Consider the following 54,972-nt stretch of genomic DNA (forward strand, 5'->3'; position numbering starts at 1 on the left):
CCCGAGTTGCGGGCGCTGATGTCCGAAATCGCCACGTCTGCGCGCGTCGTCGATCGCGGCACGCCCGGGCGCCACATCGGCGGCGACGTGCTCGGCGCGATGCGGCAGATCCACCAGAACGTGCCGCGCTACCTGCCGACCCTCATCTACGGCACGGCGACGGACCCCTTCGCCGGGCTCACCGAGCGCGCGAAGCTGTACGAACGCTATGCGGCCACGTTCAAGGCGAATTCGAACGGTCGCGGCGGCGGCGCGCAAACGACCGGCTACGTCGAATACACGGCCGGCACGAATGCGCTGTTCCGCGGCGGCAATCGCGCACGCATCGCGTTCGACTACGTGTTCGGCCGCCTGTACTTCTCACCGATCCACTACGAAGCCTGGGTGCCCGGCACGCTCGATCCGGGGCCCGGACAGACCGTCGCCAAGGTCATCGACGGGCCGTACGCGAACCCGTGGTTCTGGATCACCGACATCACGTCCGTTTGAAGCCGCGGCGGTGCGGCCTGAAGCGCCGCGCCGCCACCATCAAGGAAGAGGAAGCCATCATGAAACAGCCAGTCCGAATCGTTTCCGTGCGCTATTCATGCGACTGCAAACCCCTGCGTGCGCCCGACGAAGCGCTCGATGCGTATGCAGCGCGCGTGCAGGGGATCTTGTTCAATCACCTGAACGGTGCGCTGTCGAGCGCGTTCGAAGCCGTGCGGCGCGACGCGAAAGACGACGATGCACGCCGCGTCACGTTCGTCACCGCGCCCGAGTTCTACTGGAACGTGCCCTGGGACGCGCTGAACGACGTCGACGAACTCCATGCGATCGTCGACTTGCAGCTCGATCCCGTGCGGCGCGCGATCGGCGCGGTCGCCGATCGCTTTCCGGTGGATCAGTACGGGCCGATCGTGTTCCTGCCCGGTACCGTCGCGATGCTCGTCAAGCACGAGACGGCGGCCGACGTGCCCGATGACGGCGCGTTCGTCGGGCCGTACGTGTCGCTGAATTTCACGTTCGCGACGACCAATTTCCTGCCGCCGCTCGCGCGCGGCGAAGGGGGCGATGGTGACGGCGACGACGACGGAACGCGCCGCGCGGCGATCTGGCCGAAGCGGCATACGTCGTGGATCGACTACGGCGACTCGGTCGATGCGCTCGAGACGCCGCTCGCCCACACGTTCCAGCTCGGCGACGGCACGCTGGTCGAGGTGCTGAAGACGAGCGACGTGTCGCCGCAAAGCGCGACGGCCGACGCGCCGCCGTCGTCGCCGTATCAGGGCCCGCGCCTGTCGGACAGCTTCGACAATCGGCTCGGCGAAGCGCCGCCGTTCGGCATCGACATCTGCCTCGACTTCCTCGAATGGCGCGAGTATCCCGGCAACGACGTCAAGCCGCCGCATCTCGACGACGGCGCGCTCGTGCTCGACTTCGTGCTGTCGTACGGCGTGAATCCGACCGATGACGCGTTCGACGTGCCCGACTCGCTGCAATACATCGCGCACAACGACGGCCGCCGCCACAAGGAAGTCGTCGTGTTCGCGGTCGACCGCACGCAGACGCACTGGCAGCGGGTCGCCGAAGCGCCGTGCGTGCGCCACCTGTCGAGCGCGGAACGCGAACGCGTCGCAATCCACGCGTTCGACGTGGACGTGCCGGACGCGGACGGCGCACCGTGACATGGGCGCCCCCCGCTTCGGGCGCTGGCGCGCGCGGCCGGCGCTGCCGGAGCCGCCACGCGCGCCGGACGATCTCGCCGCGCAGCTGTGCGACGAATGCGAGGCGATGGCGCGTTATGCGCTCCATCACGGGCTGCCGATCGAGCCCGAACTCGTCGCGCGGCTCGCGGCGCTGATCGCGGCCGCCGCTTCGTCCAACCCGGCGGCCAACCCGGCGCCGGGCGCGTCGACCACCACGCCGCTGGCGCCCGCGCAGCAGCACGCGCTCGCGGCGATCCACCGCAAGCTCGCGACGCTCGTCGCGCCCGCGACGCCACAGGCCGTCACGCTGCTCGACATGCACCGGCGCCAGGCGCACCCGTTCGCGTGGCTCGGCCCGGTGCCGCTGATCCGGCTGCTGACCGGGTCGGCGCTCGGTTTCCTGCTCGCGGTCGTGCTGACGAGCCTGTCGCCGCATGTGTCGGGCGAGAACATCGAGCGCGGCTTCCTGCAATCCAACGGCGTGCAGCTGCTGTGGAACACCACCTTCCTGCTGTGCTGCGCGGGGCTCGGCGCGTCGTTCGCGACGCTGTTCCAGGCGCACCACTACGTCGCCGCCTCGACCTACGATCCGAAATACGACGCATCGTATGGCGCGCGGCTGATTCTCGGCGTGATCGCCGGCCTGATCATCGTCCAGATGCTGCCGGCCCAGCTGTTCGCGCAGGGCAGCATGCACAACTTCGGGCGGCCGGCGCTCGCGATGCTCGGCGGCTTCTCGGCGACGGCCGTGCATCGCGTGCTGCAAAGGCTCGTCGAGACGCTCGAGACGCTGGTGCAGGGCGACCGCTCGACCGACGTCGGCGCGGCGCTCGCCGCGAATCGCGCGCGCGCCGCCAGCGAACGCGCGCAGTGGCAGGGCGAACTGGCGGCCAACCTGCTCGATCTGCAGCAGTCGCTCGACGGCGCGGCATCCGCCGAGGCCGTCCGCGCGCGCCTCGCCGAATTCACGCGCGCGATGCTCGCGGCCCACCCCGCGCCGTCGGCCGCGGACGATCCGCTTCCGCCCGACGCGCCCCGGCAGTAGCGCGACGCGGCGCGGGCGCACCGTTGCCGCCGCAGCGCGAAACCCGCCTTCGCCCGCGGCACGCTCGCGTGCCGGCCCGATCGGTGCGCCCGTCTCACGCATCAACCGGGCGAATGGCACGCCGGCGCGAACGTGAAACCGGCCGGCTCGGACGGCACGTGGCGCGCGAGCCACAACGCCGCCTCCGTCCGGTTGCTCACGCCGATCTGGCGGAACAACGCGTACAGATGGTTCTTGATCGTGCCCTCCGCGACATTCAGTACACGGCAGATCTGCTTGTTCGACTTTCCTTCGGCCAGCAGCCGCAGCACCTCGCGCTGGCGCGGCGTGAGGCGCTCGAATGCGCGATCGTCGCCGGCCGGCACGCCGCCCGGGGGCGCCTGCGTCGCGCCGCCGTCGTTCGGCGGCACGTAGATCGCGCCGGCCGCGACGCGGCCGAGCGCATCCGCGAATTCGTCCGCGCTCGCGTGCCGGTCGATGATGCCGGCCGCCCCCGCCAGCAGCGCATCGGCAATCGTGCGGCGGCACACGGCGGCCACCACACACAGCCACGGCGCGCCGGCGAACGTCTCGTTCAGTACGCTCGGCCAGCTCGGCCGCGCGGCGTGCTCGCCGCATTCGATCGTGATCGCCTCGACCGTCCCGGGCAGCAACGCGTCGCGCAAGCGCAAGACGTCCTCGGGACGGCGGGCCGACCACACATGCCAGTCGACATCGCGTTTACACAGTACGTCCGCCACGCCCGCGACGAATAACGGCGGGCTATCGATCATCAGAACGTTCATTGCGCGGTTTCCTCGAAATCGGGATGCTCGGTTTAGGATTTTTTGCTTCCCTACCCGGCGTTTTTTTTACCGCTGTTTTACGCACCGCGCACTAGGCCCGTCGCTCCGTGACGAATGGCCTAATTCGTCCACGCCGCGCCCCGCCGCGCGTATCGATGCCCGCCGCGGGCCGGCCCGGGCCGCCGGACGTGACGGACGTCATATTTGGTAAACGTCTTCAATTTCCTAATGTGAATAACGACAGCGAATTTCCGTTGTCTTCAACACGAAGAGGAGTTTATTCATGGACGCGAATTTCATTGGCTCGGTGATTAACGCTTTACCCATGGACCAAATGATCGCCGGCCCGTTAAAGGCGATGATCAGCGCGCAGACGCAGGCCGCAAAGAGCTACGCGGATTTCCTGATGCAGGTCTGCATCCAGGGAGGCAAGGCCGTGGCCGTCCAGTTCGACTACGACGAGACGCTGGTGGACGAAAGCGGCGTGTCGAAAGGCGTCGTGCAGAAGACGATGCGCATCCCGCTGCTCGCGGCGATCGTCCATCCGATCATCGCGATCGAGGAAGGCACGATCGACTTCGAGATGGAGATCACGCAGTCGGAGAAGTCGTCGTCGTCGACCGAAGCCGGCGGCGAATTCCAGGCGAAGTTCGGCTGGGGGCCGATCAGCGTCAGCGTGTCCGGGCGCGTGTCGCACAAGGCGGAGCAGACGCGCAGCACCGACACGCGCGCGAAATACTCGATCCATACACAGGTGAAGCGCCAGTCGCCGCCCGAAGCGCTGATGCGCGTGATCGACTTCCTGACCGAGGCCGCGACCAAGCCGGTCGTCACCGAAGGCAACGCGAAGGACGTGAAGCCGCTGCCGGCGACGCCGACCGACGGCAAGCTGGTCGGGGATGCGTCGGGTGCCGGCGGCAAGGCGGCCGCGCCGGCCGGAGCCGATGCGGGCGCCCAGCAGCCGGCGCACGCGTAAGCGCGCGGACCGGCCATGTTCAGGCTCTTCAGACGGTCGCGTCGCGCGGGCGGCGGCGGGCACGACGACGCGGATGCGCGTCCGGGTGGCGGCACCGCCCGGCAGGAACCGGACGGGCCGGTCCCGCCGGCGGCCGGGGCGGTGGCAGGCCGTAGCGGCGCGGTCGCCGGCGCGGGCCCGGACGCGGTCGCCGGCACGGGCGACGCAGCGCCGGCGGCGGCAGGTGTCGATCCGGCGCGCCACGCGACGCCCGATGCCGCCGGCTGGCCGGCCGGCGCCGCGTCGGGCGTAAATGACGCCCCGGCCGCCGCGGCCGGCGCATCGACCGGCGGCTTGCCGCCCGCTGCGCCTGTGTCGCCCGCTCCGCCGACACCACCCGCTACGCCGACGCCGCCTACGCCACCCGCGCCGCCCACGCCACCGCCCGGCGCCCCGGCCGACGACGAACGCCCGCCGCCGCGCGGCATCGCGCTCGACGAGATCGCACGCGGGATGCAGCACGCGGCCGCCGCCGCGAACCAGTTGCTCGCGCACCAGTACACCGCCGTGCTCGACCAGTTCTTCGATCTGCGCGACGACGGCCTGCTCGCGCCGCGCGAGGTCACGGTCGCACTCGACGCGGAGCACACGATGCCGGTGCCGCTCGTCGCGCTCGCCACGCCGCGCGGGCTCGCGCTCGACCGGATGGTCGTGCACCTGACCGTGCGCGGCGACTTCACCGAGGCGCTGCCGGCCGGCGGCATCTCGGGCAACGACGACCAGCGCGGCCGCTTCTACGTGACGTTCGCGCCGCGCTCGGAGAAGAAGGACGCCGCGCCGGGCAGTGCGCGGCAGCGCGACACCGAGCACATCGACATCGAAATGCAGTTCGCGGCGCTGCCGCCGCCCGAAGCGATCATGCGCGTGATCGACGAATACACGCATCGCCTGGTGCCGCGCGCACGGCCGGGCAGCAAGGAGAACGACGATGGCGAACCAGCCTGAACGCACCGGCGAGCAAGGCATCGCGCTGATCATGCAGTTCGAGGGGCTGCGGCTCGCACGCTATCTCGACGCGGTCGGCAAGCCGACGATCGGCTACGGGCACCTGATCCTGCCGAACGAGCGCTTCACGCGCCCGCTGACGCCGGCCGAAGCGGAGGCGCTGCTGCGGCATGACCTGCGCGGCGCCGAGCTGAACCTGCGCAAGCTGTTGCGCGTGCCGGTCACGCAGCAGCAGTTCGATGCGCTGATGTCGTTCGTCTTCAACCTCGGCGCCGGACGGCTGCGCTCGTCGACCTTGCTGCGCTACCTGAACGCCGGCGCGAGCGCGCGGGCGGCCGACCAGTTCCTCGTCTGGAACAAGGCCGGTGGCAAGCCGCTCGCTGGCCTCACGAAGCGCCGCCAGGCCGAGCGCGCGCTGTTTCTGTCGTGAGCGCCGTGACGCCGCACCGGCCGAACGTCACGGGTCGTCGTGCGTGTCGTTCGCGCCATTTCGCAGCGCGTCGGCTGCCCGTAAGCTGAAACCGTCGCTGAAGTCTTGCTGCATCCGTACCGTTACAACCCTTGCCATTCACCACTCGTCACGACAGGAGCCCCGCATGAACGTCACCCGCTCGCCCGGCCGCACGACGCTGCCCCGCACCACCCGCTCGCACGTAGTGCGCCGCGCGCTGGGCGCCGCTTGCGCCGCCGTCACCGCCACCGTTGCCGTTGCCGCCCTGGCTGCGCTCGCGCCGCACGCCGCGCTCGCCGCCCCCGCCGATCCGTTGCCCGCATACGGCGCCGACCTGCAGCGCACGTCGGTGTCGGGGCTGTCGTCCGGCGGCTTCATGGCCGCGCAGTTCGACGTCGCGTTCTCGAGCCGGCTGATCGGCGCGGGCATCGTCGCGGGCGGGCCGTTCTATTGCGCGGGCGCGAACGCGCTGATCCCGCCGGCGGTGGCCGCGACCACGCTGTGCATGCAGCCGATCGGCCCCGCGCCCTCCGCGGCCGACGCATGGCGCGCCGCGCGCACGTTCGCGCAGCGCGACGAGATCGACGATCCGGCCAACCTGCGCGGCCAACGCATCTACGTGTTCAGTGGGGCGAAGGATACGGTGGTGTTCACGCGCGTCGTCGACCAGACCGCGCGCTTCTACACACTCGCGCAGGTTCCGGCCGCGAACCTTCAGTATCGCCAATCGCAGGACGCCGGGCATGCGTTCATCACGAACCGCCCCGAGGACAACACATGCAGTGCGAACGCGAGCCCGTATATCGACAACTGCGGCTTTCAACAGGCGCACGACATCGTACGCTGGATCTACGGCACGCCCGACAAGCCGCTCAACGCGCCCGCCGCGCAGGCTGGCGGCAAGCTGCTGGCGTTCGACCAGCGCGCGTTCGATCCGCAGCGCCGCGCGTCGCTCGGCGATACGGGCTACGCGTACGTGCCGGCCGATTGCGAACGCGCGACCTGCGCGGTGCACGTGGTGTTCCACGGCTGCGTGCAGAACGTCGCGACCGTCGGCGAGCGGATGATTCGCGGCGTCGGCTACAACGAGATCGCCGACACGAACCGGCTGATCGTGCTGTATCCGCAGGTCGAGAAATCGGCCGTCAATCCGCTCGGCTGCTGGGATTTCTGGGGCTATACGAGCACCGATCCGCTCCAACCCGGCTTCTACCGCCGCGACGCGCCGCAGATGGCCGCCGTGATGCAAATGGTGCAGCGCCTCGGCGCCGCGCGTCGGTAATCCGCGTAGCGGCTGCCGTCGCGCCGTCATCGCCCCTTCTTCACGAGGAATCGCCATGTTCTCCACGTTCATCGCCCAATGGGAACGCGCGCACGCCGACGCGCTCCAGCTGTTCGGCAAGCTCGCCGCGCAGACGACCGGCACCGGCGGCACGTCCGCCAGCCCCGCGTGGCGCGCGTTCGCGCACACCGCGCTGCTCGCCGGCCATCGCTACACGGATGCATGCCAGGCCGCGACCGACGCATTGTGGCGCGGCCAGCTCGAACGGTTCGGGCTCGGCAGTTCGGCCGCCGCGGTCAAGGAGCTGGCGGCCCTGAACGCGGATCTCGCGACGCGCTTCACGCAGAGCCACCTCCAGCACGCGGGCGCGATGGCCGACGCGGCCGCGCAATACCTCGACGATCTCGGCCGCACGCGCGGCCCGGCCGATGCCGCGATGGCGCTCGGGCGCTTCGCCGGCGACCTGCAGGCGCAGGCGCGTGCGCATGCGCTGCACGTCGCGTCGCTCGCGAACGGCGTCGCGCCCGCGCTCGCGCAGTGGGCCGACCGCACGCTGCGCGACGAACGCGGCACGCCGGATGAGGAGCAAGCATCATGAACATCAAGCTCCGCTTCGTGAACCGCTCGAACGACTGCGGCAACAGCGAGGTCGTGCTGTTCCAGCGCGACGTGATCCCCGATCTGGATACGTTCGCGATCGCGTGGAAGGTGATCCGTTATTGCGGACACGACTGCTTCCATCCGTTCGACTACTCGACCGACATCGACGTCGCGCTCGGCGACGAGCACGGCAACTTCTCGCCGCGCGTCACGGCGCCCGCCGGCGTGCGCTTCGTGATCGACGCGCAGCCGACCGGACGCGGCCGGCTCGTGCCCGACCCGGCCGACGCGCCGGGCGGCGACATCGAAGTCGTCAATCGGCTGCGGCGCGGCGCCGTGAACGTCAACGCGTTCAGCGCGGGCCGGCTGATCGCGGTGAAGGAAGCGGTCGCGCCCGGGCAGAAGGCGGTGTTCCGCTTCACGCCGACGCTGTGGATCGGCGTGGCGTCGCAGATACAGGAAAGCCGCGCACTGCACGCGGCGGTGATGTCGAGCGCGAACACGATGCTGCCGCTGGCGGGCGTAGCCGCGGCCGACATCGTGATGACGGGCGGCGGCACCGGCACCGACGCGCAGCCGTTCGCGTTCGCGCTCGAACACATCGTGCGCGCGTAGTGCCGCCCGACACGGCTTGAACCGGCTTGACGGCACGGCTTCGCGGCCGGGCCGGCGGGAAAGGTGTGCGGCAGACCGACTGCCGTTTTTTCAAACTCAAGGAGCAACGACGTGGATATCCAACTGAACCTGATCAACCGCTCGAACGACGCCAACAACTCGAGCGTCGTGATCTTCCAGAAGAACGTGGCGACCGACTTCGACGAACTCGCGATCGCGTGGAAGGTGATCCGCAATTGCGGCCAGGGCGACAACCATCCGTTCAAGTTCCCGATGACGATGAGCGTGAGCGCGAGCGACAGCTGGGGCAACTACATGCCGCAGCAGGTCGCGGCGAACGGCCAGGTGTTCCAGGTCGTGCGCTCCAGCTCGGGCGACGTGCTGCAGCTCGGCGGCGACCCGGGCGCGAGCTCCGAGGTGCAGGTGCGCAACGACCTGCCGGCCGGTGCGATCAACGCGACGATCTACAAGGACGGCAACGCGCTCGCGCGCAAGACCTCCGTCGCGCCGGGCCAGAAGGCGGTGTTCCAGTTCAAGCCGACGATCTGGATCGGTGTCGCGTCGCAGATCGAACAGGGCGCGCTGATGAATTCCGCGGTGATCTCCGACATCAACACGGAACTGTCGCTGCTCGGCATCGCGAGCGCCGACATCGTGATGACCGGCGGCGGCCCCGGCCCGCGCTCGACGCCGTTCACGTTCCGGCTGGAAAACGTGGTGATGGCGTAACGGTCCGTGCGCCGGCGATGCACGGCCGGCGCCCGTTCAATCAGTTATCCGAATCGAATCAAGGTGACTCATGGACATCAATCTCAACTTCGTCAACCTGTCGAACGACGTCAACAACAGCCAGATCGTGATCTTCCAGAAGAACGTGTCGACGGACTTCGACGAGCTCGCGATCGCGTGGAAGGTCATCACCAACTGCGGGCGCGGCGACAACCATCCGTTCGTGTTCCCGTTGTTGACGACCGTCTCCGCGAGCGATGCCGACGGCAACTACATGCCGCAAAAGCGCGCGGACAATGGACAGGTCTTCAACGTGTCGCGCTCGACGTCGGGCAACGTGCTCGCGCTCGCCGGCCCCGCCCCGACGTCGCGCGAGATCCAGCTGCGCAACGACCTGAGCCAGGGAGCGATCACCGCGTCGGTCTTCAAGGACAACCGGTTGCTCGCGCACAAGACGGGGATCGTGCCGGGCCAGAAGGCCGTGTTCGAGTTCAAGCCGACGCTGTGGATCGGCACCGCGTCGCAGATCGAACAGGGCGCGGTGATGAATTCGGCCGTGCTGTCCGACATCAACACCGAACTGTCGCTGCTCGGCATCAAGAGCGCCGACATCGTGATGACGGGCGGCGGTGGCGGCACGACCGCGACCGCGTACCAGTTCCGGCTCGCGAACGTGGTGATGGGGTAAACGGCGCACGCGCGACGGCGCACGGGCGGCACCCGTCACGTCGTCGCGCGACCGCTCCGCGCGTGAATCAGCCCGCGCGCCGCACCGGCGCCATCTTCGAGAAATACTTCGCCCCGGCCACGCAGCCGACGACCACGACCGTCACGACGAGCATCGACGGCGGCACCGTCTCGTGCAGCAGCCCGGCCGCGAGCAGGAAACCGAAGAACGGCTGCAGCAGCTGCAACTGGCCGACGCCCGCGATCCCGCCGAGCGCGAGGCCGCGATACCAGAACACGAAGCCGATCAGCATGCTGAACAGCGACACGTATGCGAGCCCCCACAGCGCGGCGGCGTCGACGCCGTCGAACGTCGCGGGCCACGTGAACCACGTGAGCGGCAGCATCACCGGCAGCGACAGCACGAGCGCCCACGAGATCACCTGCCAGCCGCCGAGCTGGCGCGACAGTCGCGCGCCTTCCGCATAGCCGAGCCCGCACGCGACGATCGCGGCCAGCATCAGCGCATCGCCCGCCACCGACGCTCGACCGCCGTTGCGCAGCGCGAACGCGGCCACCGCGCCGCTGCCGACCAGCGAGAAGACCCAGAACGGCAGCCGCGGCCGTTCGCCGCCGCGCCAGACGCCGAACAGCGCGGTCGCGAGCGGCAGCAGCCCGACGAACACGATCGCATGCGCGGACGTCACGTGCTTGAGCGCGAGCGCGGTCAGCAGCGGAAAACCGACCACGACCCCGAGCGCGACGACGATGAGCGACGCGGTCTCGACACGCGTCGGCCGCTTCTGCTTCAGCGCGACGAGCAGGATCAGGCCGAGCACGCCGGCGATCGTCGCGCGCGCGAACGTGAGGAACAGCGGGTCGAGCCCCTGCACCGCGATGCGCGTCGCGGGCAGCGAGCCACTGAAGATGATCACGCCCAGCAGGCCGCTGAGCCATCCGTCGGTCGTCTTTTGCACGGGAAATCCTGGTCGGAACAAGGTGGATGACCGATGATCCGCCGCCCGCGAAAAGCGCGTAAGCTACAGCCCAATACAATTCTGACAAACTGTACTGGACAACCGGCCGTACAGTTCCCCCCGCCATGAGCCGTTCCCTGCAAGACCCTGCTCCGCCCGCGCCGTCGCGCACGCGCGTGGAAACCGTGATGGACACGCTGCGCGCGCGGATCGCGAGTCGCGCGCTGATGCCCGGCGCGCGCGTGCCGTCGATCCGGATGATGGCCGACGCGCTGCACGTGTCGAAATCGACCGTCGTCGATGCGTACGAGCGGCTCGCGAGCGAAGGCGTGCTCGTCGCACGGCGCGGCTCTGGCTTCTACGTGTCGGGCCACGCGCCGCCGCTCGCGCTCGCCGAACTCGGCCCGCGCCTCGATCGCGAACTCGATCCGCTGTGGCTGTCGCGCCAGGCGCTCGAGGCGGCGCCCGGCTCGGTGAAACCCGGTTGCGGCTGGCTGCCGTCGTCGTGGCTGCCGGACGAGAGCCTGCGACGTGCGCTGCGTGCGGTGTCGCGCGACGAACCCGACGCACTGACCGACTACGCGACACCGCTCGGGCTGCCCGCGTTGCGCCAGCAGCTCGCATGGCGGCTCGCGCAGCACGGCGTTCATGCGGAGCCCGCGCAGATCATGCTGACCGACGGCGGCACGCACGCGCTCGATCTCGTGTGCCGGCTGCTGCTGGAGCCGGGCGACACCGTCGTGCTCGACGATCCTTGCTACTTCAACTTCCAGGCGCTGCTGCGCGCGCATCGCGCACGGATCGTCAGCGTGCCGTACACGCCGAACGGCCCCGATCTCGCGCGCTTCGAGCAGGTGCTCGCCGAACACCGGCCGCGCCTGTACATCACGAACGCGGCGCTGCACAACCCGACCGGCGCGACGCTCGCGCCGCCGATCGCGCACCGGTTGCTCACGCTCGCGGCCGAGCACGGCCTGCTGATCGTCGAGGACGACATCTTCGCGGATTTCGAAAGCACGCCCGCGCCGCGCCTCGCGGCATTCGACGGGCTCTCGCGCGTCGTGTCGATCGGCAGCTTCTCGAAGACGCTGTCGGCCGCGATCCGCTGCGGCTACATCGCCGCGCGCCCCGAATGGATCGACGCGCTCGTCGACCTGAAGCTCGCGACGTCGTTCGGCAATGCGCAGATCGGCGCGAACGTCGTGCACCGGCTGCTGGTCGACGGCACCTACCGGCGCCATCTCGACGGCCTGCGTATGCAGTTGGCCGATGCGATGGGCGAAACGATCCGGCGGCTCGCGCGCGCCGGGCTCGGGATCTGGACGGAACCGCGCGGCGGGTTGTTCGTGTGGGCCGAGCTGCCCGACGGGCTCGATGCCGCGCGCGTCGCGCGCCATGCGCTCGACCACGATGTGGTGCTCGCGCCGGGCAACGTGTTCAGTGCGTCGCACGGCGCGACGTCGTTCATGCGCTTCAACGTGTCGCGCTGCAAGGGGCCGGCGGTGTTCGATGCGCTCGGGCGGGCGATGGAGGCGGCGCGGATGTCGGAGCACGCGATCGCGCAGCCGGACACGAACGGGCGCGCGCTCGCCGGCGAACGTTGACGGCGGGCGAGCGCGCTACTTGCCGGTCGCCACGATCTCCGCGACGAAATCGACGAACGCCCGCACCTTCGCGGGCGGCAGGTGACGCGACGGATAGTAGGCAAACAGCGGAAATGCCTCGCCGCGCCAATCCGCGAGCAGCTCGACGAGCCGCCCCTGCTCGATCAAGCCCGCTACCCCGCTCGCCTTGAAGCGTGCGATGCCCACACCGGCCAGACATGCACCGAGCATCGTGCCGGCGTCGTTGACGAGCAGCCTGCCCGTCGTCCTGACCGGCACGCGCTTGCGGCCGAGCTGATAGATCCATTCGAGCGGCTGGCCGGTCAGCGTGTTGCGCATCTGGATGCACGCATGGCCCGCGAGATCGGCCGGCGCCGCAGGACGCCCGTGCCGTTTCACGTAGGCGGGCGCGGCGACCGTCACCGCGCGCGTCTCCAGCAGTTTGCGCGCCACCAGCGACGACGACGGCGGCTCGCCAAACCGCACCGCAACGTCGAATCCGTCGGCTACCAGATCGCCGAGCTGCTCGCGCGCGGCCAGTTCCAGCGACAGATCGGGATGGCGTGCAAGCAACGCCGGAAGGTGCGGCGCGAGCACCCGCCGCGAGAAATACGCGTCGACGTTCACGCGCAATCTGCCGCGCACGGCGGCGGCCGAGCCGGCGGCCAGCGTCACCGCATCGCCGATGCCGGCGAGCAGCGGACCGATCTCTTCGTACAGGCGGCGCCCTTCGTCCGTCAGCGTAACCGAGCGCGTCGTGCGATCGAGCAGCCGCACGCCGACGCGCGCCTCGAGCCGGCCCACGGCCCGGCTGACGCCGGACGGCGACAAGCCGAGTGCGTCGGCCGCGCGCGCGAAGCTGCCGCTTTCGACGATCGCGGCCAGCACGCCCACGTTCGCCAGAATCCGCCCGTCGATCCCCAGGATTTCATTCATGACAAACAATCACCAATCAAATGACATGGATTCGATTCCATCAGGAATCGTCGCCTCCTATCATGCAACCCGATGCATCGCGACGGCAAGCCCGAACGCGGCATGCAGTTCCGGCGCCCGCATCTTTCGGCGCGCCCGCTCCCTTCTCGATGAGGATTTCAAACCATGTATGCCATTACCGGTATCACCGGACAGGTCGGCGGCGCGCTCGCCCGAACGCTGCTCGCGGCCGGCCGGCCCGTGCGCGCCGTCGCGCGCACCGCGGATCGCGCCGCGCCGTGGGTCGCGCGCGGCTGCGATGTTGCACTTGCCGAGATGACCGACACCGCCGCGCTGACGACGGCCTTCTCGAACACGGATGGCGTCTTCGTCCTGCTGCCGCCATGCTTCGATCCGGCGCCGGGATTCCCCGAAACGCGCGCCGTCATCGATGCCGTCGGTGCGGCATTGCGCACCGCTCGGCCACGCAAGGTCGTCTGTCTGTCGACGATCGGCGCGCAGGCGACGCAGGTGAATCTGCTGACGCAACTGACGATGATCGAACAGGCGTTCGACGACTTGCCGATACCCGTCACGTTCCTGCGCCCCGCGTGGTTCCTCGAAAATGCCGCGTGGGACGTAGCAACCGCACGCGACGCCGGCGTCATCTACAGCTTTCTCCAGCCGCTCGACAAGCCGGTGCCGATGGTCGCAACCGAAGATGTCGGCCGGACGGCGGCCGCGCTGCTACAGGACGAATGGACCGGCGCACGCATCGTCGAACTCGAAGGGCCCCGGCGGGTCAGCCCGAACGACCTCGCGAACGCGTTCACCCGCGTGTTCGGGCGCCCGGTGCGCGCCGAAGCCGTGCCGCGCAGCACGTGGGCGGCGCTGTTCGATGCGCAGCGGATGTGCCACCCCGAGCCGCGCATGCGCATGCTCGACGGCTTCAACGAGGGCTGGATCGACTTCGAGTCGGCGCGCGCGGATGTCGTTCGAGGAGAAATCGACGCGGACGCCGTGCTGCACGCCCTCGTCGCCCGCGTCGCCTGAGCGCGACCGGGGTGGCGGCTGACGTTGCCACGCCGCCGCCCCGGTCGCCCGATCACGCCTCCCCTGCGTGCGCCCTCGCCCGCACCTCGGCGAACGTCGTATCGACCAGCATTTTCCCGGTATCGAACACCGTTTCGAGCGCGTCATCCCACTCGCCTTCCAGCGCGCGATCGTCCCATGCGACCGGCAGCGTCACCGTCCGGTATTCTCCCGTGCGCCGATTGCGCAGCAACGTGAGCCGGCCCTGCTTCGAGCGCTTGCCCGGATCGGTAACCGGATCCTTGCTCACGCCGTGCCACACGTCGCCGCGCCGGATCGCCGAGCACTTCATCGCGAAGCGCTGCGTGTCGCGATTCACCTGCTGCAGCAGCGCGCCGCCCATCCCGAACACGACGTTGCCGGCCGCATAACCCGCGTCGTCGAGTGCGGACAGGATCGCGTCGATCGACAACTCGTCGACACCGTCGCCCTGAATCACGCGCACGCGATTCAGCACGCGCCGTCCCTTGCCGTTCACGGACGAGCCGAACGAAGCGTCGAGCGCGCGCACGGTCTGCAGCACGATCTTCACCGGGTCGCCCGAATCGGGACGCACGACGACCGTCGCGCCCGAATCGATCACCGCCTGGCGCAGCGGGCCGCCCCACAGTTCAAGCGCGGCGAACAGATCATAGGAGTCCGACACGACCGACACGATCGCGCCGGGCAAACCGAAGCGAGCGATCATGTTCCGGTACGCATCGGCTTCGTGCTCACGCCCCCACGACGTGATCGTGCTGTGCTCGGCCGCGGGCACCGAGTACGCGGCCATCGGCTCGCGATAGAAGCGGTTCGCGGCCAGCACGCCGAGCACCGTGTCCGAACCCATGAAGCTCACGAGGTGTGCCGCGCCGCCGATCGCGGCCGACTCCGCGCTCGATACGCCGCGCGCGCCGAAGTCGTGCAGCTTGAACGGCAGCTGCGCGAGATCGTCGTCGGTCTTCTCGAGAAAGCGGCGGATCGTCTGGCGCAGGTGCCAGCTGCGCGTCGCGACCGTCACCGGGTACCACACGCGCAGCAGCATCGTCTCCAGATACGACGCGAGCCAGAACACCTTCGGGTCGTCGCATTCGACGGTCATCAGCACATTGCGCACGGGCACGATCGATCCTTCGGGCACCGCGCGGATCCTCACGGGCAGGTAGCCGTCGTAGTGCTCGACGACATGACGCCAGCCGTCCTCGTTGAACGGCTCGCCGTGCACCGCGAAGAAATCGCGCGCGTCGTCGATCATCGCGTGCGTGACCGGCCGGCACAGATATTCCTTCAGCAGCATCTGCAGGCCGAAGAACAGCGTGCGGTCATAGCGGCCGCCGCGCGACTCGACGTACGAGAACATCGCCTGCGCGTCGGGCGGGTATTGCAGGAAGTGGGAAGCCTTGTACGAATCCGTGTTGAGGATCGGATTGGCGAGAACCGCGGCAAAGCCGCCGGGATCGTTTTGCATGGCTAGAGCTCCTCTAGGCCGTTGAAGTGCCGCCGCGTCTGTCGCGGCGGACCGGAATCCGGGGAATCAGCGTGTCACAGCTTCCCCAGGAAGTGATACGCGATCTCGAAGTGATCCTCGAACATCACGTTGCGCATCTGCGCGAATTCGTTGAGCGGCACCCAGCGCGCCTTGTCGGCGTCGTCGCTGCCCTTCACGCGCGGCAACTCGCCGGTCGGGAAGTTGAACAGGCATGCGTGCGTGATCGTGCGGCCGCGCAGCGAGCGGGTCGGATGATCGAATACCTGGCGATCCTTGATCGAGCCGCGCAGCACGGGCTCCGGCAGCTTCAGGCCGGTCTCCTCGCGCAGTTCGCGGATGCAGGCCGCGTCGAGCCGTTCGTCCTGGTTCACGAACCCGCCCGGCAGCGCCCACAGGCCGCGGCCCGGTTCGCTGCGCCGGCGCACGAGCAGGAGATGGCCCGAGTGCACGACCACCGCGTCGACCGTCACGAACGTGACCGGATACGGTGCGGCCGACCACGCCTTGCGATAGCCGGCGATGAATTCGGCCTCGGCCTTCAGCTGCGCGAATGCCGGCTGCGTGCGAAAGCGTTCGAGCCAGCCGAACACCGGTTCCGGCACGGCCCATTGCACGAAGCTGTTGGTGCGTTCGGCGAAATACTGATCGCGGATTTCGGTGGCGGAGATGTCTTCGGTCGCATCGACGTCGACGAGCTCCCATTGCGGGAACATCCGCAGGTAATACGACGTGGCGTCCTTCTCGTGGCCGATCAGCCCGACCCTGCGCTGCGCGACGTCGCCGAGCGAGGCGGCCACGGCATCCTGCACCCAGCGCACCCAGTCGCCGTCGTTGTACGTCGAATCCTGCACGGGCGCGACCGTCACGCGCTCGCGCTCGGACGGCTCGAGCAGCGAAGCCAGCATCTGGCGGCGCTCGTCGAACGAGAACGGATCCTTGATGGTGCGGGGCTTGTCGGTCGATCCGATCAGCACGCATACGCGCTCGGCCCGGCTCAGTGCGGACTTCAGCACGTTCAGGTGACCACGATGCGGAGGCTGGAAACGACCAATGAAAACGAGCGCGTCGAAGCGCCGGTTCTGTTGCGTACTCATGAGGCTCCCTCAAGAGATTGAAACGCTTCGGGTCTTTCCCGAAGGCATGGAATCGATCGTAGGGGAATTCCCGGAGAAGGTCAATCGAGCGCGCGCTCGACTTGACGAAGTCTGAAGAATTGCGCGGCTTTGGCGGGTTACACTCGATTTCATCCCGATTACAGCGTTGCGCTTGCTACCCATCATGAGGATCTCAGTCAGCCGGATCGTCGGCGTCGATCGCAGACGCCTCTTCACGTGGTCGCAGGACTACGCGCGGCGGCTCGTGTGGGACAGCTTCCTTGCCGACGCGTATCTGCCCGACGGGATGACGGCCGACGTCGGCGTCGATGCGTTCTGCCGCAGCCAGTCGGGCGCGACGATGGTGTCGCGCTACATCTCGTACCGTCCGCCGCAGGTCGCGGCCGTCGAAATGGTCGACGGGCCGAAGGTGCTCGAACGCTTCAGCGGCAGCTGGAATTTCACCGAGCACACACCGGGCACGACCGAAGTGAAGTTCACGTATCACTTCCGTGCGCAGCCGTCCTGGCTGCGCTGGCTGCTCGAACCGCTGATCGGCGCGTTCTATCTCGTGCACACGCGCCGGCGTCTCGACTCGTTCAAGCGTTGGGCCGAAGCCGAAGCGCTGCCGCGCTGACGCGCGACACCGCACGCATCAGAGGAACGGCGAAATGTTCGCGATCGCGCGCGAGACGTAATCGTCCTTCTCGCCCACCGGCGCGACATAGTGAATCGCACTGCGCGCGGCCTCGATGCCGGCCAGACGCGCGATGAACCACGCGGCCAGATACTGCGACGACAGGCACCCGCCGGCGGTCGCGACGTTCCCGCTGGCCACGAACGGCTGGTCGAGCACGGCCACGCCGGCTTCCTGCACCCACGGCTTCGTGGTCAGGTCGGTACACGCGGGGACATCGCCGAGCCAGCCCAGCTTCGCCAGCACGAGCGTGCCCGAGCACTGCGCGCCGAGCAACTGCCGCGCGGGGTCGAACTGCAATTGCGCCATCAATGCGGCATCGGCGACGACGTCGCGGGTCCGCACGCCGCTGCCCACCAGCACGGCGTCCGCGTCGCGGGCGTCCTGCAGCGACGCTTGCGCGTCGATCGTCACGCCGTTCATCGAGCGTACGCGGGCGGTCGGGCTCGCGATCGACACCCGCCAGCCCGGCTGCCTGACCCGGTTGAGAATCCCGAGCGCGATCAGCGAATCGAGTTCGTTGAAACCGTCGAAGGTCAGGACGGCGATGTGCATGGGGGCCTCTGTGCGGGGACGTCGTACCGCACGATCATAAGCGGTTCGCGAAATCGGTGCAGCGCGTCGTCGCATGCGCGACCACCGCTGTCGCCCGGTCGCTCATGTGACGCCGCGCGCCACCTGCTGCCGGACCTGCGCGTGCGTGCCGAGCGCGGTGGCGATCGCATCGACCGCCTCGGCGGCGCGCGCGGCGCCGCACATGAACGCATCGACGGCTGCGAAGCCGTGCTCCGGCCACGTATGAATCGTGATGTGCGACTCCGCGAGCAGCACGACACCCGTCACCCCATGCTCACCGCCGAAGTGATGGAAATGCGCGCCGATCACGCGTGCGCCGGCCTGCTGCGCGGCGTCGGTGAGTATCGTCTCGAGCCGCGCGGCGTCGCGCAGCAGTGCCGCGTCGATGCCGGCGAGATCGGCCAGCACGTGCGAGCCGAGCGTCGCACGCGGCGCGGCGATACCGTCTCGCGCCGTCATTTGTGCGACCCGTACGACGAATAGCCGCTGCGCGCCGACGAACTGCCCCAGCCGCTGCCGCCCGAACCGCTGCCGCCGAGCGACGCGCAGCTGAACAGCGTGACGACGATCAGCCCGTAAAGTCCGTAGAGGATGTAACGCATTACGAGTTGCCCCCGTCGGACGCGAAGCCCTTCCACAGCCATTCCGGCAGCCACAGCACGAGCAGGCCGATCAGCACGTAGACGGAGCGGCCGCTGAACGAGAACAGCGAACCCAGGTTGAAGATCACGAGCATCGCGCTGAACACGATCGGCAGCGGTGCGAAGCTATGCGGCTGCTTCGCGCCGAACAGGCCCGTCGACGTCCCGGCGGAACCCGTTGCGGACGCAACCGCTGCCGTCGCGAGCGCCGGCGTCGCGAAGCGTTCGGCCAGTGCGCCGGCCGACAACGGCCGCGCACGCGACCAGACGATTTCCGCGGCGCTGCGCTCACGCGTGAGCTTGTCCTTCTGCCAGCCGTAGTCGGCAATCGACGTGCGGTCGCCGACCTGCACGCGCCAGTTGAACGCGCCGACCACGTACACGACTTCCGAGTCGTACGTCTCGCGCAGTCGATAGGTCTTGCCTTCGTCGGTGACGTCGGACTCGCCGCCGATCGTCGGCCAGTGGTCGAGTACCTGCACGCGTTCCCAGCGCCCTTCGCTCTGCACGAGCCACAGGAAGCCGCGCTTCGGGTTCAGCAGCAGGTATTCGTCCCACGTCTCGTCGTCGCCCGGCACGCGGCAACGCATCATGCCGATCACCGTGTACTTCACGCCGTCGAACGTGCCGGTCGCGCCGAGCTCCAGCGCGCCCTTCACCGCATCGAGCTTGCGCTGCGCGGCGAACACGGTCTGCTGCTCGGCCGTGCACTGCACGCCCGCGTGACAGCTGCCGCACACGACGTAGTCGGCGAGGTTCGGTGCATACGACAGCGGCGCGCCGCAGCTCGGGCACGCGAACGGCACCATCTGCGCGCCCCGTTTCTCCCGCGTGTCGTTGTCGGTATCGCGCAGCCCCGTGAATGCGAGCGCGTCGAATTCCATCGCTTCGCCGCTGTAGACGGCCGGGCTCCCGCCGTTCGCGTCGGCGTCGGAATAGTCGTAAGTCGCGAATGCATTGCCGGTGCGCAGGTCGACGACGCGCGCTTCCCAGCCCGCATCGATGCGGAACGGCAACTCGCCGTCGCCGCCCGTGCAGCGCGCGGTACGCACGTCGGACACGAGATACGCGCGGCCGCCGTGGTCGATCCGCATGCCCGGTTCGAGCGTGCCGAACGCGGGCCACGCGCCGCCCGACGCATCGTCGGGCTCGCGCACCGTGACCGCATACTGGCCCGACGCATCCGACAGCCAGCCGAACGCGCCGTCGTCGAACACGACGTACCACTCGCTCCACATGCCGGCGTCGTAGGTCATCTGGATGCGACCGAGCACCGTGAACGTGCGCTTGCCGTAGCGCCCGGCCGTGCCGATCTGGATCGGCGACGCGTCGTCGAGCACCGTGGCCAGCTCGCCGATGCGCTCGACGTCGGCGCCGCGCTTGAGCAGCGTGCTGCGACAGAACGCGCAGACGGCCATCACCGCCGCCGCCGAGCGAAACTCGACCGGCGCGCCGCACTGGGGGCACGAAGTACTGAACATGCGCGACGCTTACCGGGTGAGCTTCGCGAGGATGTCCGCCTTCGCGCGCGCATAGTCCTCTTCGGTGACGAGGCCCTTGTCGAGCAGCGCCTTCAGCTGTTCGAGGCGTTGCACGTAATCGGTCCCTTCGGCCGGTGCGGCCGGCTGCGCGGCGGCAACCGGTGCCGCGACGGGCGCGGGCGGTGCGGCCGGCGCCGGTTGCGCGGCGCCCGCGATCTGGCCGGCCATCGCCTGCCCGATCGCCGCGCCGGCCGCGAGCCCCGCGCCGACACCCGCGATGCCGCCCGGGTTCTGCGCGGCCAGCGGAATCGCCTGCGCCGTCTGGTATTGCGTCGCGCGGGCGAGATCGCCGGCCATCCCCGCGCCGATCCGCAGGTCGAGCGCCTTCTGCAGCTCGGCCGGCAGCGACACGCTTTCGACCGCGAATGCATCGAGCGCGAGGCCGTAGCGCGTGAACACCGGCACCAGCGCCTCGGCGACGCGTTGCGACAGCAGCGTCTGGTTCGCGGCCATGTCGACGAACGGCACGTCGGCGGAACCGAACGTCGTGCTCATCGCGGTGACGACCAGGTTGCGCAGCTGCTGCTCGAGATCGTCGACCGTGTACTGCGCGCGCGTGCCGCTCACCTCGCGGTGGAACGCGGCCGCATCGACGATCCGGTACGAGTAGATGCCGAACGCGCGCAGCTGCACGAAGCCGAATTCGCGATCGCGGATCGTCACCGGCTGCGCGGTGCCCCAGCGCCGGCCGAGCTGCAGCCGCGTGCTGAAGAAGTAGACATCCGACTTGAAAGGCGACTGAAAGAACTTGTCCCAGTTCTTCAGGTACGTGAGCACCGGCAGCGTGCGCGTTTCCAGCTTGTACAGCCCCGGCTGGAACACGTCGGCGACCTTGCCTTCGTTGACGAAGATCGCGACCTGCGTTTCGCGCACGGTCAGCTGGCCGCCGTACTGGATCTCCTGGTCTTCCATCGGATAGCGCCAGGCCAGCACGCCGTCGGTGTCTTCCGTCCATTGCAGGACGTCGATGAACTGCTTGCGGATAAACGAACCCAGACTCATGTCGGTCTCCCAGGACGCGTGGCGTGTCAGGTCAGGCAGGCGGCATTGATGATGCCGACGACGAGCGACGCGGTGCCCATCAGGCCACCCATCGCGACGTTGCGATCCTCGATCGCATGGTTCATGCCGGGAATCAGGCGGGTCAGCACCGCGTAGGTGACGAGCTGCACGGCCATTGCGCCGACGGCCCACAGCACGACTTCGCCGAGCGTCGAGTTGTGCGCGATGCTGGACGCGAGCGTCAGGCAGAAGCCGACCAGCGCGCCGCCGAACGACAGCGTCGCGGCCGCGTTGCCGTCACGGATCAAGGCCAGTTCGTCGAACGGGGTGACCTTCAGGTACACTGCCGCGAACACGAAAAGCAGCACGAACGCCGACAGCAAATGAACCGCATAAAGATAGGCACTATTCATTCTTTTCCTCGGATTTTGTGCTCGGTTCGCCGCCCCGTCGCAGGCCGGCCCATGGCGGGCCACCCCACGAAAATCCGCGCCAGTATATCCACATTGACGAGCACTGCACAACGGACGCGCCATGCTGCATAAGCGCGCGCTCGTCCTGTCGATCCTCGTGCTCGCGTCGTGCGGGCTCGGCTACGAACTGATCAGCAGCGCGCTGTCGAGCTACCTGCTCGGCGATTCGATCCTGCAGTTCTCGTCGGTGATCGGCTGCTACCTGTTCGCGATGGGGATCGGCTCGTGGCTCGCGAAGTTTGTCGAGGACGACGACGTGCTCGACCGCTTCGTCGACATCGAGCTGCTCGTCGGCCTGCTCGGCGGCGTGTCGGCAGCGCTGCTGTTCGCGGTGTTCGCGTGGCTCGCCGCGCCGTTCCGCGCGGCGCTCTACGCGCTCGTGCTCGCGCTCGGCCTGCTGATCGGGATGGAGATTCCGCTCGTGATGCGCGCGTTCCAGCAGCGCCGCCAGGCGTTCCGCCATACCGTCAGCGAAGTGCTGACCTTCGACTATCTCGGCTCGCTCGCCGTGTCGCTGATCTTTCCGCTCGTGCTCGCGCCGCGTCTCGGCCTGTTGCGCACGAGCTTCCTGTTCGGGCTGCTGAACGCGTTCGTCGCGCTGTGGACCACGCACCTGTTCCGCGCCGAGATCCGCAACGTGCGCGGCAAGCTGATGCGCGCGTCGCTCGTGATCGGGCTGCTCGTCGCCGGCTTCGCGCTGTCGGACCGCATCACGCACTGGGCCGAGCACGGCGTGTACGGCGACGAGACGATCTATTCGGAAACGACGCCGTACCAGCGCATCGTGCTCACGCAGTGGCACGACGACATGCGGCTGTACCTGAACGGCAACCTGCAGTTCTCGTCGCGCGACGAGCATCGCTATCACGAGGCGCTGATCCATCCGACGATCGAGGCGCTGCCGTGGGCGAAGCGCGTGCTCGTGCTCGGCGGCGGCGACGGCCTCGCGGTGCGCGAACTGCTCAAGCACCGCAATCTCGAACGGATCACGCTCGTCGATCTCGATCCCGCGATGACGAAGCTGTTCTCGACTTCGGCGCCGCTCGTGAAGCTGAACCAGGGTTCGCTGAAGGACCCGCGCGTACAGGTGATCAACGACGATGCGGTGCGCTGGCTCGAATCGAACGCCGACGTGTACGACGCGATCGTCGTCGACTTCCCCGATCCGACCAACTTCGGGCTCGGCCGGCTGTATTCGGTGCCGGTGTTCCGGCTGCTCGCGCGCCACCTGTCCGAGAACGGCTATGCGGTGATCCAGTCGACGTCGCCGTACTTCGCGCCGCACGCGTACTGGACGATCATCGCGACGCTGCGCGAAGCCGGGCTCAACACCTGGCCGTACCACTGCTACGTGCCGTCGTTTGGCGACTGGGGGTTCGTGATCGCCGGCAAGCGTCGCGACTTCACCGTGCCGACACGCTATTCGGTGCCGACGCGCTGGCTCGACGCGCAGACGGCCGCCGAGATGTTCCACTTCCCGGCTGACATGCCGGCGCTGCCGATGTCGCCGAATGAACTCAACGACCAGCCGCTCGTGCGCCGCTTCGACGACGACTGGAAGCACGTGCTGCGCTGATGGATCGCCGCACGTTCCTCGTCGCGTCCGCGGCGGCGTCGCTCGCCGCGTGCGGCCGCACCGGCTGGCTCGAGACGACGCCGCGCGTCGGCTACCCCGGCATGCGCGAAGGCCATGCGCTGCGCGACCACGCGGCGCTGCCGCCGCCTTCCGGCACGATCGAGACCGACGTCGCGGTCCTCGGCTCGGGCGCGGCCGGGTTGTCGTGCGCGTGGCAGCTCGCGCGCGCGGGACACACACGCTTCGTCGTGCTCGCCGGGCCCGAATTCGGCGGCAATGCGGCCGGCGGCCGCTTCGGCGAACTCGGCTATCCGAAGGGCGCGCACTACCTGCCGCTGCCGTCGCTCGAATCCGCACATCTGCGCGACATGCTCGCCGATCTCGGCGTGATCGAAGCGGCGCCGTTCTCCGCGCAACCCGCGTACGACGAACGCGCGCTCGTGCACGCCCCCGACGAACGGCTGTTCATCGGAGGCCAGTGGCAGGACGGCATCGTGCCGACGGCCGCCCTCGACGCCGATGCGCTCGCGCAGCAAACGCGCTTCTTCGCCTACACCGACAGCCTGCGCTCCGCGCGCGGCGCGGACGGCCGCAAGGTGTTCTGCATTCCGCTCGCGGAATCGTCGCGCGACCCGCGCTGGCGCGCGCTCGACCGGCGCTCGTTCAGGCAGTGGCTGCTCGACGAGGGCTACACCGCGACCGCGCTGCACTGGTACCTGAACTACTGCTGCCGCGACGACTACGGTGCGGGTTACGAGCACGTGTCCGCGTGGGCCGGCCTGCACTACTTCTCGTCGCGCGGCGGCCACGCGAGCGACGCGGGCGACGGCGCCGTGCTGACCTGGCCCGACGGGCTGCATACGATGGTGACGAAGCTGAGCGACTCGATCACCGCGCGCACCGGCTCGAACGCGTGGTCGCGGCACGGCTTCGCCGTTCGCGCGACCGAGCGCGCGGGCGGCGTCGACGTGCTGTGTGCGCGTGTCGGTGACGACGGCACGCTGTCGACGTTCATGCTGAAGGCGCGGCGCGTCGTCAGCGCCATGCCGCTGTTCGTCGCGGCTCGCGTGTTTCCGCAGTTGCGCGCGTACGGTTTCGATCCCACGCGCGACCTGCCGCCGCGCGCGCCGTGGCTCGTGTCCAATTTCCTGCTCGACGGGATGCCGGCCGAGGCAGCCGGCGTGCCGCTCGCGTGGGACAACGTCGTCTACGACGGCGCGGGGCTCGGCTATGTCGTGTCGACGCACCAGCTGATCCGGATGTCGCCGCCGACCCGCTCCGTGTTCTCCGCCTATCAGGCGTTGAGTACGCAAACGCCGGACGACACGCGCCGCTGGCTTGCCCAGGCAAAGCCCGATGCCTTGCGCGAACAGGCGGCGATCGACCTGCAGGCCGTCTACGGACGCGAACTGTGGAAGCATGCGACGGCGCTCGAGATCACCGTGCGCGGCCACGCGATGGCGACACCCGATGTCGGCTTCCTGAGCCGGCCGGGGCTGCTCGCGCTGCGCGAGGCTGATGGCCCCGTCGTGTTCGCGCATGCGGACCTGTCCGGGCTGTCGCTGTTCGAGGAAGCATCGTACTGGGGCATGCTCGCGGCCCGGCGCGTGCTCGCCTGAGCGCCGGTTTCCGGCGCGCGCGACGCCGCGCCTTCCGTCATTGCGGCGCCGCCGGCAACCGCTATAATCGCGCGACATTCCGACTGCATTGAGCAGGCCGACGGTGCGCGCCAGGCGACGCGCCGCATGCCCTCCTCGACAACAACAATGACAAACCGAACCCTTCGACGCCTTCGTCCGTTCGTGCGCGCCGCCGCGCGCCTGCTCGCATGCGGCCCGCTGCTCGGCGCGCCGCTCGCGCTGCATGCGGCCGATGCGGCAGGTCCGGACGCACAGCCGGCCTCCGGCCGCTACGTCGTCGTCGACACCGGCCATACGCCGGCCCACCCGGGTGCCACCGGCGCAAGCGGCCGCGTCGAATACCGGTACAACCTCGACCTGTCCACCGCCGTCGCGGAGACACTCGCCGCGCACGGCGACCGCGTGCTGCGCACGTCGGCCGATGGCCGCGAGATCGCGCTCGACCAGCGCTCGACGCAGGCGCCGGACGCAAATCTGTTCGTGTCGATCCATCACGATTCGATGCAGCAGCAGTTCATCGACGCGGGACGGCAGCGCGACTTCCGCGGTTTCGCCGTGTTCGTGTCCGAGCGTAATCCGCACTACGCGGAAAGCCTGCGTTGCGCGAAGGCGATCGCCGAACGCCTGGTCGCGGCCGGCGAACGGCCGTCGCTGTATCACGCGCAGCCGATCAAGGGCGAGAACCGCCCGCTGATCGATCCGCAACTCGGCATCCACCGCTTCGACGATCTCGTCGTGCTGCGTACCGCGCCGATCCCGGCCGTTCTGGTCGAGGCGGGCGTGATCGTCAATCCCGACGAGGAAAAGCGACTCGCGCAGCGCGAGACGATCCAGCGCCTCGCCACCGCGATCGCGGGCGGGATCGACGCGTGTACGGCGGCCCGGTAAAGGCGCCGCCGGTCGGTTTCAACGGTTTTCACCCAGTGAGGAGCACCACAATGATGAAGAAGAATCTGCTCGTATCCTGCACGCTGCTCGCGCTTGCCGTGCCGTTCTCCGCGCAGGCGGCCGGCTGCGGCAAACCGCGCAGCGCGTTCGACCAGGTGTACTGCAGCAGCAACGAGTTCTCGCAGGTCGACCGCGAACTGAACGACGAGTACGGCCGCGTGCGCAAGCAACTGAGCGGCGACCAGCAGGCGAAGCTGAAGACCGGCCAGCTCGCGTGGATGAAGCGGCGCGACGACCGCTGCAGCGAAACGCGCGACGACGGCTATCTCGTGAACCTGCAATGCGCGATCGACTTCACGCAATCGCGCCTGTCGTTCCTGCGCGAACGCGAGCGCGAATGCTCGAGCACGGGGTGCGTGACGGCGAAGCTCGGCGAGTAAGGACGGTGCAGGTGCGGCGCGACACCGCACCTGCATGCACGCCCGATTCACGGCGTTGAACGGGGCTGCTTCATCGTTGTATCCCGCAACCGGTCAAACCACGCACGCATGCCCTCGAAAACGACCACGATCGCCATCCGCACAGCCACGCCGGCCGATGCCGCAGCCATCGCCGCGATCCACGTCGCATCGTGGCGGGCAACCTACGACGGCATCATGCCGGCGTCGTTCCTTGCAGGTTTGTCGGTCGAACAACGTACCGACTTCTGGCACCACGCGCTCGCGGCAGGCGAAACGCGCGTCACGGTCGCATTCGACGCAGACGGCGTGACGGGCTGGGTCGCGTACGGCACGACGCGCGACGCCGACAAGGATCGCGCGTGGGGTGAAATCCACGCGATCTATCTGCATCCGCTGCATTGCGGCAAAGGAATCGGCAAGGCGCTGGTCCGGCATGCTTGCCGGTCGCTGCACGACGGGGGGCATGCATGGGTGTCGCTCTGGGCAATCGTCGAGAACCGCCGCGCGCGCGCGTTCTACGAACGTGAAGGCTTCGTCGCCGAAAGCGACATCAAGACGTTCGACATCGACGGGACGTCGATCGACGAAGTGCGCTACTGGCGCGCACTTCCATAGTCCGCGCCGGTCGGCGCAGCACGTCAAAGAAACCACCGATACTCGCGCGCCCCGATCTCGTTGCGAAAATCCAGTTCCTCCTGCCGCTTGTTCTCGCAATACACCATCACGAATTCACTGCCGAGCCCGTCGCGCACGGCCACGTGATCCTGCATCGCCGCGACGGCCGACAGCATCTCCTTCGGGAAATCGATCCCGCTGCCGCGATCGTCGTTGAGCGGCGCGATCGGCTCGATCCGTGCGTCGAGCCCATGCTCCATCCCGGACAGGATCGCCGCGAGCACCAGGTACGGATTCGCGTCCGCGCTCGCGAGCCGATGCTCGATGCGCAGATTGCGCGCATCCGATTCCGGAATCCGGATGCACGCGTCGCGATCCTCGAAGCCCCAGCTTGCACGGCTCGCCGCATTCACCATCGAGCCGTAGCGGCGGAACGCATTGTGGTTCGGCGCGAATACCGGCATGCAGTGCGGCAGCAGCGCGAGGCAGCCGGCCACCGCATGCCGCAGCGGCCGCTGCGCGTCCGCTGCGAGCAGGTTGCGGCCCGCGTCGTCATACAGGCTCACGTGCACGTGCATCCCGCTGCCCGGCGCATGCAGGTACGGCTTGCCCATGAAGCTCGCACGATAGCCGTGCTGCAGCGCGACGCCGCGCGTGCTGCGGCAGAACAGCGCCGACCAGTCGGCCGCGCGCAGCGCGTCGTCGGTATGGCCGAAGTTGATCTCGAACTGGCCGGGCCCGAGCTCGGCCGTGATCACCGTCGCGTCGACGCCCTGCTCGCGCGCGGCCTCGACCATCTCGTGCAGCACATCGGAAAACCGCGACAGGCGTTCGATGTGCATGTTCGGCTGGTCGTCGCGGTCGTCGCTCAAGCGGTCGCGCGGATACTGCGGCAGCCCGTCCGCGAGTTGCGCGGCGAACAGGTAGAACTCGAGCTCGAACGCGACGACCGGCCGGATGCCGCGCGCCGCGAACCGCCGCAGCACGCGCGCCAGCACCTCGCGCGGCTCGAACTCGATCGGCGCGTCCGTGCCGTCGGAGCTGATCAGCATCTGCGCGAGCGGCTGCCGCTCCCAGCGCACCGGCTTCAGCGTGCCGGGAATCAGGCGGCGCGGCGCGTCGGGGTCACCGTCGTTGAAGCAGTAATCGCCGATCTTGTAGAGGCCGCCCTGCGTGCCGAGCAGCACGCAGTTCTGCGGCAGCTTCAGCAACGAGCCCGACGCGACCTTCTCGAGCGCATCGATCGGATAACGCTTGCCGTAGAAATGACCCGGCAGGTCGAGACAGATCAGGTCGACATAACGGATCTCGGGATGCGCCTGCCGGAATGCGCGGACTTCATCGACCAGCACGGGAACGACGTCAGCCATGTCTCATCCTTTCCATGTCTTGTATGACGGTGCCGCAGCGCGGCGAACCGGACTCATCGGCATGCGGCACGTCACATGCCCGATGTCGATCAGTACTGCAAACCAGCAGCACGGCGCGACGATCCGTGGGACCGCCCGCCGGCGAACTCAGGTGAACACCCAGATCACGCGCGCCGGCGCGTCGCCCAGGTTCGCGTAACGAAACCGCTTGTGCGCGGGAAGCTGGAATGCGTCGTTCGGGCCGAGCGTGACGGGCGTGTCGTCGCCGTCGATCCAGATCGTCAGCTCGCCTTCGAGCACGAAGCCGCCCTGCTCGTCGCTGTCGTCGACGGAGCGCTCGCCGCTGCTCGCGCCGGGCGCGAGATGGCTCTCGAGGATCGAGAAGCGCGAGCGCATGTTCGGCGACACGAGGATGTCCGTGATGCCGGCCGCGTAATACACGGTGCGCCGCTCGTCGGGCCGCGTGACCCACGGCACGCTGCGCGGCTTGCTCAGGCTGTAGAAATACGTGGTCGGCACGCCGAGCGCCTCGCCGATCGCGGTGAGATCCGCGACCGTCGGGCGCGACAGCCCGCGCTCGACCTGCGACAGAAAGCCGACCGAGCGGCCGATCCGTTCCGCGAGATCGTTGAGCGTGACCTTGCGATGCTTGCGCAGGTCGCGGATCAGGATCGCCAGACTTTCTATCTCTTCCTGTTCGTTCATGATGAGTTCCGGTACGTCAGACGGTATCGCGCAAACGGTACCAGGCCTTGCCGATCGCTTCCAGCGGCGCGGCGAGGCGGTCGCCGCCGGGAAAGCGCGGGTTGCGGATGCGCTGGTACTGCGCGAGCAGGCGATCGTCGCCGAGCACGGCATCGGCGACCGCGCGCGCGCCGGCGAGCGTCGGCAGCACGCCGTGCCCCGAGAAGCCCTGCAGCCAGAAGCGCTGGCCGCGGCGGCCGATGTCCGGCGTGCGGCGCATGCTGATGTCGATGTGACCGCCCCACACGTAGTCGAGCGGCACGCCGGCCAGTTGCGGGAACACGCGTTCGAGATGCGGGCGCGTCGCGGCCGCGATGTCGGCCGGAATCCCGCCGAGATACGTGCAGCCGCCGCCGAACAGCAGGCGGTTGTCGGGGCTCAGGCGGAAGTAGTCGGGCACGAACTGGTTGTCGATCACACAGCTGTTCCGCGGCAGCAGCGAGCGGGCGACGTCCGCCGAAAGCGGCGCGGTCGCGACCTGGTAGGTGCCGACCGGCAGCAACCGGCGCGACAGTTCGGGATCGAGCCGGTCGACGTACGCGTTGCACGCGAGCACCAGCACGTCCGCGCGCACTTCGCCCTGCGCGGTGCGTGCGACGTGACCGCCGGCCGTCTCGCGACAGTCGAGCACGCGGCTTTGCTCGAAGATGCGGCCGCCGGCCCGTTCGATCGTCTGCGCAAGACCGAGCGCGAGCTTCAGCGGATTCAGATGGCCGGCCTCGGGATCGTAGAGCGCGGCGAGATAGCGCGCGCTGCCGATCCATTCGGGCATCTCGTCCTGCCCGATCACGCGCAGCCGGTCGTAGCCCCAGCGCTGCGCGGCTTCGTCGCGGGCCTGTGCGAGCAACGCAACGCGACGCGGCCGCACCGCGGCCCACAGGCTGCCGGGCCGATAGTCGATGTCGAAGCCGTGCCGCGCGGGCAGTTCGCGCACTTCGGCCGCGGCCCAGCGCATGCTGTCCCACAGCATGCGCGCGCCGTCGCGGCCGAGCGAATCCTCGAGCGGCTGCATGTCGCACGACCAGCCGAGCAGCGCCTGTCCGCCGTTGCGGCCCGATGCGGCCCACGCGACGCGGCTCGCTTCGAGCACCACCACGCGCTTGCCCGCGAGCGCCAGGCGCAACGCCGTGTGCAGCCCGCTGAAGCCCGCGCCGACGACCAGCACGTCGGCGTCGATGCGTTCGTCCAGTTCGGGACGCCGCGGGATCGGCGCCGGGTAGGTGCCGGCGTAGTAGCTTGCGACGTGACGGTCGGACTGCACGAACATGCGGGCTCCCGTGAAATTTCAGTCGTCCAATTTCATGAAAAATTAGCACGTCAATTTCACGGAGGCAAGCGGGAGGATGGGATCGTCGTCGTTGGGAAAATGAAGGCTCGCAGGGCGCCGGCACGACGCTTGCGTCCGCAGCCCGGCACGCCCCCGCCGCCCGTATCTTTTTCCATGCCCGGCGAGCGCCGATAACGCGTACGGCAACGACCGACGACACCGCACCGATGCAACGAGGCTCCCCGCATGACGACGCCATTCAAGCCGGGCGACCACGTCCGCTGGAATTCCGAAGCCGGTTACGTGACCGGCACGACCATCGCGATCCACACGCAGGATTTCGACTACAAGGCTCATCGCGAACACGCATCGCCCGACGATCCGCAATACGAGATCAGGAGCGACCGCACCGACCACATCGCCGCGCACCGCGGGCACGTGCTCGAACGCGTTGCCGGCAAGGACGATTCGTGGCGCTCCCGTTCTACACGATCGGCCATTCGAACCGCACGCTCGACGCGTTCATCGAGATGCTCGACGCGTCCGACATCGCGCTGCTCGCCGATATCCGGAAGATGACGCGTTCGCGCACGAATCCGCAGTTCAACGAAGCAACGCTTCCCGGCGAGCTGGCCGCGGCCGCCATCGCCTACGAGCACATCGCCGCACTCGGCGGCCTGCGAGGCAAGTCGCTCGGCGTGCCCGACGACGTCAACGACTTCTGGACGAACCGCAGTTTCCATCGCTACGCCGATTACGCGCTGTCGCCCGAGTTTCGAGCGGGCCTCGACAGCTGATCGCGCAAGGGCACCGGCAGCTTTGCACGATCATGCGTTCGGAAGCCATGTCGTGGCGCTGTCATCGGCGCATCGTGTCCGACTACCTGATCGCGCACGGCGAAACGGTGCTGCACATCATGGGCAAGAACCGCGTGGAGCCCACGCGTCTTACTGCCGGCGCGGTGATCCGGGACGACGGTACGATCGTCTATCCGGACGTCGAAGGCGATGCGCCAGCGGAAACGCCGACACGCAGCCGAACGCGTGACGCGACACCGGTCGGGTGCGTAACGGCGCGGGCGAAACGCGAAACGGCGCGAAAGCATCACGCCCGACGCAACGCCCACGTCGATCAGCCGCGCCCCCTGCAACGCTGCGCGCCGGCCCGCTTTGCGCCGCCGCGATCCTGCATTACCATCGGGCGTCCGCCGCGCGTACCCGCGCGCCCCGCCACTTCTCCGCTTCCGCACCAATGCTCGCCCTCATCATCGTCGCCGGCCTGTGGGCCGGCCTGCAAAACGCCCTCGCGGGCGGCGGCTCGTTCGTCACGCTGCCCGCGCTGATCGTGTCGGGAATGTCGCCGCTCGCGGCGAACATCACGTCGACGGTCGCGCTGTTTCCCGGCCAGGTCACGACAGGCTGGGCCAGCCGGAACATGGTGCGCGGCGCGGGCAAGCTGTCGTTTCGCGCGCTGTTCGCGATCAGCGTGGTCGGCGGCGCGCTCGGCGGCCTGCTGCTGCTGAAAACCCCGTCGTCGATCTTCTCGCACCTCGTGCCGTGGCTCGTGCTGTTCGCGACGGTCGTGTTCGCATGGGGCAGCTTCTTCCGCAAGACCGGCGCCGGCACGCAGCATGTCGGCCCCGTCACGGCCGCGATCTCGCAGTTCCTGATCGCGATCTACGGCGGCTACTTCGGCGGCGGCATCGGCTTCCTGATGATGGCCGCGCTGACGATGGCCGGCCTGTCGCCGCGTCACGCGATGTCGACCAAGAACGCACTCGCGGGCGTGATGAACGCGTCGGCGGTCGTGCTGTTCCTGACCTCGCCGCACCTCCACTGGCAGGCGGCGATCGCGCTCGGCGGCGGCGCGATCGTCGGCGGCCTGCTCGGCGCGTGGGCGCTGCACCGCGTGAACGAACGCGTGCTGCGGATCGCGATCGTCTGCATCGGCGCCGCGCTGACCGTGGGGCTGTTCGTCAAGCCGATCTGACGCGCGCGCCCCGATCGCGCCGACGGCACGCATGCCGTCGGTCGCGACGAACTCGCCATCGATCGGCAGGCGCCCCGTGCGCCGAGCGATGGCGGGCAATGCGCCCGCCTCGATGTCGCGGCGGATTCGCGGGCGCGGCGGGCGGCCTGCGCGCCCCGCTCGTCAATGCTTGCAGGCGCGCGCGTTCAACCGAACGGCCGCACGCCGATCAGCGGGCCGTGCAGGAACCAAGCGAAGACGGCCCATACGACGAGCCCGGCGACGATCGTCACGGCATCGCCCGACAGGCTGCCGGCCGGATAGCGGACGCCGTTGCGGCGATCGCGCGCGCGCCACACGACGAAATCGACCAGCGACCACACGAAGAATGCGCCGAACAGCACGACCGCGTGCAGCGTGCCGTTCGCGAGCAGGTGCGCGATCGCCCATACCATCACGCCGGCCACCATCGGATGGCCGACGAGCGTCTTGATGCGGTTGCGCGGCACGTAGGACGCGGCAATCAGCACGAACGCGATCGCGGTCAGCATGCCGGTGAGATGGCGAACGCCGACGGGCGACACCCACAGCAGCGTCCCGCCCTGGCGCGCGATCCCGTAACCCCAGATGATCAGCACGAAGCCGACGATCGACGCGATCGCATAGGGGCCCTTCCAGCGTTTCTCGCCGATCCGCTCGATGGTCGCGGATCGCCAGCCGTCCGCGACGATCCGAATCGAATGCACACCGAGGAAGATCGCTAAACCGAGAATCAGGACGAGCATCGGTTGTCTCCGTCTGGAACGATGAGTGGGGAATCATTCGCGCGGCTTTCGATGCGCCGTTCGCGAGGCCGGCGACACGGCCGGCGCGGGTCGCGCCAGACGCGGACGCGATCCGCGCCGATCATAAACGCCGTAGCCGCCGTTGTGAAGCATGACGCACGCACGGTTCGGCAAGGTTGATGCTTTCGTACATCCCGTGCGGTTGGCAGGAATCTGGCGCATCTCCCCACGCTTCGCGAGTCGCAAACTCAGGACAACGTAAATCGTCGCGCAGCGACGATGGGCGGCCGGCGCTACGGTTACTTGCGCTTCGCCACGGATTTCGTGGCCCGTTTCGAAACAGGTTTCGGCGCCGCTTTCGCGGAAGGTTTCGCGGACGCTTTCGCAGCCGGCTTCACACTCCGTTTCTCAGCCGGCGTTGACGCCGCTGCCGTCTTCGGCTCCGCAGGCGGCTTCGGCGCCGCCTTCCCCTTCGCCTTGCGCTTCGGCGCCCCCGCCAGCAACGCCGCCCGATACGCGCCGCGGCACCAGTCGAACAGCGCGCCCGCATCCTCCAGCACGTCGGCCGGCGTTTCGTAATAACCCTCGAGCGCAACGGTGCGCGTAGGGCGCTCATACGAGAACGGCCCCATCCCTGCCGCCACGAACGCGGGACGGTTCACGTCGTCGACGCGCAGGAACAGCGACCCGCGCGACATGAAGCCGAACATCACGCCGTCGAGCCGCATCGCGGCGCCGCTGAAGAACCGCGCGACCTCTACCTTGCCGAGCGGCGCGAGCCGGTACGCGATCTCCTCGCCGTGCGCCTTCTCCGATTGCCAGCTCATGCGGGCTCCGTGCAGCGCCGTGTCCACACGTCGAGTTCCGCGTCGTCGAAGCCGACGGCCGCCGCGCTCTCGCGGATCTGCCGCCACGTCGCGCGATCGACCGGAATGCCGTCCACGCCGCGTGCGGCGCGGCTCGCCTCCTCCGGCTCGCCGGGCATCCGCACCGGCGCATCGCCCGCCTGCGGCGACGCCTTCGCCCATTCGACGAACGCATCGGCTTCGCGCTGCGCATCGGCCGCATCGAACGCGTCAGGATCGATCAGCACCGACAGCATCCCGTTGACGATCGCGCTCGTCTTCTGCAGCGTGTCGCCGTAGGTCGTATGCCCGCCGACCAGCGCGCCGCCGAAGATCTCGCACATCGCGGCCAGCGCATACCCCTTGTGCAGCCCGAACGGCAGCAGCGCGCCGAACGGCTGCTCGTGCATGACGGCCGGATCGTCGGTCGGCTGGCCGCGATGATCGATCAGCGACCCGGCCGGCACGCGCTTGCCCTGGTTGTACGCGACCCGCGTCTTGCCGTAAGCGATCGCGCTCGTCGCGAAATCGAGCAGCAGCGGCGGCCGCCCCGCGCGCGGATACGCGGCGCAGAACGGATTCGTGCCGAAGCGCGCATCGGTGCCGTGCAGCGGCGCGACGAGCAAGTCGCCCGGCACGTTGACGAAATGGAACGACACGAGCCCCGAGCGCGCGCACTGCTCGGCCCAGTGCCCGATGCGGCCGAGGTGATGGACGTCGCGCAGCCCGATCGCGCAGATGCCCATGCGTCGCGCGCGCTCGATGCCTTCGACCATCGCCTCGAATGCGATCACCTGGCCGAAGCCGCGTCCGCCGTCGATGGTGAGCACCGCGCCGCCGTCGCGGACGATCGACGCGTGCCCGTTCAACTGCAACTGCCCTTCCCGCCACGACGCGACGTAGTTCGGGATCATCCCGATCCCGTGCGAATCGTGCCCGGCCAGATTCGCGCCGACCAGGTGATCGGCGACGAGCCGCGCCTCGCGCTCGCTGCTGCCGACCCGCTCCCAGAGTGCCGCGACGAACGCGTGCAGCGGTTCGGCGCGCATGCGCAGCGGGTCGGTATCGGGGGTCGGCAGCGCGGTCATCGGCAAGGCTCCGTCAGGTCGGGTTGGATCCGGTCGGGTCGGGACAGACGGCGCGAACGCTCAGCGCGCGGACGCGATCACGTCCGCCACCGCCGCGGTCAGCTTCTTCGCGTACGGCACGTGCAGGAACTCGTTCGGGCCGTGCGCATTCGACTTCGGCCCGAGCACGCCGCACACCATGAACTGCGCGGACGGGAAGCCGGCCTGCAGCACGTTCATCAGCGGGATCGTGCCGCCGAGGCCCATGTACGCGCAGTCCGCGCCGAAGTGGCGGCGCGACGCGGCGTCGAGCGACGACGCGAGCCACGGCGCGAGATCCGGCGCGCTCCAGCCGGTCGCGGCGCCCGCATCCGGCTTGAACGTGACCTTCGCGTTGTACGGCGGATCGAGTTCGAGCAGTTCCTTCAGTTGCTGCACGGCCTGAGCGGCATCGACCAGCGGCGGCAGGCGCAGCGACAGCTTGAACGCGGTGCGCGGACGCAGCACGTTGCCCGCGTCGGCGAGCGCCGGCAGGCCGGCCGCGCCCGTCACCGACAGCGACGGACGCCACGTCGAGTTCAACAGCGCCTCGCGCGGATCGGTGGTGGTCGGCAGCACCGGCTTGCCGTCCGCGCCGCATGCCCACGGCAGCCCCTTCCACACGGCGTCGCCGAGGATCGCGGCGGCCGCGTCGGCCTCGCGCACGCGGCTGTCGGGAATCTCGCAATGGAACACGCCCGGCAGCAGGTTGCCGTTCTTCGCGTCTTCCAGGCGCTCGAACAGCTGGCGCATCACGCGGAAGCTCGACGGCGCGATGCCGCCGAACACGCCCGAGTGAACACCCTCCTCGAGCACCTCGACCTGCAGGTCGCCGGACACCAGCCCGCGCAGCGACGTCGTGAGCCACATCTGGTCGTAGTTGCCGGCGCCCGAATCGAGGCACACGACGAGCGACACCTGGCCGAGCCGGTCGCGCAGCGCATCGACGTACGGCAGCAGGTCGTAGCTGCCCGACTCCTCGCAGGTCTCGATCAGGCCGACGCAGCGCGGGCGTTCGACGCCCTGCTCGTCGAGCGCGCCGAGCGCGGCGAGGCTCGCGTAGATCGCGTAGCCGTCGTCCGCGCCGCCGCGGCCGTACAGCTTGCCGTTCTCGAACTTCGGCGTCCACGGGCCGAGGTCCGCGCGCCAGCCGTCGAATTCGGGCTGCTTGTCGAGGTGGCCGTACAGCAGGATCGTGTCGGTGCTGCCCGAGCGGGTTGCGGGGGTTTCGAAGAAGATCACCGGCGTGCGGCCGGGCAAGCGCACGATCTCGAGCTTCAGGCCTTTCACCGGCTGGCGTTCGGCCCACTGCGCGGCATCGGTGACGACCCGTTCGAGATAGCCGCGCTTCGCCCAGTCGGGGTCGAAGGCGGGGCTCTTCGCGGGAATCGCGATGTAGTCGGTCAGTGCGTGGAGGATTTCATCGTTCCACTTGCGCTCGACGAAGGTAACGAGCTTGTCATGGTCGAGGACGGGGGTAGTGTCGACGGAGGTCATGGTGGGGTGCCTGGATAGGGCTGACGAAAAACCGGATGATACGCCGATGCCCCCGCCCCGGGGCGCTTTCCGTGCCGTATTCGGGGCCCGTTCGGGCCCGTTTCCCGCAGCGCGTCGCGCACCCGCTCAAACGGCCTGCGGGAATGCGTCGCACAACCCCGCCGCGCACGCGATCGCGTCGTCCCACAGCCGCCGGGTCAGCACCCCGGCATCCTCTTCCCGCGCGAGTGCCGCGGCCTCGCCCGACCACAGCAGCGAGAAATCGTCGCGCCCCTGCCGCTCGAACGCGACGCGCAGCGGATCGACTGCCGCCGTCGCGAGCGGGAACGCGGGCGCAAGCGCGCTCATCGGCCCCTGCTCGCGCATGAAGCGCGTCAGCAGGCCGCGTCCGGGGCGGCCCGTGTAGAGGTTGGTCACGCGCGTGCCGTCGTCGCGTGCGGCCCGCAGCGCCGCGCGGTGCTGCGTCGAGCGGCCGGCTTGCGGCGTCAGCAGGTAGCCGGTGCCGATCTGCACCGCGCGTGCGCCGAGCGCGAACGCGGCCGCGATGCCGCGGCCATCGGCGATCGCGCCGGCGGCGATCACCGGCGCGCGCACCGCGTCGACGAGCTGCGGCAGCAGCGCGAACAGGCCCGGCTGCGCGTGGATGTCGTCGGTCAGGAACATCCCGCGATGCCCGCCCGCCTCGGCGCCCTGCGCGACGATCGCATCGACGCCGCGCGCATCGAGCCAGCGCGCTTCCTCGACGGTCGTCGCGGACGAGACGATCAACGCGCCCGTGCGCCGCACCCGTTCGAGCAGTGCTTCGTCCGGCAAACCGAAATGGAAGCTCACGACGGCCGGGCGCAGTTCCTCGACGACCGCGCACATCGCGTCGTCGAACGGCGCGCGACCGGGGCCGCCCTTCACGTCGGCCGCATCGAGCCCGGCTTCCGCGTAGTAGCCGGCCAGCGCCGCGCGCCAGCGCGCGTCGACCTCGGCATCGGGCGCGGGCGGCGCATGACAGAAGAAGTTGACGTTGAACGGCGCCGGCGTGCGTGCGTGGATCGCCGCGATTTCGTCGCGCAACTGCTGCGGGCCGAGTGCCGCGCATGCGAGCGAGCCGAGCCCGCCCGCCTCGCAGACCGCAATCGTCAGCGGGCTCAGGGAACCGACCATCGGAGCCTGGATCAGCGGCAGGCGGGAAGGCAGCATCGTCATCGGAATCACCGTTCGGTAGACGTAATCAATGGCGCGGGCGAGCGCATTTCGAGCGCTCGATAATAACCGACTAATTCAATCAGGGTTTGACGACTCACTCAGCCCGCAAATTGAATTAACCGGTTCGGCAAAAATCGATTATCCGTTCAACCTGACCCGCATCTCACCTTCACCCCGGAACCACCGTCCGGACGGCCCATACAGGCCATTCGCCCCGGTGCAGCCACCGTCATCCGCACCAAAGCGTTTCACCCTTTTCAATGATCGACATCAATATTCAAGATATTAAATTGTATCGCTTACCCTTATTCAAACCTAATTAAGATATAAGATGCTGTCGTTCAATAAAACGACGATCCATTCCGGAATCGTCGACCGGCGCCGGGCCGCGCCACCTCAACCGCATCACGACCATTCAAGGAGCCTCGCATGTCCGATGCCAGCTCGTCCTCCTCCCGTTCCGCCGCCGCGCCAGCCGCGACCGCCGCGCCGAAAATCGGCGTCATCCCCGCCACGCTGATGGTCGCGGGCAACATGATGGGCTCCGGCGTCTTCATGCTGCCCGCGAACCTCGCCGCCACCGGCGGCATCGCGATCTTCGGCTGGCTGATCACCGTCGTCGGCGCCGTGTCGCTCGCGCTGGTGTTCGCGAAGCTCGCGGCGATCGACCCGGCCGCCGGCGGCCCGTATGCGTATGCGCGCAAGGCCTTCGGCCCGTACATCGGCTACCAGACCAACCTGATCTACTGGCTCGCGAACGTGCTCGGCAACGTCGGCCTCGCGGTCGCCGGCCTCGGCTATCTCACGCACTTCTTCCCGGTCCTGCACGACCCGCTCGTGTTCGCGCTCGCGCAGATCTTCGTGATCTGGCTGTTCACCTACGCGAACATCCTCGGGCCGAACGTGGTCGGCCGCGTGCAGTCGGTCACGACGATCTTCGCGCTCGTGCCGATCCTCGGGATGGCCGTGTTCGGCTGGTTCTGGTTCAGCAAGGACGTGTACTTCGCCGGCTGGAACGTGTCGGGCGCGAGCAGCTTCGGCGCGATCGGCGCGACGCTGAACTTCACGCTGTGGGCGTTCATCGGCGTCGAGAGCGCGTCGGTGTCGGCCGGCGTCGTCGAGAACCCGTCGCGCAACGTGCCGATCGCGACCGTCGGCGGCGTCGTGCTCGCGGCCGTCTGCTACGTGCTCAGCTCGACCGTGATCATGGGAATGATCCCGAACAAGGCGCTGCTCGCGTCGAGCGCGCCGTTCGCGGATGCCGCGCGCCTCGCGCTCGGCGACACCGCCGCGAACGCGGTCGCGATCTGCGCGGCGCTCGGCTGCCTCGGCTCGCTCGCGGGCTGGACGCTGCTGGTCGGCCAGACCGCGAAGGCCGCGGCCGACGACGGCCTGTTCGCCGGCGTGTTCGCCCGCGTCAACTCGAAGAACGTGCCGTCGGCGGGCCTCGCGATCGTCGCGGTCATCATGTCGGTGCAGGTGCTCGCGACGATGTCGCCGAGCGCGAGCGAGCAGTTCGGCAAGATCGCGTCGATCGCCGTGATCATGACGCTGCTGCCGTACATCTACTCGTGCATCGCGATCAAGGTGCTCGGCTACGGCAAGATGCCGTCGCACCAGTTCACCTTCTACACGATCGTCGGCCTGATCGGCGCCGTCTACGCGCTGTGGGCGATGGTCGGCTCCGACGGCCAGCAGACGCGCTGGTCGCTGATCTTCGTGATCGCGACGATCGTGTTCTACGAGCTGTCGATCAACCGCCAGCGCGAAATCGAGGAAACCCATGTCCACCCGGGCGGCCGCTCGCCGCGCTGGGTGCGCTACCTCGCGCTCGGCGTGACCATCGTCGCGCTCGTCGCGGCCTTCTGGATCTCCGTCGGCCAACACGAGGCCGCCCGCCTTCACGCACGCTCGCCGGCCGCCGCAGCAGGCATCCCGGCAACTCAACAAACGGGGGAATGACCCATGACCGCTTCCTTGACCCAACCGGCGTTCCGCCGCCTCGGCATGAAGGCGCTGCTCGTGCAGCACGACATCGACGAACGCACGGCCACCGGACGCGCGGCCACCGCGCTCGTCGAAGAATTGCGCACGCGGCTCGTCGACGTCGTGATCGCGACCTCAGCCGAAGACGCACGCGCGGTGGTCGACGCCGATCCCGCGATCCAGTGCCTGCTGCTCAACTGGGAGCTCGGCAACGATCCCGGCCATGCGCCGGCGCAGGCCGTGCTCGACGCGATGCGTGCGCGCAATGCGACGGTGCCGGTGTTCCTGCTCGCGAGCCGCGCGAGCGCGGCGGCGATTCCCGTCGACGCGATGCGCAAGGCCGACGACTTCATCTGGATGCTGGAGGACACGACCGCATTCATCGGCGGGCGGATCGTCGCCGCGATCGAACGCTACCGCGAAACCGTGCTGCCGCCGATGTTCCGCGCGCTCGCGCAGTTCTCGCGCGTCTACGAATACTCGTGGCACACGCCGGGCCACACGGGCGGCACCGCGTTCCTGAAATCGCCGGTCGGCCGCGCGTACTTCGAATTCTTCGGCGAAGCGCTGTTCCGCTCGGACCTGTCGATCTCGGTCGGCGAACTCGGCTCGCTGCTCGACCACTCGGGCCCGATCGGCGAAAGCGAACGCTACGCGGCGCGCGTGTTCGGTGCGCACCGCACGTATCACGTGACGAACGGCTCGTCGATGTCGAACCGCGTGATCCTGATGGCGAGCGTCACGCGCAACCAGGTCGCGCTGTGCGATCGCAACTGCCACAAGTCGGCCGAGCATGCGATGACGATGTCGGGCGCGATTCCGACCTACCTGATTCCGTCGCGCAACCATTACGGGATCATCGGGCCGATCATGCCGGAACGGCTCACGGCCGCCGCCGTGCGTCTCGCGATCGACGCGAACCCGCTCGTGCGCGGCCGCGACGGCATCGACCCGACGCCCGTGCATGCGCTGATCACGAACTCGACGTACGACGGCCTCTGCTACAACGTCACGCGCATCGAGGAACTGCTCGGCCAGAGCGTCGACCGGTTGCATTTCGACGAGGCATGGTACGGCTACGCGCGCTTCAACCCGATCTACCGCGATCGCCACGCGATGCACGGCGATCCGTCGCAGCACGACGCGAGCAAGCCGACCGTGTTCGCGACACAGTCGACGCACAAGCTGCTCGCCGCGCTGTCGCAGGCGTCGTTCATCCATGTCCGCAACGGCCGCAACCCGATCGAGCACGCGCGCTTCAACGAGGCGTACATGATGCATGCATCGACGTCGCCGAACTACGCGATCATCGCGTCGAACGACGTGAGCGCCGCGATGATGGACGGCCCCGGCGGCGAGGCGCTGACCACCGACGCGATCCGCGAGGCCGTGTCGTTCCGCCGGATGCTCGCGCGGCTGCATGCGGAATGCGAGGAGAACGACGACTGGTTCTTCAACGGCTGGCAGCCGGACACCGTGGTCGATCGCAAGACGGGCCGGCGCGTGCGCTTCCATGAAGCGGACGAAACGCTGCTCGCCACCGATCCGTCATGCTGGGTGCTGCATCCGGGCGAAACATGGCACGGCTTCGGCGAGATCGAGGACGATTACTGCATGCTCGATCCGATCAAGGTGTCGATCGTCACGCCTGGCGTCGCGCCGCACGGCGGGCTGATGCCGGTCGGCATTCCGGCGTCGGTCGTCACCGCGTACCTGGACCGGCACGGGATCGTCGTCGAGAAGACGACCGACTTCACGATCCTGTTCCTGTTCTCGCTCGGCGTGACGAAGGGCAAGTGGGGCACGCTCGTCAACACGCTGCTCGACTTCAAGCGCGACTACGATGCGAACGCGCCGCTCGAGCAGGCGCTGCCGGAGCTCGTCGCGCGCTATCCGGACCGCTACGGCACGCTCGGCCTGCGCGACCTGTGCGACCTGATGTTCAGCGCGATGAGCGACCTGAAGACGACCGAGATGATGTCGCGCGGCTTCTCGACGCTGCCGCAACCCGACTTCAGCCCGGCCGAGGCGTACGAGCATCTCGTGCACAACGACATCGAGATGCTGGAACTCGCCGAGATGGCGGGCCGCACCGTCGCGACGGGCGTGGTGCCCTATCCGCCGGGCATTCCGCTGCTGATGCCCGGCGAAAACGCGGGGCCGGCCGACGGCCCGCTGCTCGGTTACCTGAAGGCGCTCGAGCAGTACGACCTGCGCTTCCCCGGCTTCACGCACGACACGCATGGCGTCGAAGTCGAGGACGGCGTGTACCGGATCGCGTGCATCAAGCAAACCGCGCGCGATACCCGCAATACCAACACGCGCTGAGCATGCGCGCCGCGACGCCGCGCCGGCAGGATGCGGCAGGCGTCGCGACGCGCGATGAACCGGCCGGTCATGCCGGCAACTGATTAACCCACGCGGCAAGCTGCGCTTCGCCTTCTTCGTCGAGCTTGCCCTTCAGTTCCCCGTACCACGGCGCGATCGCGTCGGCCGGCTGCGTGGCCTTCAGGATCTCGAGACTGTTCTCGAGGAACGACGAAAAGAACGGAATGCCGCGCATGTAGAGGAAGGTCGAATCGGTGATCCGCACGTGGCCGTACACGTCGCGCACCCACGCGAGATGCGGCAGCGCCTCGCGCAGGTGGCCGCCTTGCATCAGCGCCGAAATGAAGTTCACGCGCGCCGCGACGTCGGACTGCTCGTGCGTGTCGTGATTGACCTCGGCGGCCTTCTGCATCCACGCTTCGCCGCGCTCCACTTCGTCGCACATCACCGACGTCGTCGCGAGCTGCACCGCGTTGTGCGCGCTCGGCTCATGGTCGAACAGCGCGAGCCAGTACGGAAACGCTTCCCGGTAACGCTTCATCGCCGAGTATGAAAGCGCGCAGAGGCGCGCCGCATCGGCCAGCCGCTCCGCGTGCGGCGCGGCGGCCGCGATCGCGGCCTCGTGCCGGCCGGCCTGGAATGCCCTCAGCGCGGGCGCGAGTTCCGGCGCGATGTCGGGGCCGCCTTGTTCGTTCGTATCGTCGGATCCTTCCGTTGCTTCCGGCGCTCCGCCTGCGTCGTGCGCGGAACGCGCGGGCGCTGCCGCTTCGTCACGCGTTTTCTTTCCGAACAGCTTGCCCAGCAGGCCCATGATGATTGTCCTTGTCGTTGTCGTTGTCGTTGCGAGCGGGAATGGCGGCGCCGCATCTACGGTCGCCGCACGGCGATCGCCATCTTACGCGTGCTCGAAGTCGACAAGAAGCAAACGACGGACTCGTTCCGCCGCGGCGCGGAAAGACGCACCACTCACGCGTCCGTGGACCTCACACCGCGATCCATCCCGCGCCGGTACGCAGCCGGGCTCGTCGCCGCGACGCGCCGGAAATGCCGGCGCAACGACTCCTCGGAACCGAACCCCGCGCGTGCGGCAATCTGCGCGAGCGACAGCCCGGGATGTGCTTCGAGCATGTCCTTCGCGACGTTCACGCGCTCGCGGATCAGCCACGCGAGCGGCGACATCCCGGTTGCATCCGCGAACTGCCGCTGCAGCGTGCGCGTGCTCATCGCGGCCTGCGCGGCCAGCGACGCGAGCGTGTGCGGCTCGGCCGCGTGCGCGCGCATCCAGTCGATCAGCTTAGCGAGCCGGTCGCTGCCGCCCGGCGCGACCGGGCGCGGCACGAACTGCGCCTGGCCGCCGTCGCGATGCGGCGGCAGCACGAGGCGCTGCGCGACGCGGTTCGCGATCGCGCCGCCGTGATCGCGGCGCACGAGATGCAGCAGCATGTCGAGCCCCGCCGCCGAGCCGGCCGACGTGACGATCTGCCCTTCGTCGACGTACAGCGCGTCGGGATTCACGCGCAGCGCCGGATAGCGCGCCTGCAGGCGCTCGGCGTAGCGCCAGTGCGTGGTCACGGTGAGCCCGTCGAGCACGCCGGCCGCCGCGAGCACGAACACGCCCGAGCAGATCGAACAGAGCCGCGCGCCGCGGCGATGCGCAGCACGCAGCTTCTTCAGCAGCGGCTCCGGCGGCAGCTCGTCCGGATCGCGCCAGCCGGGAATCACGATGGTGTCCGCGCGATCGAGCATCGCGAGCCGGTACGGCGCGGCGACCGTGATGCCGCCCGCCGCGCGCACGGGCCCGGGCTCGCTCGCGCAGACCGCGAAGCGATACCAGTCGACGCCGAGTTCCGGGCGTTCGAGCGCGAACAGTTCGACCACGCAGCCGAACTCGAAGGTGCAGAGGCGCTCGTAGGCGAGCGCGACGACGAGATGATTGTGCATGGCGCGATGTTACCGGAACTTGTCGATCGCGCCACTGCCGCGACGGCCGCCGAACCGCGATACTGCCCTTCATTCCGGCGCATTCCGCGCCGTCCTTCAGGAGCGCCTTTCATGTCATACGTCACCGACGTCCCCGCCGCCGACAGCGCCACCGCCCTCGCGCACTTCGAAGCATCGCTGCGTTTCGAGACCGATTGCTGGGACGTACACGATGCGCTTGCGTCCGGCGCGCCGGATTTCGTGCTGCTCGACGTCCGGGGTCCGGAGCAGTTTGCCGCGGGCCACGTGCCCGGCGCGCGCAACCTGCCGCACCTCAAGATCGTCGCCGGCAAGCTCGCCGACCATCCGGCCGACACGCTGTTCGTCGTCTACTGCGCGGGCCCGCACTGCAACGGCGCCGCGCGCGCGGCGATCCGGCTCGCGCGCCTCGGCCGCCCGGTGAAGCTGATGATCGGCGGCGTCACGGGCTGGCTCGACGAAGGTTTCGCGTTGAGCAACGAAGTGCAGCCTGAGGGCGTCGCCATGCGCTGATCGTTATTGAAAACGCAACAATCAATTGCCGGCACACGAACGGAAAAAGCGCGACAATCAGCCTCATTGCAGTTCGGACGGAGCAGCAACATGGAACACACAGTCCTGATTCAGGTGGCCGGTTCGGTCGCAGCGATCGCGCTCTATTTTCTTCCGGCCATCGTCGCCGATCGGCGCAGCCGGCACGACAAGCTGACGATCGCGATGTTCAACGCGCTGTTCGCGTGGACGGGCATCGGCTGGCTGATGACGCTGTACTGGGCATGCCAGCCGAACCCGCAGACCGACGTCGCGCAAACCATCCTCGCGAAGCGCCGCGGCATCAGCATGCGGACCTTCTCGACCGGTCTCGTCGAACGCGTCCAACGCCGCGTCGCCGCCCAGCAACAATGGGCCGAGAAGCAAGGTTGCCGCTAGGCAGTCCCGCCTTTCCGCTTACCTCGCCGTGCCGAACTTCGGCATCCTGACATTGGTCGAGGCCCGGTAGTCCCACACCAGCCTGTCGCGCGGCGCGTCACCGCCCGCGCGCAACCACGCCCCGAACGCCCCCGCCGTGACCGCCCGCGCGATCCGCTCGCCCGGACAGCCGTGCGGCCCCGTGCCGAACCCGAAGTTCGGCCCCGGCGCGCGGCCCGGCAGCAGTCGGTGCGGCTCGCGATGCACGGCCGGATCGCGGTTCGCCGCCGCAAGCACGACCAGGATGGCCGCACCGGCATCGACGGTCACGCCGTCGATCGTCGTGCGCGACGCGACGAAGCGGCGCGTGTTCTGCACCGGCGCATCGAATCGGCCGACCTCGGCGACGAATGCGTCGAGGGCGGCCGTATCCGGCATCGCGCGTTCGCCGTCCGTGCCATCCCATGCGACCAGCACGTTGCCGAGCCACGCGGCCGTCGCCTCGCACGTCTGCGACAGCAACCCGACCAGATTCGCGACCAGCGCGCCGCTCGCGTGCCAGCCCGCGGCGCCGGCCGCCTGCTGAACCGCGGCGACGAGTGAACCGTCCTGCGCATGCGTGCGCGCGACGCGTTCCGTCATGCGGTCGAGCAGTTGCCGCGCGGCTTCGCTCGCGCGGGCCAGCGCGGCGTCGTCCGACAGCGGCGACAGCGCGGCGACGAAGTCGACGACCAGCGCGGCGACATCGTCGAGTTGCGCGCTGTCGAAGCCGAGCAGATCGGCGACCGCGCAAACGGGCACCGTCAGGCACCACACGTTCAATGCATCGGCGTCATACGGCGCGCGCAGCCGGCTGCCGGCGAGTTGGGCGGCCCGTTCGCGCAACGCGTTCGCATCGATCGGCGCGAACGCCGCGCGCAGCGCCTGCTTCGGCACGTCGTGCCGCAATGCGCCGTCGTTCATGCGCACCAGTTCGCCGAACAGCGCACCCGCCGTCGACCCGCGCAACGCGGGCGGTACCGGCGCATCGAGCGGCCTGACGCGGCACGCCGGGTGGCCGAGCACGGCCGTCACGCTCGCCGCCCGGCTCGCGACCCACAGGCCGAGCGAGGCGTCGAACGCAAGCGGCGGCCCGTCGACGAGCGTCGCGTAATACGGGTAGGGATCGCGGTGCGTGACCGCGGCAATCGGATGGGTCGGGTTCATGCGTGCAGTATCGGCGCGCCGGGCCGCCGCATGTTTCGGGTTGACGTGAAATGTCGTGGATGTCGTCGGCATGCCGGCACGGCGGGCCACGGCGATGCGGCAACCTGCGGCCGGCAAGCGGCGCGGTGCCGCGACGGGCGCGTCGTCAGGCTGCCGACCGGTAGCGGTGCCCCTGCATGCGCACGCGGACGCGCCCGGCGGAAATCGCGCGCGGTTCGGGCACTACCGTTTCGTGATGAAACATTTCCTGCCGGAAGTGGCCGCTGTCGTCGAACCACTGGCAGATCAGCCAGTCGGCATCGTCGAACACGACCGGCCCCGCGTAGGTGACGGTCATGCGCGGCCCGCCGGTTTTCAGCGTCACGACATCGCCGACGCGAACGCCACTGCGGTGATTTTCTCGGATTGTCATCGCTCTCTCGATTTTTTATATATTCATTTTCCGGCGGCCCGCTGGCAGGTCATTCGGATATGCGGGAGATTACCAATCCGATAAATAACCGGCAACTCCCGAATACGAAAAAAAACAGCGACCGGAAAATCGCAACAATATGCGGCACCGGTTCGCGTGGCGGGCGGCTGACGCCAGAACCGGCGTGGCTTGCGTGCCGGTTCCGGTCGCACCGCCGGAATACGGAGAATAATCGATGGTTTTCGCGCCGTCATCGAACTTCAAATCGGCAGCAGTTTCGATTGATTACCGTCAATCAGCTTTCGGTTGGAAACGTTCCCACGTTTCACCGGCCCTTATTGTTCGAACTGAACGGGCGAATTGTCCGGCGCCGAAAACCAGCGATTGAGGTCGCGGCCCGGCACCGCCGCCTGCGTGAACGTGAACGTGCCGTCGCGCACCATTTCCGTCGCGGCGCGCAGGAACGCGCCGAATGCGGCCCGCGCCAGCGCGCCGCCGACGCTGACGCGCTTCACGCCGAGCGCCGCGAGCGTCTCGAGGCTCAGCAACCCGCCCTGCAGCCCCATCACGACGTTGACCGGCGCGCCGACCGCGCGCGTGAGCGCCGCGATCTCGTCGGGATCGGTCACGCCCGGTGCGTACAGCACGTCGGCGCCCGCGTCGCGGTACGCGACCAGCCGCGCGATCGTGTCGGCGAGGTCGTGGCGGCCGTGCAGGTAGTTTTCGCAACGCGCGGTCAGCGTGAACGGAAACGGCAGCGCGCGCGCCGCGTCGACCGCCGCCGCGATGCGCTCGACCGCCGCGTCGTACGGATAGATCGGTGCGTCGGCGCGGCCGGTCGCATCCTCGATCGAGCCGCCCACCGCGCCGGCGCCGGCCGCCAGGCGGATCGTCTCGGCGACCGTGTCGGGCGCGTCGCCGAAGCCGTTCTCGAGATCGGCGCTGACCGGCAGGCCGCCCACCGCGACGATCTCTGCGATGTGGGCGAGCATTTCGTCACGGCCGATCGCGTTGTCGGGCCGCCCTCTCGAAAACGCGAAACCGGCGCTCGTGGTGGCGAGCGCTTCGAAGCCGGCCATCGCGAGCAGCCGGGCGGACCCGGCATCCCACGGGTTCGGGATGATGAAGGCGCCGGGGCGCGTGTGCAGCGCGCGGAAGGTTTCGGCCTGGCGGAACTGCACGTTGGAATCGGACATTGACGTCTCCTCGGAATGGAGACGCCAGCATACGCGCGCGCGGTACCGCGACGGTTCAGGTCGCGATGAAATATCGATGCGGATGTCAGGGGCCGGCGCGCGGCGCGGTGTGCGGCCGGAAGTCGGCCGGGCCGGCCTGGCTTTCGTTGAACCGGACGAGCGGCGCCGCGATCTGCTTGCGAACGTTCACGTCGCCGACGTCGGTCACGTCGTAGGTGAACGTCATCGGTTACGTCGGATCAAGGAGAAAACGTGAGCGGAAGACAGTGGAAGCCGCGCGTGCGGCTACACGACATACGCGCCCTTCGCATGCAGTTCCGCTTCCGTGCGCTCGAGCGCCGTGATCGCATCGCTGCCTTCGAGCGCCAGCAACTGCGCGACCAGCGCCTCGGCCATCGCATGCGCGGCGACCAGCGACGGAAAGAACGACGGGCTGTCGTGCGTGAAGATCAGCTGCGCGTCCGCATGCAGCGCGATCGGCGACACCGCGCTGTCGGTGATCGCGACGATCCTGCTGCCCTGCGCTTTCGCCGCCTGCACGACGCGCGTCGCTTCCGCCGAATACGGCGCGAAACTGATGATCACGGTCACGCTCTGCTTCGCGATCGTGCGCAACTCCATCTCGAGCGAGCCGGCGACACCGTTGAGCAACGACACGGTCGGCCGGAACAGCCGGTAGCCGTACACGAAACCGAACGCCACCGGATAGCACGACCGGAACCCCGCGACATGCACGTGCGACGCCTTGCGGATCAGCTTCGCGGCGTCCGCGAGCGCGTGCCCGTTCTGTGCGGCGGTGGCGGCAAGATTGTGCTGCTGTGCGGCGAGCAGGTCGTGCGCGAGCGACGCCTTCGCGTCGGGCCGCACGAGCGAACGCGCACGCTGCGTGAGCGGCTCGGGACGTGTGCGCACGCGCGCGACGCACAGATCGCGCAGCTCGTTCCAGCCGGGGAAACCGAATTGCTGCGCGAGCCGCACGAGCGATGCGGGTTGAACCTGCGCGCGCTGCGCGACCTTGCGCATCGACGAGGTGGCGACCTCGTCGGGATGATCGAGCAGAAATGCAGCGCCCGCCTGGAATTGCGGGCTCAGTTCGGAAAATTGCGCCCGGATCCGGGACGCGAGTTCATCGAAATTGGCAGCCATCTTGGTGAGAACGGGAACCGGTCGTCCATGGTATCACCGGCCCCGTGCACACCGGTGCACCGGTCAGCGCAGCACTTCCACGTGATCGGCGTCGACCTTCACCTTGCCCGACCACTTGCGCTCGAACTCGCCGGTCAGCTTCACTTCGTTCTTGTCGCTGACGGGCTGGCCGGCCGCCCACAGCTTGTGGTCGATCTCGACGCGGATCGTGCCCGTCGCATCGGCGAACTCGTAGTCCTCGCCGCCGGCATGCTTGACGATGTGCCCCTGCAACTGCACGTGCTGGTCGTCCTTGCCGTTCGCGAGCAGTTCCTTCACGGTCGTCGTGGTCAGCGCGGACGGCCCCGTGTATTGCGCGTAGACGGCGGCGGGCAGCACCGCAAGCGCGACCGCCAGGATTCTCGTCAGGTGTTTCATGATCTCGTTCCTCCATTTTTTCGAGTGCGTCGCGCTCCGTTGAACGCGACGCACTCAGATTACGGACCGTAAGATTAAGCAAAGCTGAAGACCGTGCGCCGCGGCATGCCGTCGCAACATTCCGGTGCGCGAACGCACGCAGGCGCCCGTGTTTAAGCTCGGCCTAAGACACCTGCGCTTATCATGGGAACCCCGGGCGCCCACGCCCGCCAACAGACACGAATCCATGCGCGTACTGCTCGTCGAGGACGATCCGCTGATCGGCAGCGGGCTCGAACAGGGCCTCAAACAGGAAGGCTTCGCGGTCGACTGGGTCAAGGACGGCGACGCCGCGACGCTCGCGCTGCGCTCGACCGGCTACGGCCTCCTACTGCTCGACCTCGGGCTGCCGAACCGCGACGGCCTGTCGGTGCTCGCGTCGCTGCGCCGCCGCGACGAAACCCTGCCGGCGATCATCATCACCGCGCGCGACGGCGTGCCGGACCGCATCGCCGGCCTCGACAGCGGTGCCGACGACTACCTCGTCAAGCCGTTCGTGCTCGAGGAACTACTCGCCCGCATTCGTGCGGTCAACCGCCGCCACGCAGGGCGCGCGCAGACGACGCTCGCGATCGGCCCGCTGCGGCTCGATCCGGTCAAGCACCTGGTCTGGCTCAACGACGAAGAAGTCACGCTGTCGCCGAAGGAGTTCGTGCTGCTGCACGAACTGATGCGCGACCCCGGCGCCGTGATCTCGCGCGAACAGTTCGAGGAACGGCTGTACAGCTGGGGCGAGGAAATCGAGAGCAACGCGGTGCAGGTACACATCCACAACCTGCGCAAGAAACTCGGCCACGACATGATCCGCACGGTGCGCGGCGTCGGCTACCGGATCGGTGACGCCGCATGATGCGTCTGCAACACGCGATCGCGCGCTGGCGCAGCGCATCGCTGCGGCGGCGCCTGTTGACGTGGCTGCTGCCGGCCGCGTGCGTGATCGGGCTGGTCGCAAGCGCGGGCACCTACTGGGGCGCGCTGCGCGAACTCGACGATCTCCTCGACGACCAGATGCGCAGCATGTCGAAGCAGATCGTCGTCGGCCCGAACGGCGAACTGTCGTTCCGCAACCATCGCGACGGCAAGCACGAATTCGAGGCAGGCGACCCCGACGCCGTGCTGCTGCAGGTCTGGCGCAACGGCACGCTGGTGTATTCGACCGATCGCAAGTCCGCGCTGCCGCCGCCCGCGCAGACAGGCATCGGCAGCGTCGACGTCGGCGGCCAGCCGTGGCGCACCTACGTGACCGAACGCGGCGGCACGACGATCCGGCTCGCGCAGGCGCGCCACGCGCGCTGGGAAGCGATCGCGGGCATCGCGGTGCACCTGCTGTGGCCGGTGTTCTCGATGCTGCCGGTGCTCGCGATCGGGCTGTGGTTCGGCATCGGCGCGGGGCTGCGGCCGCTGCGCACGATCGCGGCCGGCCTGAAGCGCAGGAATGCGAACAATCTCGAGCCGGTCGACGTCGCGTCGATGCCGAACGAAGTCCGCCCGCTCGCCGAAGCGATCAACGACCTGCTCGCGCGGCTCGACCGTTCGTTCACGCTGCAGCGGCACTTCATCGCCGATGCCGCGCACGAATTGCGCACGCCGATCATGGGGCTGTCGATCCAGTCGCAATTGCTGCGGCGCGCGTCGACGGCCGACGAACGCGAGCAGATCCTCGCGCAGATCCATGCGGGCACGACACGCCTCGGCCACCTCGCCGAACAATTGCTGACGCTCGCGCGCCTCGAACCCGACGCGCAGGCGTCCGCCGCGACCTCCGCACCCGTCGATCTCGCCGCGCTGTGCCGCTCGGTGGTCGCCGATCGCACGCGCGTCGCGGATGCGCACCGCATCGACCTCGGCGCGATCGTGTCGTCGCCGGTGATGGCCGCCGGCAACATCGACACGTTGCGCGTGCTGCTGAACAACCTCGTCGACAACGCGATCCGCTACGCGGGCGTCGGCGCGCGCGTCGACGTGTCCGCGCGTCTCGACGGCGCGACGCCCGTGCTCGAAGTCGCCGACGACGGCCCCGGCATTCCGGAAGCCGAGCGCACGGACGTGTGGGAGCGCTTCTATCGCGGCGAAGGCGCGCAGGCGGTCACGTCGTCGGGCAGCGGGCTTGGGCTGTCGATCGTCAAGCGGATCGCCGAACAGCATCGCGCAACCGTCGCGCTCGGCACGACGCAAGGCGGGCGCGGGCTGACCGTGACGGTGCGCTTTCCGGTGCCGGCCTGACACACGCCCGACGGGCGGCTTTTCCACAGATTGTGTTGGCAAGCTTGTGGACAACCGGCCGCTAACGGCAGCAAACCATTGATCCGAAAGGGTTTGGCGCTCGTGCGCAGCGAATGCGCCAACCCGCGTCGAGCAGGCGCTCGCCTCGACGCGACATCGCGTACCGATCCCTTCCCTCCGAGTCGTCGCCGCACTACTTGCAGGGGCGCCCAATGCCACATTTCAAATCGATGGACCCGAACTTCCCGATCCGGCAACAGTTCGGCGTCGACGCGCAACCCGTCGTGCTCCTCAACATCTTCACGGTGGATCCGACAGACGAGGCGGTTTGCACGATGTGCCGCGCCGCGCAATCGCCACGCGGACTTCTCCACAGAAAATGTTGGCAAGCTTGTGGATATCCTGCGCACCGCAACGCTAAGCCGTTGATCCGACGGACTTTGGCACGCGTGATGCAGACGCGGCGCGCGCCGGGCCGTCACACGCGCCGGTTCGCCGCACTTCGCATCACGATGCCACGTCGATGCCCCAATGATGTGCGATGCGATCGTCGCAGCACTTACCCACAGATTTTGTTGGCAAGCTTGTGGATATCCTGCGCACGCATCGGCTAACCCGTTGATCGGCCAATGATTCATGCGCCGCGTCACCGTTGCGGCAGCACGCGGTTCGCCCGCGCGCGCAGACGGACGATCCGGCGCAACAGCGGCACCCTGCCCGCCGCTTGACGCCCGCACCTGCCACGCGTCACGATCACACGAGCCGCACGCGCCACGCATCGCGAGACTTCACGCAGCGGCACCACGGTGCCGGCCGTTGCGCCCGCATCGGACAACGACACATCATTCCGAGGAAGACCATGGAACACTTCACCGCAGGGCAGTTGATCGTCTCGCTCGTGCTCGTCGCGATCGTCGTCTATCCGTATGTCCGCATCGTTCGGCGTACCGGGCATTCAGGCTGGTGGATCCTGACGATGTTCGTCCCGGTCCTGAACTTCATCATGTTGTGGGTGTTCGCGTTCGCGCGCTGGCCCTCGGTCGACGATCGGCATGGCTGAACATCGGGCGGGCTTGTCCACAGATTGTGTTGGCAAGCATGTGGATAGCCTGCGCATACCGCGATCAAGCGCTTGATCCGTAAGACTTTGTCCGCGCCGCTTCGAATCGGGCACGCGGCCACGCGATGTGCCGTTCACGCATCGTCACGCGACGCGACGGACCGCATGTCGCGCGCGCCACGCCGCTTGTCCACAGATTTTGTTGGCAAGCGTGTGGATAGCCTGCGCATACCACGCACAAGCGCTTGATCCGAAAGGTTTTGTCCGTGCCGCTTTGAACCGGGCAGGCAAGCCTCACGCACGCCGGCGCCGCGCCCGCTGCGCGATGAACGCGGCCGCACGCCGGCTTGTCCACAATTTTTGTTGGCAAGGATGTGGATATCCTGAGCATGCGTCATCTAAGTCGTTGATCGCACAACGTTTCGACATGCCGGTCACGACTGCGGCACGGCGTGCATTCATCGACACATCGCTTCATCGTTCCGTGCATTCATCGATGAACGCACGCCGCGCCGCCCGCTCACGCGAACGTCGCGACCGCGATACGCGCGGCGGCCGCGATCACGTCGTCCTTCGCCTTCGCATCGGCACGCGTCTGCGTGTAATACACGGCGAGCACGATCGGTGCGCGCGACGGCGGCCAGATCACGCCCGCGTCGTTCGTCGTCCCGTAGTCGCCGGTGCCGGTCTTGTCGGCCACCTGCCAGCCGGCCGGCACGCCCGCGCGAATCCGCTTGTCGCCGACCTTGTTGCCGCGCAGCCAGGCGACGAGCTGCGCACGCTGCGCGGGCGGCAGCGCGTCGCCGAGCGTGAGCACGCGCAGGCTCGCAGCCATCGCGGCCGGCGTCGTGGTGTCGCGCGGGTCGCCCGGCAACGCGGTGTTCAGTTCGGTCTCCCAGCGATCGAGCCGGAACGTGTCGTCGCCGATCGAACGTGCAAACGCGGTCACCGCCGCCGGCCCGCCGATCAGCTTCATCGCCAGGTTCGCGGCCGAGTTGTCGCTGTACTGGATCGCCGCCTCGCACAACTCGGCGACGGTCATCCCGGTGCCGACATGCTTGCCCGACACCGGCGAGTAGTTCACGAGATCGGACTGCGCAACGGCCACGCGCTGCTGCAGCAGCCCCGGGCGCTCGACGCTCTGCGCGAGCACCGCCGCACTCAGCATCGCCTTGAACGTGCTGCAGAACGGGAAGCGCTCGTCCGCGCGATGCTGCACGCGCCGGCCGCCCGCGGTGTCGATCGCGCACACGCCGAGACGGCCGCCCGCCGCGCGCTCGAGCGCGGCAAACGACGTCGCGGACGAAACATCCTGCCCGGCAGCCGGCGGCGACGCGCACGCGCTGACGGTCAGGACGAGCGGCGCCGTCGCGGCGGCCAGTAGCAGGGTTCGACGTTGCGATGAGTAGGTCATGGGTGTCTCTCGTGGTGGAATGGATGCAGAACGGCCGGCCGGCGAGACAGCACTATCGTGACTTTACGGTTGCCTGACAAGCAACGATAATTGAGCGCTGACAAAAGAAATTCTTATGACGAAGCTCCGCCCTCACCTTCCGCTCAATGCGTTGCGCGCGTTCGAATCGTCGGCGCGCCACCTGAACTTCACGCGCGCCGGCCTCGAGCTGAGCGTGACCCAGGCGGCCGTGAGCCAGCAGGTGCGCTCGCTCGAAGAGCGGCTCGGCTGTGCGCTGTTCACCCGGTTGCCGCGCGGCCTCGGGCTCACCGACGAAGGGCGCGCGCTGTTGCCGGTGCTCAGCGACGCATTCAGCCGGATCGAAACCGTGCTCAAGCAGTTCGACGACGGGCGCTTCCACGAAGTGCTGACGCTCGGCGCGGTCGGCACCTTTGCCATAGGCTGGCTAATGCCACGGCTGAAGCGCTTCGGCGACACGCACCCGTTCGTCGAGCTGCGGCTGCGGACCCACAACAACGTCGTCGACCTCGCGGCCGAGGGTCTCGATTTCGCGATCCGCTTCGGGGAAGGCAACTGGCCGGCGACGCGCAACGAGCGGCTGCTCGACGCCCCGCTCACCGCGCTGTGCGCGCCGGAGATCGCGCGGCGCCTCGCGCGGCCGGCCGATCTCGCGAACGAAACGCTGCTGCGCTCGTACCGCACCGACGAATGGCACGGCTGGTTCGACGCCGCGTCGCTCGAACCGTGGGCGGTGAACGGGCCCGTGTTCGATTCGTCTCGGCTGATGGTCGAGGCCGCGATGCAGGGCGCCGGCATC

55 protein-coding genes and 3 pseudogenes (2 of these 58 running past the window's edge) are annotated in these 54,972 nt (G+C 68.6%); 30 read left to right on the top strand and 28 right to left on the bottom strand.

The genetic code is table 11. From position 1 onward, the window contains the following. The 3 genes in view from DIE12_RS25165 to DIE12_RS25175 are tightly spaced (at most 59 nt apart) and all read left to right on the top strand, a layout consistent with a single transcriptional unit that may run on beyond the window. On the top strand, positions 1–489 hold the 3' portion of the coding sequence (locus DIE12_RS25165) for a hypothetical protein (protein WP_124522383.1). 153 nt of this gene lie to the left of the window's left edge; only the last 489 of its 642 coding nucleotides appear in the window; its start codon lies beyond the left edge, outside the window; its stop codon occupies positions 487–489. A 59-nt stretch (positions 490–548) separates the two neighbouring features. Then, a complete protein-coding gene (locus tag DIE12_RS25170; protein WP_124522385.1) occupies positions 549–1,667 on the top strand; it encodes a hypothetical protein in 1,119 nt (372 codons plus the stop codon). 1 nt (position 1,668) lies between these two features. After that, entirely contained in the window at positions 1,669–2,733 is a 1,065-nt protein-coding gene (locus DIE12_RS25175) for a hypothetical protein (RefSeq protein ID WP_124522387.1), read from the top strand. 101 nt (positions 2,734–2,834) lie between these two features. Here the strand turns inward: DIE12_RS25175 and DIE12_RS25180 are convergent, their stop codons facing one another. After that, positions 2,835–3,518 carry a response regulator transcription factor gene (locus tag DIE12_RS25180; RefSeq protein ID WP_124522389.1) on the bottom strand — a complete coding sequence of 228 codons (684 nt, stop codon included), beginning with the start codon at positions 3,516–3,518 and terminating at the stop codon, positions 2,835–2,837. 283 nt (positions 3,519–3,801) lie between these two features. Here DIE12_RS25180 and DIE12_RS25185 point away from each other — a divergent pair, with 283 nt between their 5' ends. From DIE12_RS25185 to DIE12_RS25220, 8 genes are all read left to right on the top strand, one after another. Beyond that, positions 3,802–4,494: a DUF2589 domain-containing protein gene (locus tag DIE12_RS25185; protein ID WP_124485342.1), complete on the top strand. Its 693-nt coding sequence runs from the start codon at positions 3,802–3,804 to the stop codon at positions 4,492–4,494. A gap of 15 nt (positions 4,495–4,509) precedes the next feature. Further along, positions 4,510–5,478 carry a DUF2589 domain-containing protein gene (locus tag DIE12_RS38740; RefSeq protein WP_260426315.1) on the top strand — a complete coding sequence of 323 codons (969 nt, stop codon included), beginning with the start codon at positions 4,510–4,512 and terminating at the stop codon, positions 5,476–5,478. Next, a complete protein-coding gene (locus tag DIE12_RS25195; protein ID WP_124551380.1) occupies positions 5,462–5,908 on the top strand; it encodes a lysozyme in 447 nt (148 codons plus the stop codon). Before DIE12_RS38740 ends, DIE12_RS25195 begins: the two co-directional genes overlap by 17 nt. Positions 5,909–6,074: 166 nt before the next feature. After that, on the top strand, positions 6,075–7,211 hold the full coding sequence (locus tag DIE12_RS25200) for a poly(3-hydroxybutyrate) depolymerase (RefSeq protein WP_124522393.1): 1,137 nt from the start codon (positions 6,075–6,077) through the stop codon (positions 7,209–7,211). Between the two features lie 55 nt (positions 7,212–7,266). Further along, positions 7,267–7,809 (top strand): hypothetical protein, encoded by a 543-nt coding sequence (locus tag DIE12_RS25205; protein WP_044848968.1) that lies wholly within the window; start codon positions 7,267–7,269, stop codon positions 7,807–7,809. Next, positions 7,806–8,426, top strand: coding sequence for a hypothetical protein (locus DIE12_RS25210; protein WP_124522395.1), 621 nt, complete (start codon positions 7,806–7,808; stop codon positions 8,424–8,426). The genes DIE12_RS25205 and DIE12_RS25210 overlap by 4 nt, the downstream gene beginning before the upstream one ends. 111 nt (positions 8,427–8,537) lie before the next feature. Then, complete coding sequence (locus DIE12_RS25215; RefSeq protein ID WP_044848966.1) at positions 8,538–9,155, top strand: hypothetical protein; 618 nt, start codon at positions 8,538–8,540, stop codon at positions 9,153–9,155. Between the two features lie 70 nt (positions 9,156–9,225). Then, positions 9,226–9,843 (top strand): hypothetical protein, encoded by a 618-nt coding sequence (locus DIE12_RS25220; RefSeq protein WP_044848965.1) that lies wholly within the window; start codon positions 9,226–9,228, stop codon positions 9,841–9,843. 67 nt (positions 9,844–9,910) lie between these two features. Here DIE12_RS25220 and DIE12_RS25225 read toward each other — a convergent pair whose 3' ends face one another. Beyond that, complete coding sequence (locus DIE12_RS25225) at positions 9,911–10,798, bottom strand: DMT family transporter (RefSeq protein WP_124485338.1); 888 nt, start codon at positions 10,796–10,798, stop codon at positions 9,911–9,913. Between the two features lie 125 nt (positions 10,799–10,923). On the opposite strand from DIE12_RS25225, the gene DIE12_RS25230 reads away from it, so the two are divergent. Next, complete coding sequence (locus DIE12_RS25230) at positions 10,924–12,402, top strand: PLP-dependent aminotransferase family protein (RefSeq protein WP_124522397.1); 1,479 nt, start codon at positions 10,924–10,926, stop codon at positions 12,400–12,402. 15 nt (positions 12,403–12,417) lie between these two features. Here DIE12_RS25230 and DIE12_RS25235 read toward each other — a convergent pair whose 3' ends face one another. Then, the gene (locus DIE12_RS25235; RefSeq protein ID WP_124522463.1) at positions 12,418–13,326 is read right to left on the bottom strand and encodes a LysR family transcriptional regulator; all 909 of its coding nucleotides are present in this window, start codon (positions 13,324–13,326) and stop codon (positions 12,418–12,420) included. A gap of 177 nt (positions 13,327–13,503) precedes the next feature. Here DIE12_RS25235 and DIE12_RS25240 point away from each other — a divergent pair, with 177 nt between their 5' ends. After that, the gene (locus DIE12_RS25240; RefSeq protein WP_124522399.1) at positions 13,504–14,370 is read left to right on the top strand and encodes an NmrA family NAD(P)-binding protein; all 867 of its coding nucleotides are present in this window, start codon (positions 13,504–13,506) and stop codon (positions 14,368–14,370) included. 52 nt (positions 14,371–14,422) lie between these two features. On the opposite strand, the gene DIE12_RS25245 is transcribed toward DIE12_RS25240, so the two are convergent. Both DIE12_RS25245 and DIE12_RS25250 read right to left on the bottom strand, forming a co-directional pair. Beyond that, positions 14,423–15,856 carry a nicotinate phosphoribosyltransferase gene (locus DIE12_RS25245; RefSeq protein WP_124522401.1) on the bottom strand — a complete coding sequence of 478 codons (1,434 nt, stop codon included), beginning with the start codon at positions 15,854–15,856 and terminating at the stop codon, positions 14,423–14,425. 74 nt (positions 15,857–15,930) lie between these two features. After that, entirely contained in the window at positions 15,931–16,971 is a 1,041-nt protein-coding gene (locus DIE12_RS25250) for a bifunctional nicotinamide-nucleotide adenylyltransferase/Nudix hydroxylase (RefSeq protein ID WP_124522403.1), read from the bottom strand. A gap of 184 nt (positions 16,972–17,155) precedes the next feature. On the opposite strand from DIE12_RS25250, the gene DIE12_RS25255 reads away from it, so the two are divergent. Then, positions 17,156–17,608, top strand: a complete 453-nt coding sequence (locus DIE12_RS25255; protein ID WP_124485333.1) for a type II toxin-antitoxin system RatA family toxin — start codon at positions 17,156–17,158, stop codon at positions 17,606–17,608. An 18-nt stretch (positions 17,609–17,626) separates the two neighbouring features. Here the strand turns inward: DIE12_RS25255 and DIE12_RS25260 are convergent, their stop codons facing one another. The 6 genes from DIE12_RS25260 to DIE12_RS25280 all read right to left on the bottom strand — a co-directional run bounded on the left by DIE12_RS25260 (position 17,627) and on the right by DIE12_RS25280 (position 21,841). After that, positions 17,627–18,223 carry a DJ-1/PfpI family protein gene (locus tag DIE12_RS25260; protein ID WP_124522405.1) on the bottom strand — a complete coding sequence of 199 codons (597 nt, stop codon included), beginning with the start codon at positions 18,221–18,223 and terminating at the stop codon, positions 17,627–17,629. Between the two features lie 102 nt (positions 18,224–18,325). Then, on the bottom strand, positions 18,326–18,703 hold the full coding sequence (gene speD, locus DIE12_RS25265) for an adenosylmethionine decarboxylase (RefSeq protein ID WP_124522407.1): 378 nt from the start codon (positions 18,701–18,703) through the stop codon (positions 18,326–18,328). Continuing rightward, complete coding sequence (locus tag DIE12_RS38210; protein ID WP_170296473.1) at positions 18,700–18,846, bottom strand: hypothetical protein; 147 nt, start codon at positions 18,844–18,846, stop codon at positions 18,700–18,702. The genes speD and DIE12_RS38210 overlap by 4 nt, the downstream gene beginning before the upstream one ends. Further along, positions 18,846–20,366, bottom strand: a complete 1,521-nt coding sequence (locus DIE12_RS25270; protein ID WP_124522409.1) for a DUF4178 domain-containing protein — start codon at positions 20,364–20,366, stop codon at positions 18,846–18,848. Before DIE12_RS25270 ends, DIE12_RS38210 begins: the two co-directional genes overlap by 1 nt. 9 nt (positions 20,367–20,375) lie before the next feature. Continuing rightward, a complete protein-coding gene (locus tag DIE12_RS25275) occupies positions 20,376–21,428 on the bottom strand; it encodes an SPFH domain-containing protein (RefSeq protein ID WP_124522411.1) in 1,053 nt (350 codons plus the stop codon). 26 nt (positions 21,429–21,454) lie between these two features. After that, positions 21,455–21,841 (bottom strand): DUF350 domain-containing protein, encoded by a 387-nt coding sequence (locus DIE12_RS25280; RefSeq protein ID WP_014898735.1) that lies wholly within the window; start codon positions 21,839–21,841, stop codon positions 21,455–21,457. A gap of 121 nt (positions 21,842–21,962) precedes the next feature. Here DIE12_RS25280 and DIE12_RS25285 point away from each other — a divergent pair, with 121 nt between their 5' ends. The 5 genes from DIE12_RS25285 to DIE12_RS25305 all read left to right on the top strand — a co-directional run bounded on the left by DIE12_RS25285 (position 21,963) and on the right by DIE12_RS25305 (position 27,081). Next, positions 21,963–23,477 (top strand): polyamine aminopropyltransferase, encoded by a 1,515-nt coding sequence (locus DIE12_RS25285; RefSeq protein WP_124522413.1) that lies wholly within the window; start codon positions 21,963–21,965, stop codon positions 23,475–23,477. Beyond that, entirely contained in the window at positions 23,477–25,096 is a 1,620-nt protein-coding gene (locus DIE12_RS25290) for an FAD-dependent oxidoreductase (RefSeq protein ID WP_124522415.1), read from the top strand. The genes DIE12_RS25285 and DIE12_RS25290 overlap by 1 nt, the downstream gene beginning before the upstream one ends. A 147-nt stretch (positions 25,097–25,243) precedes the next feature. After that, entirely contained in the window at positions 25,244–26,005 is a 762-nt protein-coding gene (locus DIE12_RS25295; RefSeq protein WP_124522417.1) for an N-acetylmuramoyl-L-alanine amidase, read from the top strand. 50 nt (positions 26,006–26,055) lie between these two features. Further along, positions 26,056–26,445, top strand: a complete 390-nt coding sequence (locus DIE12_RS25300) for a lysozyme inhibitor LprI family protein (RefSeq protein ID WP_124522419.1) — start codon at positions 26,056–26,058, stop codon at positions 26,443–26,445. 108 nt (positions 26,446–26,553) lie between these two features. After that, positions 26,554–27,081 (top strand): GNAT family N-acetyltransferase, encoded by a 528-nt coding sequence (locus tag DIE12_RS25305; RefSeq protein WP_124522421.1) that lies wholly within the window; start codon positions 26,554–26,556, stop codon positions 27,079–27,081. 23 nt (positions 27,082–27,104) lie between these two features. Here DIE12_RS25305 and DIE12_RS25310 read toward each other — a convergent pair whose 3' ends face one another. The 3 genes from DIE12_RS25310 to DIE12_RS25320 form a co-directional block, all read right to left on the bottom strand. Then, complete coding sequence (locus DIE12_RS25310; protein ID WP_124522423.1) at positions 27,105–28,451, bottom strand: glutamine synthetase family protein; 1,347 nt, start codon at positions 28,449–28,451, stop codon at positions 27,105–27,107. Between the two features lie 147 nt (positions 28,452–28,598). Further along, positions 28,599–29,156 carry a helix-turn-helix domain-containing protein gene (locus DIE12_RS25315; RefSeq protein WP_044847929.1) on the bottom strand — a complete coding sequence of 186 codons (558 nt, stop codon included), beginning with the start codon at positions 29,154–29,156 and terminating at the stop codon, positions 28,599–28,601. A gap of 16 nt (positions 29,157–29,172) precedes the next feature. Further along, positions 29,173–30,462, bottom strand: coding sequence for an FAD-binding oxidoreductase (locus DIE12_RS25320; protein WP_124522425.1), 1,290 nt, complete (start codon positions 30,460–30,462; stop codon positions 29,173–29,175). 246 nt (positions 30,463–30,708) lie between these two features. Here DIE12_RS25320 and DIE12_RS25325 point away from each other — a divergent pair. From DIE12_RS25325 to DIE12_RS25335, 3 genes and pseudogenes are all read left to right on the top strand, one after another. Beyond that, positions 30,709–30,933: pseudogene (locus tag DIE12_RS25325) on the top strand (DUF2945 domain-containing protein); the annotation flags it as partial. A 59-nt stretch (positions 30,934–30,992) separates the two neighbouring features. Continuing rightward, positions 30,993–31,804: pseudogene (locus DIE12_RS39105) on the top strand (DUF488 family protein). Continuing rightward, positions 31,714–32,451, top strand: a complete 738-nt coding sequence (locus tag DIE12_RS25335; protein ID WP_124485404.1) for a sulfite exporter TauE/SafE family protein — start codon at positions 31,714–31,716, stop codon at positions 32,449–32,451. The pseudogene DIE12_RS39105 and the gene DIE12_RS25335 overlap by 91 nt, the downstream one beginning before the upstream one ends. Positions 32,452–32,636: 185 nt before the next feature. On the opposite strand, the gene DIE12_RS25340 is transcribed toward DIE12_RS25335, so the two are convergent. From DIE12_RS25340 to DIE12_RS25360, 5 genes are all read right to left on the bottom strand, one after another. Then, positions 32,637–33,215: an NnrU family protein gene (locus DIE12_RS25340; RefSeq protein ID WP_044847924.1), complete on the bottom strand. Its 579-nt coding sequence runs from the start codon at positions 33,213–33,215 to the stop codon at positions 32,637–32,639. Between the two features lie 299 nt (positions 33,216–33,514). Continuing rightward, positions 33,515–34,042 (bottom strand): TfoX/Sxy family protein, encoded by a 528-nt coding sequence (locus DIE12_RS38960; RefSeq protein WP_124522429.1) that lies wholly within the window; start codon positions 34,040–34,042, stop codon positions 33,515–33,517. Next, positions 34,039–35,148: a malate/lactate/ureidoglycolate dehydrogenase gene (locus DIE12_RS25350; protein WP_124522431.1), complete on the bottom strand. Its 1,110-nt coding sequence runs from the start codon at positions 35,146–35,148 to the stop codon at positions 34,039–34,041. Before DIE12_RS25350 ends, DIE12_RS38960 begins: the two co-directional genes overlap by 4 nt. A 60-nt stretch (positions 35,149–35,208) precedes the next feature. Next, positions 35,209–36,663 (bottom strand): M20 family metallopeptidase, encoded by a 1,455-nt coding sequence (locus DIE12_RS25355; protein ID WP_059506616.1) that lies wholly within the window; start codon positions 36,661–36,663, stop codon positions 35,209–35,211. Between the two features lie 126 nt (positions 36,664–36,789). Then, on the bottom strand, positions 36,790–37,860 hold the full coding sequence (locus DIE12_RS25360) for a nitronate monooxygenase family protein (protein WP_124522433.1): 1,071 nt from the start codon (positions 37,858–37,860) through the stop codon (positions 36,790–36,792). Positions 37,861–38,289: 429 nt separating this feature from the next. On the opposite strand from DIE12_RS25360, the gene adiC reads away from it, so the two are divergent. Together adiC and DIE12_RS25370 are read left to right on the top strand one after the other, a co-directional pair. Beyond that, the gene (gene adiC / locus DIE12_RS25365) at positions 38,290–39,822 is read left to right on the top strand and encodes an arginine/agmatine antiporter (RefSeq protein ID WP_124522435.1); all 1,533 of its coding nucleotides are present in this window, start codon (positions 38,290–38,292) and stop codon (positions 39,820–39,822) included. Between the two features lie 3 nt (positions 39,823–39,825). Next, complete coding sequence (locus tag DIE12_RS25370; protein WP_124522437.1) at positions 39,826–42,174, top strand: Orn/Lys/Arg decarboxylase N-terminal domain-containing protein; 2,349 nt, start codon at positions 39,826–39,828, stop codon at positions 42,172–42,174. 67 nt (positions 42,175–42,241) lie between these two features. Here the strand turns inward: DIE12_RS25370 and DIE12_RS25375 are convergent, their stop codons facing one another. Together DIE12_RS25375 and ftrA are read right to left on the bottom strand one after the other, a co-directional pair. Next, positions 42,242–42,985: a hypothetical protein gene (locus tag DIE12_RS25375; RefSeq protein WP_124522439.1), complete on the bottom strand. Its 744-nt coding sequence runs from the start codon at positions 42,983–42,985 to the stop codon at positions 42,242–42,244. Between the two features lie 155 nt (positions 42,986–43,140). Continuing rightward, positions 43,141–44,115 (bottom strand): transcriptional regulator FtrA, encoded by a 975-nt coding sequence (gene ftrA / locus DIE12_RS25380; RefSeq protein ID WP_124522441.1) that lies wholly within the window; start codon positions 44,113–44,115, stop codon positions 43,141–43,143. A gap of 111 nt (positions 44,116–44,226) precedes the next feature. On the opposite strand from ftrA, the gene DIE12_RS25385 reads away from it, so the two are divergent. Together DIE12_RS25385 and DIE12_RS25390 are read left to right on the top strand one after the other, a co-directional pair. Beyond that, positions 44,227–44,646, top strand: coding sequence for a rhodanese-like domain-containing protein (locus DIE12_RS25385; RefSeq protein ID WP_124522443.1), 420 nt, complete (start codon positions 44,227–44,229; stop codon positions 44,644–44,646). Between the two features lie 90 nt (positions 44,647–44,736). After that, a complete protein-coding gene (locus tag DIE12_RS25390; RefSeq protein ID WP_044847914.1) occupies positions 44,737–45,063 on the top strand; it encodes a superinfection immunity protein in 327 nt (108 codons plus the stop codon). 18 nt (positions 45,064–45,081) lie between these two features. Here DIE12_RS25390 and DIE12_RS25395 read toward each other — a convergent pair whose 3' ends face one another. The 6 genes and pseudogenes from DIE12_RS25395 to DIE12_RS25420 form a co-directional block, all read right to left on the bottom strand. Further along, positions 45,082–46,248, bottom strand: coding sequence for a cytochrome P450 (locus DIE12_RS25395; RefSeq protein ID WP_124522445.1), 1,167 nt, complete (start codon positions 46,246–46,248; stop codon positions 45,082–45,084). Positions 46,249–46,393: 145 nt separating this feature from the next. Further along, positions 46,394–46,660, bottom strand: coding sequence for a YodC family protein (locus DIE12_RS25400; protein ID WP_044847912.1), 267 nt, complete (start codon positions 46,658–46,660; stop codon positions 46,394–46,396). A gap of 335 nt (positions 46,661–46,995) precedes the next feature. Further along, positions 46,996–47,856, bottom strand: coding sequence for an oxaloacetate decarboxylase (locus DIE12_RS25405; protein ID WP_124522447.1), 861 nt, complete (start codon positions 47,854–47,856; stop codon positions 46,996–46,998). 112 nt (positions 47,857–47,968) lie between these two features. Further along, positions 47,969–48,082: pseudogene (locus DIE12_RS25410) on the bottom strand (GNAT family N-acetyltransferase); the annotation flags it as partial. 59 nt (positions 48,083–48,141) lie between these two features. Next, on the bottom strand, positions 48,142–49,002 hold the full coding sequence (locus tag DIE12_RS25415; RefSeq protein ID WP_124522449.1) for a MurR/RpiR family transcriptional regulator: 861 nt from the start codon (positions 49,000–49,002) through the stop codon (positions 48,142–48,144). A 63-nt stretch (positions 49,003–49,065) separates the two neighbouring features. Beyond that, positions 49,066–49,419, bottom strand: a complete 354-nt coding sequence (locus DIE12_RS25420) for a YgiW/YdeI family stress tolerance OB fold protein (protein ID WP_124522451.1) — start codon at positions 49,417–49,419, stop codon at positions 49,066–49,068. A 226-nt stretch (positions 49,420–49,645) separates the two neighbouring features. Here DIE12_RS25420 and DIE12_RS25425 point away from each other — a divergent pair, with 226 nt between their 5' ends. The 3 genes from DIE12_RS25425 to DIE12_RS25440 all read left to right on the top strand — a co-directional run bounded on the left by DIE12_RS25425 (position 49,646) and on the right by DIE12_RS25440 (position 52,741). Beyond that, a complete protein-coding gene (locus DIE12_RS25425; RefSeq protein ID WP_044847907.1) occupies positions 49,646–50,308 on the top strand; it encodes a response regulator in 663 nt (220 codons plus the stop codon). Next, on the top strand, positions 50,305–51,681 hold the full coding sequence (locus DIE12_RS25430) for an ATP-binding protein (RefSeq protein WP_124522453.1): 1,377 nt from the start codon (positions 50,305–50,307) through the stop codon (positions 51,679–51,681). The genes DIE12_RS25425 and DIE12_RS25430 overlap by 4 nt, the downstream gene beginning before the upstream one ends. Positions 51,682–52,540: 859 nt before the next feature. Then, positions 52,541–52,741, top strand: coding sequence for a membrane protein (locus DIE12_RS25440; RefSeq protein ID WP_044847905.1), 201 nt, complete (start codon positions 52,541–52,543; stop codon positions 52,739–52,741). Positions 52,742–53,261: 520 nt separating this feature from the next. Here the strand turns inward: DIE12_RS25440 and blaPEN-bcc are convergent. Next, positions 53,262–54,155, bottom strand: a complete 894-nt coding sequence (gene blaPEN-bcc, locus DIE12_RS25445) for a PEN family class A beta-lactamase, Bcc-type (RefSeq protein ID WP_124522455.1) — start codon at positions 54,153–54,155, stop codon at positions 53,262–53,264. A gap of 115 nt (positions 54,156–54,270) precedes the next feature. Between blaPEN-bcc and penR the strand changes: the two genes are divergently transcribed. After that, on the top strand, positions 54,271–54,972 hold the 5' portion of the coding sequence (penR, locus tag DIE12_RS25450; RefSeq protein WP_124522457.1) for a beta-lactamase transcriptional regulator PenR. Its footprint extends 189 nt past the window's final position; 702 of the gene's 891 nt are visible here — the first part of the coding sequence; the start codon lies at positions 54,271–54,273; its stop codon lies off the right edge, out of view.

The organism is Burkholderia sp. Bp9015, assembly GCF_003853505.1.
In the GTDB taxonomy this organism is placed as follows: Bacteria; Pseudomonadota; Gammaproteobacteria; order Burkholderiales; family Burkholderiaceae; genus Burkholderia.

Bases quoted from the DNA above. Each gene is read 5' to 3' on its own strand.
- DIE12_RS25280 (WP_014898735.1), bottom strand. From the start codon at position 21,841: ATGAATAGTGCCTATCTTTATGCGGTTCATTTGCTGTCGGCGTTCGTG.
- DIE12_RS25315 (WP_044847929.1), bottom strand. From the start codon at position 29,156: ATGAACGAACAGGAAGAGATAGAAAGTCTGGCGATCCTGATCCGCGAC.
- DIE12_RS25260 (WP_124522405.1), bottom strand. From the start codon at position 18,223: ATGCACATCGCCGTCCTGACCTTCGACGGTTTCAACGAACTCGATTCG.
- DIE12_RS25170 (WP_124522385.1), top strand. From the start codon at position 549: ATGAAACAGCCAGTCCGAATCGTTTCCGTGCGCTATTCATGCGACTGC.
- DIE12_RS25350 (WP_124522431.1), bottom strand. From the start codon at position 35,148: ATGACCGCGCTGCCGACCCCCGATACCGACCCGCTGCGCATGCGCGCC.
- DIE12_RS25395 (WP_124522445.1), bottom strand. From the start codon at position 46,248: ATGAACCCGACCCATCCGATTGCCGCGGTCACGCACCGCGATCCCTAC.
- ftrA (WP_124522441.1), bottom strand. From the start codon at position 44,115: ATGCACAATCATCTCGTCGTCGCGCTCGCCTACGAGCGCCTCTGCACC.
- DIE12_RS38960 (WP_124522429.1), bottom strand. From the start codon at position 34,042: ATGAGCTGGCAATCGGAGAAGGCGCACGGCGAGGAGATCGCGTACCGG.
- DIE12_RS25285 (WP_124522413.1), top strand. From the start codon at position 21,963: ATGCTGCATAAGCGCGCGCTCGTCCTGTCGATCCTCGTGCTCGCGTCG.
- DIE12_RS25320 (WP_124522425.1), bottom strand. From the start codon at position 30,462: ATGTTCGTGCAGTCCGACCGTCACGTCGCAAGCTACTACGCCGGCACC.
- DIE12_RS25335 (WP_124485404.1), top strand. From the start codon at position 31,714: ATGCTCGCCCTCATCATCGTCGCCGGCCTGTGGGCCGGCCTGCAAAAC.
- adiC (WP_124522435.1), top strand. From the start codon at position 38,290: ATGTCCGATGCCAGCTCGTCCTCCTCCCGTTCCGCCGCCGCGCCAGCC.
- DIE12_RS25245 (WP_124522401.1), bottom strand. From the start codon at position 15,856: ATGCAAAACGATCCCGGCGGCTTTGCCGCGGTTCTCGCCAATCCGATC.
- DIE12_RS25275 (WP_124522411.1), bottom strand. From the start codon at position 21,428: ATGAGTCTGGGTTCGTTTATCCGCAAGCAGTTCATCGACGTCCTGCAA.
- DIE12_RS25200 (WP_124522393.1), top strand. From the start codon at position 6,075: ATGAACGTCACCCGCTCGCCCGGCCGCACGACGCTGCCCCGCACCACC.
- DIE12_RS25310 (WP_124522423.1), bottom strand. From the start codon at position 28,451: ATGGCTGACGTCGTTCCCGTGCTGGTCGATGAAGTCCGCGCATTCCGG.
- DIE12_RS25250 (WP_124522403.1), bottom strand. From the start codon at position 16,971: ATGAGTACGCAACAGAACCGGCGCTTCGACGCGCTCGTTTTCATTGGT.
- DIE12_RS25430 (WP_124522453.1), top strand. From the start codon at position 50,305: ATGATGCGTCTGCAACACGCGATCGCGCGCTGGCGCAGCGCATCGCTG.
- DIE12_RS25175 (WP_124522387.1), top strand. From the start codon at position 1,669: ATGGGCGCCCCCCGCTTCGGGCGCTGGCGCGCGCGGCCGGCGCTGCCG.
- DIE12_RS25390 (WP_044847914.1), top strand. From the start codon at position 44,737: ATGGAACACACAGTCCTGATTCAGGTGGCCGGTTCGGTCGCAGCGATC.
- DIE12_RS25185 (WP_124485342.1), top strand. From the start codon at position 3,802: ATGGACGCGAATTTCATTGGCTCGGTGATTAACGCTTTACCCATGGAC.
- DIE12_RS25205 (WP_044848968.1), top strand. From the start codon at position 7,267: ATGTTCTCCACGTTCATCGCCCAATGGGAACGCGCGCACGCCGACGCG.
- DIE12_RS25340 (WP_044847924.1), bottom strand. From the start codon at position 33,215: ATGCTCGTCCTGATTCTCGGTTTAGCGATCTTCCTCGGTGTGCATTCG.
- DIE12_RS25255 (WP_124485333.1), top strand. From the start codon at position 17,156: ATGAGGATCTCAGTCAGCCGGATCGTCGGCGTCGATCGCAGACGCCTC.
- DIE12_RS25300 (WP_124522419.1), top strand. From the start codon at position 26,056: ATGATGAAGAAGAATCTGCTCGTATCCTGCACGCTGCTCGCGCTTGCC.
- DIE12_RS25210 (WP_124522395.1), top strand. From the start codon at position 7,806: ATGAACATCAAGCTCCGCTTCGTGAACCGCTCGAACGACTGCGGCAAC.
- blaPEN-bcc (WP_124522455.1), bottom strand. From the start codon at position 54,155: ATGACCTACTCATCGCAACGTCGAACCCTGCTACTGGCCGCCGCGACG.
- DIE12_RS25240 (WP_124522399.1), top strand. From the start codon at position 13,504: ATGTATGCCATTACCGGTATCACCGGACAGGTCGGCGGCGCGCTCGCC.
- DIE12_RS25355 (WP_059506616.1), bottom strand. From the start codon at position 36,663: ATGACCTCCGTCGACACTACCCCCGTCCTCGACCATGACAAGCTCGTT.
- DIE12_RS25420 (WP_124522451.1), bottom strand. From the start codon at position 49,419: ATGAAACACCTGACGAGAATCCTGGCGGTCGCGCTTGCGGTGCTGCCC.
- DIE12_RS25180 (WP_124522389.1), bottom strand. From the start codon at position 3,518: ATGAACGTTCTGATGATCGATAGCCCGCCGTTATTCGTCGCGGGCGTG.
- DIE12_RS25290 (WP_124522415.1), top strand. From the start codon at position 23,477: ATGGATCGCCGCACGTTCCTCGTCGCGTCCGCGGCGGCGTCGCTCGCC.
- DIE12_RS25220 (WP_044848965.1), top strand. From the start codon at position 9,226: ATGGACATCAATCTCAACTTCGTCAACCTGTCGAACGACGTCAACAAC.
- DIE12_RS25370 (WP_124522437.1), top strand. From the start codon at position 39,826: ATGACCGCTTCCTTGACCCAACCGGCGTTCCGCCGCCTCGGCATGAAG.
- DIE12_RS25230 (WP_124522397.1), top strand. From the start codon at position 10,924: ATGAGCCGTTCCCTGCAAGACCCTGCTCCGCCCGCGCCGTCGCGCACG.
- DIE12_RS25295 (WP_124522417.1), top strand. From the start codon at position 25,244: ATGACAAACCGAACCCTTCGACGCCTTCGTCCGTTCGTGCGCGCCGCC.
- DIE12_RS25270 (WP_124522409.1), bottom strand. From the start codon at position 20,366: ATGTTCAGTACTTCGTGCCCCCAGTGCGGCGCGCCGGTCGAGTTTCGC.
- DIE12_RS25385 (WP_124522443.1), top strand. From the start codon at position 44,227: ATGTCATACGTCACCGACGTCCCCGCCGCCGACAGCGCCACCGCCCTC.
- DIE12_RS25425 (WP_044847907.1), top strand. From the start codon at position 49,646: ATGCGCGTACTGCTCGTCGAGGACGATCCGCTGATCGGCAGCGGGCTC.
- DIE12_RS25405 (WP_124522447.1), bottom strand. From the start codon at position 47,856: ATGTCCGATTCCAACGTGCAGTTCCGCCAGGCCGAAACCTTCCGCGCG.
- DIE12_RS25305 (WP_124522421.1), top strand. From the start codon at position 26,554: ATGCCCTCGAAAACGACCACGATCGCCATCCGCACAGCCACGCCGGCC.
- DIE12_RS38740 (WP_260426315.1), top strand. From the start codon at position 4,510: ATGTTCAGGCTCTTCAGACGGTCGCGTCGCGCGGGCGGCGGCGGGCAC.
- DIE12_RS25400 (WP_044847912.1), bottom strand. From the start codon at position 46,660: ATGACAATCCGAGAAAATCACCGCAGTGGCGTTCGCGTCGGCGATGTC.
- DIE12_RS25375 (WP_124522439.1), bottom strand. From the start codon at position 42,985: ATGGGCCTGCTGGGCAAGCTGTTCGGAAAGAAAACGCGTGACGAAGCG.
- DIE12_RS25415 (WP_124522449.1), bottom strand. From the start codon at position 49,002: ATGGCTGCCAATTTCGATGAACTCGCGTCCCGGATCCGGGCGCAATTT.
- DIE12_RS25360 (WP_124522433.1), bottom strand. From the start codon at position 37,860: ATGACGATGCTGCCTTCCCGCCTGCCGCTGATCCAGGCTCCGATGGTC.
- DIE12_RS25195 (WP_124551380.1), top strand. From the start codon at position 5,462: ATGGCGAACCAGCCTGAACGCACCGGCGAGCAAGGCATCGCGCTGATC.
- speD (WP_124522407.1), bottom strand. From the start codon at position 18,703: ATGACGGCGCGAGACGGTATCGCCGCGCCGCGTGCGACGCTCGGCTCG.
- DIE12_RS38210 (WP_170296473.1), bottom strand. From the start codon at position 18,846: ATGCGTTACATCCTCTACGGACTTTACGGGCTGATCGTCGTCACGCTG.
- DIE12_RS25440 (WP_044847905.1), top strand. From the start codon at position 52,541: ATGGAACACTTCACCGCAGGGCAGTTGATCGTCTCGCTCGTGCTCGTC.